Origin of the sequence: Psychroserpens burtonensis DSM 12212, from assembly GCF_000425305.1 — a bacterium.
Taxonomy (GTDB): Bacteria; Bacteroidota; Bacteroidia; order Flavobacteriales; family Flavobacteriaceae; genus Psychroserpens; species Psychroserpens burtonensis.
Map to the genome: position 1 here is coordinate 1 of NZ_AUDE01000011.1, position 57,671 is coordinate 57,671.

A 57,671-nucleotide genomic window follows, 5' to 3' on the forward strand; every position below is an offset into this window, starting at 1 on the left:
ATTCGTTTTTTAAGCTCATCAGTTAAGATTATAGGCTTGGGTTTCAAACAATGTCTATTAATTGCCTTCTGTTGAGCGTGTTCTGGAATATAACTACCAGCTGTACTTCCTCTACTTGGCGTGTTTCTTTTTAACTCTCTTGATACTGTACTTTTATTGACACCAATAATTATTGCTATTTGTGTAATAGTAATTCCTGTCTCTAATAATGCAGAGATTTGATACCTTTGTGACAAGGTCAATTGTTTATAATGTTTCATTCAAAACGAATATAAATATTGAGCCTAAAATAGATGGGGCTAGCCCCATCTATTTTAAATATTCGTGTTGCACTTATAACTTGAACTTAGAATGTGTTGAGATTCTTTTCTGATAAGAACTTGAATTTTACACCATCATATCGCGCTATATATTCATTTTTTCCTTCTACAGCTTGATTATCAAAATAGGCAATCACGTCGTAACCTTTGGCTACATAGTCTTTTTGAGTGTTATAATTTGCTGTTTGTGATGACGCGATTAGCATTCCGAAGAAAAAAATCACAGATAGTGCTTGTGTTTTCATTTAGAGGTAGTCGATAAAAAATGCAGATAATTACAAGACCATGAGATTGCAACCTCTAATATCACTCGAGTCAAACCTGCCAATAATTTCAAAAGTAGAATTGTCATGAACACGACCTAAATCTTGTGTGGCTATAAAAGAGCACGAATTAATATTAGCTAAATCAATAACGTTTATTCCACCAGTTTTTTTTGTCTTTTGGAGAGTGAGTGCATCCTCAGGATCGCGGGTTAAAATTCGCATCCAATTGGGATATCTAAAGATACCATTACCTAGAGAATAAGCTTGGCTTAATAACTCGGTCATGCCATATTCGCTATGAATTTTTGAGACTCCAAAGCCTGATTTTAAAATAGAATGTAGTTCTTCTCTCACCATTTCTTTTCGGCGACCTTTCATACCGCCAGTTTCCATTACAATCGTATTTTTTAAATTGAATTGATGCAGTTCTACTAGATCTAAAAGCGCAAATGACACGCCAATAAGCATGACTTTTTTTCCTTCGGAATCTAAACTGATTAGTTTCTCTTTTAGCTCAGTGATGTTATCGAGATAAAACCCGCTTTCAGGATGTTGCGAATTTTTAATCATATCATTAACCATATAGACTAATGAGGAGCCTTTCCGCTCTAAATAATTGGGTAATAAAGCGAGAACAACGTAGTCATTAATATTTCCGTAGAAAATCTCAAAACCTTTTTTAAAGCTCTTTTTGTAAAGACTTAAGTCGGTTACGTAATGCTTACTGGTAATTGATCCTGTAGTCCCGCTGCTTGAAAATGTGTCTTCAATTGGAGCATTAGAACTCAATACGTGATGACTTTTAAAAAACTGAATGGGTAAAAAAGGGATCTCTTCAATTTGCTTTACATCACTAGGATGTTTATATAATAAATCACAAAACGAGCGATACACGGGATTGTTTTCAAACTGAAATTTGAAGACCTCCAATGCCAATGTATTAAATTCATCTTCCGAAGACATTGAAAATATAGCGTTTGTGTTTATCATAGATACAAAAATAAAAAAAGCGTTGCCCATAAGGCAACGCTTTTTAATACTTTATTTTAAAAAGGATTACTTAATCACTAACTTCTTAGTAACTGAGGCATCATTTTGAGAAATTTTAACAATGTAAATACCAGCGTTTAATGCAGATACATTAACACGGTTGTTAGTTAACGTTTCATTGATAACTTGTTTTCCTAAGATATCATAAACCGACACTGTAATAGCGTTATCAGTCGTTCCAACGATATTTACAAATCCTGTAGATGTTGGGTTTGGATATACTGAGAACGAAGTCGCATTAAAATCATCAACAGATAAGAGTTGTACACTAAAATCATCAGCATCTCTTGCAGTTAAATAATATGTATTATCTTGTAATCTTTCGCTAACGATTCCAACGATATCTGTAGCCACTGTTGGTACATTTGCTCCTATATAATCTACATTAAAGAAAGAGGTTCTAAAATTAAAGGCATCTGCGCCTTGAGCTAACCCGTACACAGTTCCATTAGAAAAAGTAGCTTCAACACTGTCATCCATTAATACAGCTGTAACTTCTACTAATTCAGACTCATATTGCTCAGGATTTGCAGTTAGCATAGCTAAAGTTACTGCTTGAGGTGTTATTGTATTACCTGTAGATGAAGCTACACCAGGGTCGCCAGCAGGTACAAATTGAGTCATTCCATCAAATCCTCCTAAAGTTCCAGTAATACCAGTGATACCATCTCCAATTGCATAAGTAGTATTGATGATTCCTGAATTGTCATCTATTAAGATAGCGCCAGTTGCATCTTCAATATACTTTTGACCTCTAAATGACTGTTGGTACGTTAATAAAGCTTCACCAGTTAGTTCATAAACTTCACCAACAGTTCCAGCTCTCAATTCTGCAATCGTTGCAACAGCATTTGATGATAACACACTAAAAGAAACCATGTCTTCATCAACTAATCCTCCATTTACAAGTTGAACGGTAATAGCATACGTTTGACCATCAACAGTTGTTACTGCAAAAGGACTAGTAACGTTAGTTGTTGTGTTACCATTAACTATGATATCTATTGATTCACCACCACTTAAATTCGTTGTTGAGAATTCTACATCTACAGATGTTGTTCCAGGAGCTATTTCAGCCCCATTTGAAGGTGACGTTATTGTTATTGAAGGTTGTGCAACAAATCCATTAACAACTCTAATATTGTCAAAAGCGATATCTTCATCACCAGAATTTAAACTCATTTCAATTCTAAACGTAATTGAAGAATTTCCAGAAAGTATGATATTTTCAACATATTCAGTAAAAGTAGATGTGATTTCTGCACCATCTCCAGTACCATCAAAATCTGTATCTAGTCTTGGTGCGCTATTTGATCCAGCAGCTTCACTTCTAATCCAAATTAAATTTTGGTCTGCACCACCATCCAACGAATAAGTAATGTTTACATAATCAGCGTCATCCCAATCTTGATTAGTACCATCGTCATCTTCAGCAAGTAAAATTGCAAAATCAACATTTGATAGACCAGTAACGTCAATAGCAATTGTTGAAACTGAAAGAGGCAACGTAGCGCCTTCTCCGTCTAAATCCTGTCCAGCGAAGATAAAAGCACCATCAACACCGTTTACTTCGTAAGACGCATTTATGTCGCTTCCATCTGTTCTTAAGAAGAAATCATTAAAACCATCAGAAAACTCTGCTTCTGAAGTTGTGTAATTAGTTCCATTTGTGTTTGTTTCAAAGCTTTCAGTATATAAAGTAGTTTGCCCAAAGGAAGCAAAACCAATTAAAGCAGTTAAACATAAAAAGTAAAGTTTTTTCATAATTATTTAGTTTTAAATTGTTTTAAAAAAATGCAAACAAATATAGGTAGAATTTGAGGTTTAAACGAATAAATTAAGAGCTATATAGCTATTTAACAATAGCGTAACATGGGTATTAAAAAGTAACTCAGTTTCAGTTGATAACAAAAAATGAAGTTAACTTAACGTTATCAATTTGGGTGTTCGTAATTATTTTTGTTATTAATCCTATCTTTACAACGCTAAGCGTTTCAATTTTGAAAAAATGAAAAAAAAGGATATTAAAATTTTATTAGTAGACGATGAACCAGATATTTTAGAAATTGTTGGTTATAATTTGACGTCTGAAGGCTATCAGGTATTAACAGCAGAAAATGGTGCTGATGGTGTCAAAAAAGCTAAGAAAGAAAAACCTCAACTTATTATTCTGGATGTTATGATGCCAGAAATGGATGGTATTGAAGCTTGTGAGCAAATTAGAAAGATTCCAGAATTGAGCGACACAATCATCACATTTTTGACAGCTAGAGGAGAGGATTATTCTCAAATGGCTGGTTTTGATGCTGGTGCAGACGACTACATAACAAAACCAATAAAACCAAAAGTCTTGGTAAGTAAGGTTAAAGCCTTGTTGAGACGATTAAAAGAGGATGATAAAGTTCAAGAAATTTTAAAAATCGGAAATTTAGTAATCAATAGAGAAGAATATAAAATTACTATAAAAGGAAAAGAACTCTTACTGCCAAGAAAAGAGTTTGAATTGCTATCTTTGTTAGCTACTAAGCCAAATAAAGTGTTTAAACGTGAAGAGATACTTGATAAGGTTTGGGGTAATGAGGTTATTGTTGGTGGACGTACAATTGATGTTCACATTAGAAAACTTCGTGAAAAAATTGGAGATGAAAAGTTTAAAACCATAAAAGGGGTGGGCTATAAGTTTGTTGACTAATGCAAAATAAATTAAAGAAAACGTACAAGTTTGCCTTAAAGACATCCTTGTACATTACGATATATTTGACACTCCTATCGAGTGTCTTTTTGTATATACTACATTCTATAGATGTTGTTTATTTACTTTCATTTGCAATCTTTACTTATATTATTTCTTTCATAGTCATTCAATATAGAGTGGAACGTTTTATTTACAGACGGGTAAAAAAAATATATGACGATTTAACGCTATTAGAGTCCGCATCTTTGCGTAAACAACCTATCACTACAGATATGGCGACGCTTACACAGGAAATAGATAAATATGCAAAAGACAAAAAACTCGAAATAGAAACGCTTATCGTGAGAGAAGAGTATCGTAAAGAGTTTTTAGGCAATGTATCTCATGAATTAAAAACACCTCTATTTACGGTTCAAGGGTATCTCGAAACACTTTTAGATGGCGCCTTACATGATGAAAAAGTCAACGAGAAATATTTAATAAGAGCCAATAAAGGTCTAGAACGACTTATCTATATTGTGCAAGATTTAGATATGATTACCAAGTTAGAAGTTGGAGATTTACAGCTTAATATCATGGAGTTTGATATTGTTGAACTCATAGAAAGTGTCTTTGACCTTTTAGAGATGAAAGCTGCAAAGAAAAAGATCTCTTTGATTTTTGATATCGATTATAATGAGCCTATTATGGTTACAGCAGATAAAGAGCGAATTCAACAAGTGCTTTCTAATCTTATTGTCAATTCTATAAAATATGGTGAAGACAAAGGAACAACCGAAGTTAGCATCGAAAACCTTATAAAAAATAAGGTTATAGTGAGAGTTACAGATAATGGTGAAGGTATTTCTAAAGCTAATCTTCCACGGTTGTTTGAACGCTTCTATCGCGTTGATAAAAGTGGTTCTAGAAAAGTAGGTGGATCTGGTTTAGGTCTGTCAATTGTAAAGCATATTATAGAAGCTCACGATGAGAAAATTTATGTAGAAAGTGAATTAGGTGTTGGGAGTGAGTTTTCATTTACCCTTGAAAAGACTAAATAATTTCTTGAAGTTTACCTCATAATCCATAGCGCTCAATCCTTTAAAACTAGAAATATCGTCTAATTTTTCTATTGTAAAGTCATCTTGTTTAGAACTAGCAACTAGACCTTGCTCTGTCAAACGCTCAGCAAGATATTCTTGTTCATATTGACCTGGAGTAGGAATGAAGAACGCGCTTTTATTGAGCTTAGTCAAATCCATGAGTGTTGTATAACCAGATCTCGAGACAATTAAACGACTTTCGTTTAACGCATTTTCTAATTCTGAACTCGTCATATAATTGTAAATAATTAGGTTTTTTTCTTCGGAAACATGCTGTTCATTTTCAATAATGCCTTTGATAAAAAGTACTTTTCCATTATAGGTTTTAAAATCTGTTAACAGTTTGTTTTCTATCAATGTACGTTGAGGTTCTGGCCCAGAAAGCAGTACCATCACGTCATATTTTAAAGGAAGTTCCTTTTTTTTAAACCGACTCAAAGGACCAATATATTTTAGCGGGATATCATGTGCAGGTGTATGACCTAATTTCCCACTAAGATTAATATCACCAAGGTTGTCAGGTACCCAACATTCATGAAACCGCTTTATAATGTTTTGATGCAATTTCGTGCTCAGCCATGTGGTGCTGCCACTTAAAACTTGAAGTTGATGTGTTATAAAAACACAAGGCAACTTTTTATGATGAACACCTAAACGATTATCAGAAATGATACCATCAATTTTATAATCCTCTATAATAGAGGCAATAGCTTTTTTTTCATTTTTTATCGCTTTAGCCATCTTTGGAGAGCTTTGCAACATTTTTAGTCTAAAATGTTTTCCATTTTTGGGATACCTTATGTTGTATGACGGGAGTTCTATAGATTGAAGATCAGGAAATTCTTTCCGTAGTAATAACAATGCAATGCCATCACTCGCAATAACGGGTTCAAATTGCTGCTCTTGTAAGGCTTTAATAATTGGAATACATCGCGCAGCATGGCCTAATCCCCAATTTAATGGCGCAATAAGTATTCGTTTCTTGAGCTGAACTTGCATGCGTTTAGTTTGTTTCAGTATTGTAGTCTCATGTATTTTAATGAGTCTGTTTTTAAAAATAAAGATAAGCTTAAAATGTTTCCTTAATTTTACCACATCAATAAGTAAAAATAATATATTGTTAAATATAGGCAGTGGGAAGTAAAAATAAACTCAAACGATTTAAAGAAAATGAAACATTCTCTAATGTGTTTCAGCCAATGAGAGAAGAATTAGTCGATTCACAATATGAATTTAAAGGGGAGTGGAATGCTTCGGTTTTTAAAAACGATAATCCTTTAATATTAGAATTGGGTTGTGGGCGTGGAGAATATACGGTAGAATTAGCGAAGAAATTTCCGAATAAGAACTTTATTGGTATCGACATTAAAGGAGCTCGGTTTTGGAGAGGCGCTAAAACGGCAATAGAAGATCATATTCCTAATGTTGCCTTTATTCGCACACAAATTGAATTAGTGGACCACGTATTTGCAGAGAATGAAGTCGATGAAATTTGGATTACCTTTCCAGATCCTCAAATAAAATATAAGCGTACTAAACATAGAATGACCAATTCACAATTTTTAAAACGCTACAAAACCATTTTAAAACCAGAAGGTGTTGTAAATTTAAAAACCGATAGTGAATTTATGCATGGGTATACGCTGGGATTACTTCAAGGTGAAGGTCATGAGGTGCTATATGCAAATCATAATGTCTATAAACAGGAAGGAAGCCCAGAAGAAGTAACGAGTATTCAAACCTACTATGAATCTCAGTATTTAGAACAAAACAAACCAATTACGTATATTCGGTTTAAAATTAAATAGAATTGAATATTACTGTCATTTTTTTTCTAGGATTAATTATAGCACTTGTTGGTGTTGTTCCTCCTGGTCTATTAAATATGACAGCAGCAAAAGTAAGTCTTAAAGAGGGTTATAGCAGAGGTGTTATTTTTTCATTAGGCGTTTGTTTTATCGTGTTTTTACAAACTTATATTGCCGCTATGTTTGCTCGTTATTTGAGCAGCCACCCAAATACAGTTGAGATTTTAAGACAGGTGGCATTTGTTATTTTTGTACTTATTACAATTTATTTTCTTTTTGTTGCTAAGTCAAATCCTAAACCAGACGTAGAATCACATGCCAAAAGTAAGCCTAGTCGTTTTTTACAAGGCATGTTTTTGTCGGCAATAAACGTATTTCCAATACCATATCAAGCCTACATGACAATTACTATTACAGGTTTTGGATGGTTTTCTTTTGACACAACAAACATAGTGTCATATTGCTCGGGAGCAGCAACAGGAACTTTCGTGATGCTGTATGTTTATATTTTCTTTTTTGACAAGATAAAAAACAAGAGTTTGACTTCTCAAAAAAATATGAACTACATCATTGGAGCAATAACTGGTATTGTTGCTGGAGTAACATTGATCAATATCATAATGGGTACGTAATGAAATTGGAGACCCTGAATTTTTTTGATCGCGTTTATGAAGTGGCGAAATTAATTCCCTTCGGAAAAGTAACAAGCTATGGCGCAATAGCTAATTATTTAGGAGCTAAACGAAGTGCCAGAATGGTTGGGTATGCAATGAATGGCTCACACGGAAAAGATGTTCCTGCACATCGCGTCGTAAACAGAAAAGGACTACTCACAGGAAAGCATCATTTTGATGGAACCAATCTTATGCAGCAACTTCTAGAGAGCGAAGGAATTGTTGTGATAGACAATCAAATCCAAAATCTTGAAAAGGTATTTTGGGATCCGATGAAGGAGTTGTAGTTTCATATAAATTACATTTTGAAGTACCATTTAAATCTCAAATTACGTCATAAGAAATAGCAATCCGAACACTATAAATTTAAAGCTTTATTAAGTATCTTTGCATTTAGAATGATTCTGAATAAATTAATTCTAGAATATAATAATTGCCGTAAAACGAGCATGTAAAAAGAGTTGTTATTCAAGGGACTGATTAATAGCAAAGCATGTGACCGTTTAAAAACAATAGATATAAGCACATGAAGTTAAATAAACAAGATATATTTAAAGCGCTTGAAAGTATTTCTGCACCTGGTGAAGGGCAAAATATGGTTGAAAGTGGAGCCGTAACTAACATTGTAACATTTGCAGATGAGGTTATTGTTGATATTACAATAACAAACCCAAGCTTACAAGCCAAAAAGAAAACTGAAGTTGAAATCATGCAAACCATTCACAAAATGGTGTATGAAAAGGCTAAAATAAAAGTAAATGTAAAAGTAGATGCGCCAACAAAATCTGCTCCCAATGTGATTAAGGGAAAACAAATTCCTGGAATTAAAAACATAATTGCTGTAGCCTCAGGAAAAGGAGGTGTAGGTAAATCTACAGTGACTGCAAATCTAGCTGTTACTCTAGCCAAAATGGGTTTTAAAGTTGGAATTTTAGATGCAGATATTTATGGCCCATCAATGCCAATAATGTTTGATGTAGAATTAGAAAGACCTAAAGCAGTTACTATTGACGGCAAGTCAAAAATGAGTCCAGTAGAAAACTACGGTGTTAAAATTTTATCCATTGGCTTTTTTACTAAACCAGATCAAGCAGTAGTTTGGCGTGGACCGATGGCAGCTAAAGCATTAAATCAAATGATTTTTGATGCCGCTTGGGGAGAACTCGATTTTATGCTATTAGATTTGCCTCCAGGAACTGGGGATATTCATTTAAGTATCATGCAATCACTCCCAATAACAGGAGCTGTTGTGGTTAGTACACCTCAAAATGTTGCCCTTGCAGATGCTAAAAAAGGAGTTGCGATGTTTCAACAAGAAAGTATCAATGTACCCGTTTTAGGTATTATTGAGAATATGGCCTATTTTATACCAGAGGAACTTCCTGATAACAAATATTATATTTTTGGAAAAGAAGGTGCAAAAAATCTTGCAGAAGACTTAGGTATTCCATTCTTAGGAGAACTACCTCTGGTACAAAGCATAAGAGAAGCTGCAGATGCAGGAAGACCAGCAGCATTACAAACAGCTACAGAATTAGAACGAGCATTTGAAAAACTGACCCGAAATGTAGTAGAAGAGGTTGTAAAACGCAATGATAATTTACCAGCAACAGAGGCTATTAAAATAACGACGATGGCTGGTTGTTCAGCAGTAAATAAAAAATAGATGAGTACAGAAGAGCTTAGAATAAATGTCGAAAAAGCATTAGATGAAATACGTCCTTTTTTACAAAGTGATGGAGGTGATATTTCATTATTATCAATAGAAAATGATACGCTGGTTAAAGTCCAATTACAAGGAGCTTGTGTGGGTTGTAGTGTAAATCAAATGACACTTAAATCTGGTGTAGAAATGACTATAAAAAAGTATGCACCTCAAATTGAACATGTTATTAATATTGAAGCTTAGAATGACATTTGTCATAGATTTATAAAGCGTTCTAGATTAATTTTACTTTCCAGAAATTAGAATTCATGATTACAACAGATATACTCATAATAGGAGCAGGGCCAACAGGACTATTTACTGTTTTTGAAGCTGGTCTACTTAAACTAAAGTGTCATTTAATTGATGCTTTACCTCAAGCTGGTGGACAATGTTCAGAAATATATCCTAAAAAGCCTATTTACGATATTCCTGCATATCCAGAAATTTTAGCGGGTGATTTAACTGATAAATTATTGGAACAGTGCAAGCAATTTAAGCCAGGATTTACTTTGGGTGAGCGTGCAGAAACAATAGAAAAACAAGAGGACGGTACCTTTATTGTCACTACAAACAAAGGAACTAAACACCAAGCTCTAGTTGTGGCAATTGCTGGTGGCTTAGGAAGTTTTGAGCCTCGTAAACCTTTAATTCATAATATTGCTGAGTTTGAGGATTTAGGCGTAGAATATATTATTAAAGATCCTGAGGTTTACAGAGACAAGAAAGTGGTTATTGCAGGTGGAGGAGATTCTGCATTAGATTGGAGTATTTTTTTAAGTGACGTGGCGAGTGAGGTTACTTTAATTCATAGACGTAGCGAATTCCGTGGGCATTTAGATTCCGTAGAAAAAGTACAAGAATTAAAAAATCAAGGTAAAATAAATTTAGTTACACCTGCTGAGGTGATCGGTATCGTTGGAGATGAAAAAGTAAAAGCTGTTGTTGTAAAACAAGCACAACATATTGAAAAAGAGTTTGAGATAGACTGTGATCATTTTATCCCACTTTTTGGGTTATCACCAAAACTAGGTCCAATTGGAGATTGGGGATTGGAGATTGAAAAAAATGCAATAAAAGTAGATAACGCTTTAGATTATCAAACCAATATTCCGGGTGTTTTTGCTATAGGAGATGTGAATACATATCCTGGAAAATTAAAATTAATTTTATGTGGTTTCCATGAAGCAACATTAATGTGTCAGGCAGCATATAAAATCATCAACCCAGGAAAACGTTATGTATTAAAATATACAACAGTTGCTGGAGTAGACGGATTTGATGGGACACGAAAAGAAGCACCTAAAGCAGTTGTAAAAACAATTGATTAACCTATAAGCTTTTCAAAACCTGATAGGTTTCATATCACATAACTTTGGAACAAGACATAAACATCAAAATAATAGATAGAGAAGGAGTGACTCATGAGGTTTTAGCACCTACAGATATGGCTATGAACCTAATGGAAGTTGTTCGCTCTTACGAGTTAGCTCCAGAAGGGACCATTGGTATTTGTGGAGGTATGGCAATGTGCGCCTCTTGTCAATGTTATGTGTTAAGTGAAACGGAATTACCAGAAATGCAAGATGACGAAGAAGCGATGCTTAGCGAGGCCTTTTATGTTAAAGATAATTCGCGTTTGGGCTGTCAAATTCAGATGAGGCCAGAAATGGAAGGTTTAGAAGTTGAACTGGCTCCAGAATCTTAACAAATTCCTGCAAAGGCAGTAGCCTCTTAGTAAATTAGAAATAACAGTTGGTAGAAGACGCCAACGTTAACGGAGATTTATTATTTAGTCTTGTCTTGATTCTATAAAGTTCACAGCTTTCAAAAATCTATTGCTTTTATGTAATAATGGTCCTTTGTCATCCACCACAATATACGTAAGGAAACAAATTGATCTTTAGAGGCATGTATAACGTTTTTTTAAAATATACGGATTATAATTAACCTAATTATAATTATGTTCGTTTAAATAGTTAATCCAATTCTCTTTTTTGTATCAATAGACATGCCAATGGTTTCAATATTCTTGACAGGATTGTCGGCATAATATTTAGCAATAACCTCATGGTCTTTTCTGCAAGGAATACATTCTATATATCAAAAATCTAGTAGATACAGCTTGCCTTTTTTAAGCTTTAGTTTTTTTGTTTAAAAGGTGTAAACAGATAATCTGGAATTATTACTGCCGCCGCACTGTTTTTAACACCTTTAGCAACTATAAGTGCCGTTTGTATTTGCGCTGTAAATTCAGTTTTATAAATCTATGAAGTCATCCCTTGAAATTGATTATTAAGACTAGTAATTAAGTAGGAGTAGTTATAACCAAGAGTTACACGTTGCGTAGAATACAAAATGCTTCCCGATTAAGAAAAGCATTTTTTGAATTTTTATATCATCACGAAACGATTATTCAAAGTTAAATTAACGTCTACGAGATTTGTTTTAATAGCGATTAGGCCTTAATTAAAAGCATTTAGACCAGTAATATCTAATCCTGTTATCAATAAATGAATATCGTGTGTACCTTCATAAGTGACAACACTTTCTAAGTTCATCATATGTCTCATAATAGAATATTCTCCACTAATTCCCATACCTCCTAACATTTGTCTTGAGTCACGAGCAATTTTTAAAGCCATATCCACATTATTACGTTTTGCCATAGAAATTTGAGCAGATGTTGCTGTTCCATTTTCTCGCATCACACCAAGTCTCCAGGCTAATAATTGTGCTTTAGTGATTTCGGTGATCATTTCAGCCAGTTTCTTCTGTTGCAATTGAAACTGTCCAATTGGTTTGCCAAATTGGATGCGTTCTTTACTATATCTTAGTGCTGTATCGTAACAATCCATTGCAGCACCAATTACTCCCCAAGCAATACCAAAACGAGCAGAATCCAAGCAGCCTAATGGCGCTCCTAATCCTGATTTGTTTGGTAATAAGTTTTCTTTAGGCACCTTAACGTTATCAAAAATTAGCTCACCAGTAGAGGATGCTCTAAGTGACCATTTGTTATGAGTTTCAGGCGTTGAGAATCCTTCCATGCCACGTTCTACAAGAAGACCATGAATACGTCCTTCTTCATTTTTTGCCCAAACGACAGCGACTTGACAAAAAGGAGAATTTGAAATCCACATTTTAGCGCCATTTAAAAGATAATGGTCGCCCATATCTTTAAAATTTGTGGTCATGCCACCAGGATTACTTCCGTGATCGGGTTCTGTTAAACCAAAAGATCCCATCCATTCTCCACTAGCTAGTTTTGGTAAATATTTTTGACGTTGTTCTTCATTTCCATATTTCCAAATAGGATACATGACCAATGATGACTGCACAGATGCGGTACTTCGCACTCCAGAATCTCCACGCTCTATTTCTTGCATAATTAAGCCATAAGAAATTTGGTCTAGTCCAGCGCCACCATATTGTTCAGGAATGTATGGGCCAAAAGCTCCAATTTCTGCCAATCCGCTAATTATAGATTTTGGAAATTCTGCTTTTTGCGCAGCTTCTTCAATTATTGGTGAGACATCACGCTTAACCCATTTTCTGGCAGCATCACGTATTAATTTATGTTCTTCTGTAAGTAATTCGTCAAGATTATAATAATCAGGAGCTTCGAATAAATCTGGTTTCATCTGATAGTGTTTAATTTAAGTGAGTGTAAGGCAAACTTCGCATAAATGCTTATTTTATAATCTCCACAAATCACTTTATTTTATGCATTAAAAATTGAGAAGCAAAGATAACGAAAAGGTTTGCAGTGAGCAATTACATTTTTAAATAAAAATATCTAGTTAACTTAATATAATTTTCGGTGTATTGATGACGTGAGGTTTCAATAATTAATTCTGAACTCTCAATATTTGATTGTAAGAAAGAAAACTCTATAAGACTTCTTTTTATATCTGCGGAAGGATTGCCTCTAACGTGCAAAACACGCTTAGTGAAAAGATTAAACTGCTTGGCAAGAGTAATGAATTTTTCCTCTTCAGAAAACGGAATAACAACCGAAAACAAGCCGTTTTTTGAAAGTAAAGTAGTTATGCTCTCCAGTAAGTGCTCAAAAGGCATGGCGTCTTGAAATCGAGCTAGGTCACGTTGAGCGTTTTCAGTTTTAAATGTTTCAGAATAGAAAGGAGGGTTACAAATAATTAAATCATATGTATCATCAATTTCTTCGGCAAATTCATCTAGTGATGCATGATAACAAAACAAACGATCATTCCAAGGAGACTGCTCAAAATTATCGACACATTGTTCATAAGCTTTATCGTCAATTTCGAGTGCTTCGATCACTTGAGCATCACAACGCTGTGCAAGCATTAATGATAAAACACCTGTGCCAGCACCAATATCTAAAATTGAAAATGGATGACTTTCAATTGAAGACCATGCACCCAATAATACACCATCTGTACCAATTTTCATAGCACATTGGTCTTGATTAACTGAGAATTCTTTAAACTGAAAAGGCTTATTCATAGGAGTGAAAGTTCTCCCTTTTGGGAAGGATTTAGGATGGGATTATTCTTCTAAGTATAAATCAATCAATCCTTCAGGAGTATCTACAAAAATTATTTTGTTCTTTTTATCCACTTTTGAAATAAAGGCATCATTCATAGGAATTAAAATTTCGATGCCATCTCTGTCAATTTCAAAAAGCGATTGTGCCGTTGCGTCATTAATAGAGGTTATAACACCTACGTGACCAAAATTCTTATCTTCAACTTTAAATCCGATAATTTCATGAAAGTAAAACTTATCATCTTCTAATTTTGGTAAAAACTCAAGTGGTAAATATAAGCCGCTTTTCATTAGCGAATCGGCGTCTTCTTCGGTATCTACATCTTCAAACTTGATACGTAATAATTCAGATTTGTGCAGTTGCGAAGATTCTATAAAAAAAGGGAGTAGTTTATCACGAAGCTCTATAAACACGGAGTCCATATTTTCATAAAGAGCTGGTTCGTCAGTATCTAATTTGACTAATAGCTCGCCTTTAAAACTATATTTCTTTACAATTTTTCCTAAAAAAAAGCAGTCGGTTTTTTGCATCTAAAATGTGATTTTATAAGTCTAAGGTTTGAAAATTAGTTGTTTAATAAACTAAAAAACTCCGATACATCGTATCGGAGTTTAAAAGTATAAAAAATAATTTTTTATTTTTCTGTGTCAGCTGCTTCTGTATCAGTTGCCTCTGTGTCAGTTGCTGCCGTATCCTCTGTTACTGCCTCTTCTGTAGCTTCAACTTCTGTAGCTTCAACTTCTTCAGTCGCTTCTGTGTTTTCAGGAGTTTCTGGAGTTGCCTCTTCTTCAACTTCTGGAGTAGCTGCGGCTATTCTAGCGTCGTTAACTGCTTTTTCTGCTGCTAGTGCATCAGCTTTTGCTTTAGCTTGAGCATCAGATAAACCAGCTTCTTTAGCTTGTACTGTTCCTGCTTTCTCTTGTAACCAGGCGTTGAACTTTTCCTCAGCTTGATCTGCAGTTATAGCACCTTTAGCTACACCACCAGCTAAATGGTTTTTTAGCATTGCACCTTTATATGATAAAATTGCTCGTGCAGTGTCAGTTGGTTGTGCACCATTCTGTAGCCAATGTACTGCTCCATCAACATTTAATTCTATTGTTGCTGGATTAGTGTTTGGATTATAAGCACCTAATTTTTCTAGGTATTTACCATCTCTTTTTGCTCGTGCATCTGCTGCTACGATCCAATAATAAGGTTTCCCTTTTTTACCGTGTCTTTGTAATCTTATTTTTACAGGCATATTTTTAATTAATTTGCGAGGTTCGCGACCTCTATTATTAATGAGGCGCAAAGATAATACAATAATTTAATTCTCAACATTTTATTTCTAATTAAGTAATATTGAAAATTTATCATACTTTTGAAAACTGTAATGTCAATTTTGTATTTGAAATAATTTTTAAAAAGGAAAAGCCTAATTAAATTACAAGAAATCAAATATAAAATGCTGTAATGACGTTATTTATAACCTGTAATAAGCCTCGTTTTATTTAGAGGGAGAAAACTTAAGTAATGAAAAGATTAGCTATACTTCTTGTAACTATTTTGACCTTAACTAGTTGTGGTGATGAAGTCGAATTTAATTCGCCTGCATTTCAAGGAAATCGAGAGTACGGACTTTGGAAAGCAGAATTTACTAGTGCATCTATTGATGAAAATGGTTTTTTAACTTTTAGAGCAGGTAATAATATAGAAACCGTATCACTTACAATTCCTTCTGTAGCAGTTGGAACTTATATATTAGGAGATGTAAATTCAATGGAAGGGCGTTATGTTGACGCTGGTGGTACTGCATATTCTACAAATAATAGACCAGATTCAAGCGTTTCTATTTATCCAGAGTACGGTTTCGTTAAGTTAGATGAAATCAACAACAATACATTTACAGGTACTTTTGAGTTTTTAGCTTTTGATGAATCAGGTTTGAACTCTATTGGCTATAATGAAGGTATCTTTTTTAGAGTCCCTTTAACATCAGGTAGTATTCCCGCGGTTGTAATCACTTGTGATGATACAGAAATAGATGTGACTTCAACGCGTGCTAATTATCTCTCAACTTTTTCTTCGACCATAGAATACATTGATGCTCCTTCTTACGCCAATGCTTGTAATGTATATTCTGAAGCTTTATTGTTTAAGAGCGATTATTGTGGAGATGTAGATGGAGCTATCCAGCAGCAAATAAGTGATCTTAATAATTGTGTGTTCCCTTGTAATTTTGCAGTTCAAAATAGACTCACTGCACAAGCTGCTTTTGAAACGGCAACTATTGGGACGTATATCGATGCTTGTGAGATTTATAGATTCTACTTAGAGCAACAGATTGAATTTTGTGGCGATGATGAAGGAAGTATCCAAGCAATTATAGATGGCTTAGATTGTAATGACGACGATAGCGATGGTATTCCAAATATTTTCGAAAATTTTAATGGAGATTTAGACGGTAATTTAGATGATGATGATACCGATTTAGATGGCATACCAAATTACTTAGATGATGATGATGATGGCGATGGTATTTTGACAATCAATGAAGCAAAAGATGTGGATGGAAATCCAATCGATACAGATGGTAATACAGAGGTTGATTATCTAGATGATGATGATGATGGTGACGGTGTTTTTACGCAATTTGAGATTGGAGATACGGATGGAGACGGAGTAAGTGACTATTTAGATACAGACGATGATGATGATACAATCTTAACAATTAATGAAAATGCAGATCCAAATCTAGATGGCAATCCAGCAGATGCCTTAGATACTGATGCTGATGGTATCCCTGATTATTTGGATAATATGTAATTATATTATCTTTGCTAACACTATAAACCCAGACATACACTGTCTGGGTTTATAGTGTTAAATAGTTTTAAGACTTTGTTAAAGATGTTAATGTATTCTATTTTTCTTATTTTTTGAGTTATACTATCCTTAGTTGGATGTGAAACAATACGCATCTTAAAATAAAAGTATTGGAATTTAAAATGTAAATGATATTATGAAGTATTCAGAAGAAATTTCAAACAAATTAAATATATTATTAGTAAAAAACTATGATGCAGAGAAAGGCTATTTAAAAGCAATTGATAATGTGGATGGTGATAGATTAAAAATGTTTTTTAAGAGAAGATCTTCAGAGCGAAGTGAATTTGCAAAAGAACTGAGAACTGAGATTCTACAATATGGCCAAATACCGGATGATTCGGGGAGTTTTAAAGGCGTAATGCATCGCAACTGGATGAGCTTAAAATCTACGTTTAGCTCCGATAACGAAGAGTCGATTATGGAAGAAGCAATTCGAGGAGAAAAAGCGAGTTTAAAGGAATATAATGAACTTATTGCCGAGCCTAATTTGCCTCCAACAATTGATTTCTTGTTGTTGAAGCACAGAGACTTAATACAGTCTGCTATCAATACAGAGAAAGTGCAAGAAGAATTAAGTTCTTAATTAGACATAAATATGTGATAAAAAGTCAGCTTTTTAAAGCTGACTTTTTATGTTTAAAACTCTTCATAACTTCATTTAAAAGAAAAGTAGTTTCTTCGTGTTTTTATCAGCTAGTTTTTATTAAATTTACTTGAAAACCATAAGGCTGTAGTATTCGTTCATAATACTTAAGACTGATCACAATCAGCTTTGCGCCTTTGCGAAAAAAACAACTCTAAACCGCATGTATTTAATTTTCGATACCGAAACCACAGGATTGCCAAAACGTTGGGACGCGCCAATTACAGATGTAGATAATTGGCCAAGATGTATCCAGATTGCTTGGCAATTGCATGATGAGATGGGTAACTGTGTTGATCACCAGGATTATTTGGTGAAACCGGATGGGTTTAATATTCCATATGATGCTGAAAAAATCCATGGTATTTCTACCGAGTTGGCGCAAGAGCAAGGCATCCCACTTCAAGAAGTATTAGAAAAATTCAATGCGGCGCTGTCAAAGACCAAATTTGTTGTTGGTCAAAATGTGAAATTCGATCTTAATATAATGGGAGCAGAGTTTGTTAGAGAAGCTGTCGTAAACCAACTTCAAGAGCTACCGGTTTTAGATACTTGTACAGAGCACACTGCTTCACTTTGTCAACTTCCTGGAGGTCGCTACGGAAAGTTTAAACTACCAACCCTTACAGAATTACATCAATTTTTATTTAATAAACCATTCTCAGAGGCCCATAATGCAACTGCAGATGTGGAAGCAACAACACGTTGCTTTTTCGAATTGTTGCGCTTAGGTGAATACACAAAAGAACAACTAGACGTTGAGCCTGGTTACTTTCAGGATTTTAACGAGAAGAATCCGCAAACGATTCAGCTAATTGGATTAAAGCACATCAACCTAAAAAAAGAAAGTGCTAAAATCAATGCGCGACTCCAGAAGTTGCAAGCAGTTGATATTTCCGAAGAAGAAATAAAAGAGAATATTTCGGGTCTTGCAGATGTTGAATTTGTACATCTTCATAACCATTCGCAGTTTTCGGTATTGCAATCAACCATAAATATTACAGATTTAGTTGCTGCTGCCGCAGAGCAAGAGATGCCTGCAGTTGCATTGACTGATCATGCTAATATGATGGGAGCATTTCATTTTGTAAAAGCGGTGAATAATCATAATAAATCTGTACTAGCTAAAAAGGCTGAGGCGTTAGAGAAAGGAGAAACATCAGTTTTAAAAGAAATCAAGCCTATTTTAGGTTGTGAGTTTTTTGTTTGTGAAGATCATACCAATAAATCTCGAAAAGATAATGGCTATCAAATTGTCTTAATCGCTAAGAATAAAAAGGGTTATCACAACTTAGCAAAGCTGTCTTCACATGGCTTTGTAGACGGGTTTTACTACTTGCCTAGAATTGATAAAAAACTCATTCAGCAATATAAAGAAGATTTAATTTGTTTGACAGGAAATCTTTATGGAGAAGTGCCAAGTAAGGTTTTGAATGTTGGTGAAAATCAGGCTGAGGAGGCTTTAGTTTGGTGGAAACAAGAGTTTGGAGATGATTTGTATGTAGAACTCATGCGTCACAATCAAGAAGATGAAAACCGTGTCAATCCTGTACTTGTTAAATTGGCTCAAAAACATGAGGTGAAGCTTATAGCAAGTAATAATACGTATTACTGCAAGCAAGAAGATGCCAATGCACACGATATTTTATTGTGTGTTAAGGATGGTGAAAAACAAGCGACACCAATTGGTCGTGGTCGTGGTTATCGTTATGGGATGCCAAATCAAGAGTATTATTTCAAATCTTCAGAAGAGATGAAAGCTCTCTTTAGAGATATTCCTGAGGCGATTACAAATATCCAGGAGGTTGTTGATAAAGTAGAGGTCTATCAACTCGCTAGAGATGTATTATTGCCAGCTTTCGATATTCCTGATGAGTTTAAACATACTGCTGATATAGCTGATAAAGGAAAACGTGGAGAAAATGCGTTTTTAAAACATTTAACATTCGTAGGTGCTAAAAAACGATACGGAGAAGAATTAAGTGATGAAGTTACAGAACGTCTTGACTTTGAGCTAAGCGTTATTGAAAACACAGGCTATCCTGGTTACTTTTTGATTGTTGAAGATTTTATTCGGGAAGCTCGAAATATGGACGTTTCGGTTGGTCCGGGTCGTGGATCGGCAGCAGGATCTGTAGTTGCATATTGCCTTTGGATTACGAATATAGATCCCCTAAAGTACGACTTGCTTTTTGAGCGTTTCTTAAATCCAGATCGTGTAAGTATGCCAGATATTGATATTGATTTTGATGATGAAGGTCGAAGTCGTGTCATGGATTATGTGATTAATAAATATGGTTCAAGTCAGGTAGCTCAAATTATTACTTACGGAACGATGGCTGCAAAATCATCAATCCGTGATACAGCAAGAGTATTGGATTTACCTTTATTTGAGGCAGACCGCATTGCGAAGTTAATTCCAACCATGTCAAAACTGAATAAGATTTTTGGCCTATCGGAAAAAGAGCTGGGAAGGACCTTTAGAGCAGAAGATTTAGAAAAAGTAAATGAATTACTCAATATAGCAGATGGTGATGGTCTAGATGCTGAAACTATAAAGCTGGCAAGATCGCTTGAAGGCTCAGTAAGAAATACTGGAATTCATGCTTGCGGCGTTATTATTACACCAGATGATATTACCAAATTCGTTCCTGTTGCTTTAGCAAAAGATTCAGATTTATATGTGACTCAGTTTGATAACTCAGTGGTTGAAGATGCCGGTCTACTTAAGATGGATTTTCTTGGGTTAAAAACATTGACCTTAATAAAGGATACCGTTAAAATTGTTAAAGCAAAACACGACATTTTATTAGATCCAGATACTTTTCCGTTGGATGATGAAAAGACGTATGAGTTATTCCAAAAAGGAGAAACTGTTGGTGTATTCCAATATGAATCTCCTGGAATGCAAAAACACCTTAAAGATTTAAAACCTACTGTTTTTGAAGATCTCATTGCAATGAATGCCTTGTATCGTCCAGGTCCAATGGAGTATATTCCAAGTTTTGTTAGACGTAAACATGGTGATGAAGATATTGAGTATGATTTACCAGCAATGGAAGAGTATCTCAAAGAAACTTACGGGATTACAGTTTACCAAGAGCAGGTCATGTTATTATCCCAAAAACTAGCAGATTTTACAAAAGGTGAAGCCGATGTTTTGAGAAAAGCGATGGGTAAAAAGCAAATTTCGGTTTTGGATAAAATGAAACCGAAATTTATTGAGCAAGCAAGTGCCAAAGGGCATGATGCTAAAGTTCTAGAAAAGGTTTGGAAAGATTGGGAAGCGTTCGCAAGTTACGCCTTTAATAAATCTCACTCTACGTGTTACGCTTGGATTGCTTACCAAACAGCCTATTTAAAAGCACATTATCCTGCAGAATATATGGCTGCAGTGCTTTCAAATAATATGAATGACATTAAGCAGGTGACCTTCTTTATGGAGGAGTGTAAGCGTATGAGAATGGCTGTTTTAGGACCAGATGTTAATGAGTCGTATTATAAGTTTTCAGTGAACCAAGATGGCGCTGTTCGTTTTGGTATGGGAGCAATCAAAGGTGTAGGTCATGGCGCAGTAAAAACAATTGTTGCAAACCGCAAAGAACATGGTTATTATAAGTCTATTTTCGATTTATCAAAACGTATAGATTTACGCGCAGCTAATAAAAAAGCATTTGAAAATTTAGCTTTAGCAGGAGGTTTCGATGGCTTTGGAGACACACATCGTGCACAGTATTTTCAAGATGAAGGTGATGGTATTACCTTTTTAGAAAAAGCAATTAAATATGGTGCTAAACACCAAGAAAATGAAAACTCCTCACAGGTTAGTCTGTTTGGCGCAGCAAGTGATGTCCAAATTGCAGAACCCCTTGTTCCTCCTTCCGAAGAATGGGGAACCATGGAAAAACTAGCTCAAGAAAAGGAAGTTGTAGGTGTTTATATCTCTGGTCATCCTTTGGATGATTTTAAAGTGGAAATGAAAACTTTTTGTAGTGGTAGTCTTGCATTTTTTAATGAAATGGGGAATTATGTTAATCGTGAAATAACCTTTGGAGGTGTCGTTACAGATGTACAACATCGGGTAAGTAAACAAGGAAAAGGTTGGGCTATTTTTATGGTTGAAGATTATACAGATAATTTTGAGTTCAGAATCTTTGGAGAAGAGTATCTTAAGTACCGACACTTCCTCGTTAAAAATAGTTTTGTATATGTGAAATCTTTTGTAAGAGAAGGTTGGGTCAACAGAGAAACAGGTAAAAAGAGTGATCCAAGACTTCAGTTTAATAGTTTTCAGTTGTTGCACGATGTCATGGATACTTATGCTAAGAAGCTGTCAATTCAACTAAATATAAGGGATTTACAAGAGGAGAGGATTTCAGTATTACAAGATTTGTTTAGAATGCATTCAGGGGAAAAAGTACTCAATTTCGTTGTCTATGATAATGCTGAAAAGATAAAACTTAATATGCCTAGCCGTAAACAGAAAATTAAGATTTCACAAGAACTGTTGGATGAGTTGACAACTCAGAATGTGATGTATAAGTTGAATTAGTCATATTTTATTTGTTTTTTGAAATACCTATTATATTACATAAGTCAATGGCCTCATAATCAAAACAAATACTGCCACTGTAAGGTTTTGCAAAATTTTTGACTAATTTTGTGTATTAAAATAAATTGAAGTTAAACATTAAGAATATATAATTATGGCATTAGAAATAACAGATGCGAATTTTGAAGAAATAGTATTAAAGAGTGATAAGCCAGTAGTGGTTGATTTCTGGGCTGCTTGGTGTGGGCCATGTAGAATGGTTGGACCAATCATTGACGAAATTAGCACTGAATACGAAGGTAAAGCTGTCGTAGGCAAAGTAGATGTGGATGCAAATCAAGAATTTGCTGCCAAGTACGGAGTAAGAAACATTCCTACGGTTTTAGTATTCCAAAACGGAGAAGTTGTTGGAAGACAGGTTGGAGTAGCGCCTAAAAACGCGTATTCTGATGCAATCGACGCTTTATTGTAAAATATATTTCATAAAGAATTGATAAAAGGTCTGCCAGTATGGTGAACCTTTTTTTTATTTTTAACTAATATTAAGAAATAAGATAAAAACATATGAGTAAGCAAGCAAAAGCGCAAGACTTAATTGATAGTAAATTATTAGAAGAACGCAAAGTGTTTCTTTGGGGAATGGTGGATGACAAATCGGCCAAGCATGTCATTGACCGTTTATTTTATTTAGACTCTTTAGAGACTAAAGATATACACCTCTATATAAATAGTCCTGGAGGATATGTAACCTCTGGATTTGCGATGTATGATTGTATTAAATCATTAAACAGTGATGTGTCGACGATTTGTACTGGATTAGCAGCATCAATGGGATCCATATTATTATCTGTTGGTACAAAAGGAAAACGTTTTATCCAACCACACGCTAGAGTTATGATTCACCAGCCGAGTGGAGGAGCTCGCGGACAAGCCAGTGATATTGAAATTACAGCACAAGAAATTTTGAAAACAAAAGAATTAAGTGCTAAAATTTTAGCAGATAATTGCGGACAAGATTTTGAAAAGGTGATGAAAGATTTTAATCGTGACCATTGGATGGGAGCAGATGAATCTAAAGCCTACGGAATTGTGGACGGCATAATTTAATTAATGTTTTTTCTTCGGAAATTGATAAATAAATGAACTTACAAGCAGAACTCAACAAAGCAGGGGGCTTTAAAAACTTGGAGCTACTCGCTAAGCAAGTGGTTGAAGGTTTTATTTCTGGTATGCATAAGAGTCCGTTTCATGGATTTTCTGCTGAGTTTGCTGAACATAAAATCTATAACCAAGGGGAAAGTACGCGTCATATTGACTGGAAGCTTTATGCTAAGACTGATAAGCTGTACACAAAGCGTTATGACGATGAAACGAACTTACGTTGTCATCTTATTGTAGATAACAGTAGTTCGATGCACTACCCTGAGGCCAAAGATTTTAGTATTTCAAATTTAAATAAGATAGGCTTTTCTGCATTGGCTTCGGCATCACTAATGCAGATATTAAAAAAGCAACGAGATGCAGTTGGTTTAAGTATTTACAGTGATGCGTATGATTATTATTCTCCAGAGAAAGGAAGTGAGCGTCATCATCAAATGTTATTGGCTCAATTAAGTAAAATGGTAGTTTCAAAGGGGCTAAATAAGCAAACTGAAACCTATACCTATTTGCATCAAATTGCGGAGAAGATACACAGAAGATCTCTCATTTTCTTTTTTACAGATATGTTTCAAACATCGACCGATGAGGTTAAACTGTTTGAAGCCTTAAGACATCTTAAGCATAATAAGCATGAAGTTGTCTTATTTCATGTCATTGATAAAGAAAAAGAATTGAAGTTTAATTTTGATAATACACCTAAGCGATTTGTTGATGTAGAGACTAATGAATTCATTAATTTATATCCATACACGGTAAAAGAAGGCTATGAAAGTGCTGTAGATGATTACTTTAAGAGTATTAAATTAAAGTGCGGTCAATATCAAATTAAATACGTTGAAGCCGATATAAATAACTCCTTCGATAAGATATTGACGACGTACATGGTGGAGCGTCAAAAATTTATTTAAATTTTTGACGAAAACATTTGTGATATTAAAAATCGAATGTATATTTGCCCTCGCATTATAGCAACGGTCTGGTAGTTCAGCTGGTTAGAATGTCGCCCTGTCACGGCGAAGGTCGCGGGTTCGAGTCCCGTCCAGACCGCTAAAATTGTAAAACTAAAGCTTCAAGAAATTGGGGCTTTTTTTTAGCAATTAAAAGAAGTTGTGTTGTTCTCATTTTCGATAACTATCGGGATTGAGAGTTGTGAGAAACTCAATGTTGTTGAGTTCTTACCGATGAGAAGCTTTCCTTTTTTCTGAATAAGAAAATCGGGATGCTTTTTTGTTTTACACTGTTTTTGAGTGAATGTAGTATTGTGAAAGAAACTTATCAACAGTTTTTGTTGCAAAAAAGTAGTTAGTCGTGATAATATCACTTTTTATCGGATATTTATTTGGTGTTCTCTTAAATAAGAGTATATTTGACATCCTTCTTAAGCCCCTAAAAACACTTATTAAGGTAATTTATTAATCCATTTTAGGTTTTTATGTCATTGGACATACGAGCTTCCCTCAATTTTTTTGGTATAGGTATGCCAAAAGTTAATAATCCATTCATCCCTCGAATTGGCATTTTTATGCTGTTTTATTATTAACATAATTAAAATTGAATATATAATCCCTAAAATTGATTAACATGAAGACCCTAAAAATCACTTTCTTATTACTAGCTGTATTATTGTTAACGGTATCTGGACAAAGCAGTGATGCTGTTGCAGATTCTAACGAACCAACATATAAAACACAGAAACAGTACGATTTGTTAGCGCATGCTAAAACAAAGAGAATTAAAGCACAGCAGGGATAATAGTGTCCCTATTAACACATATAGGCATCAACTCTTTTTTAGAATTGGTGCTTTTTTTATAACTAAGACTCTCAATTATTTACACTATTTTTGATTTGTAAATAACACAAACAGATTGAGAGATAAATTAGTCATAAATACCCTTATTCCATTGCTTTTTATGCAACTTGGCTTTAGTCAGGTTGATCAAAATAGATTTACTGATTTAAAACAAAAGTCTAAAGATTATAGCTTAACTTTAATAGAGCGTGAAAAATATGGGAAGCAAGCCTTAGAGCTTGCTAAAGAGATCGGTGCAGATAGTTTAGTACTCTCTGCAAGAAAAACATTATCCCTAATTTATTTGGATCAAGAAAACTACGATTTATATACTCATTTAAGCCGTCAAAATTTAGCTAAAGCAGAGCAAATAAGGGATACATTGTCAGTAGCATCTGCTTATTTAAATTTAGGTCAGTCTCATTATTTTCAATATGAGAACGATAGTGCGTATTATTACTTTTCCAAATCATTAAAATTTTATCAAATATTAAGAAATACTAATCAACAAGGTTTTATTCTTTCAGCAATTTCAGATATTCAAGAAATAGAGCAAGATTATATTGGTAGTGAAGAAAGTGCAATTCAAGCCATTAGAATATTTGAAACATTACCACGAAATGAGTATAATTTATCTCAATTATGGAAATTAAATAATGTGTTAGGTATTATTTCTTTAAAACTTGGTTTATATGATAAATCCTTAGAATACCATAACAAAGCGGAATCTGTAAGTGAAAAAATGTCTAATGGGTTTTATGATAAAATTTACTCCATAAATAATAAAGCTTTCGTTTATAGAAAAAAAGGAAACTACAAAGAAGCACTTAATCTTTATAAAAACTTATTGGATATACGGGATGAATACGAAGAGTATGACCCAACATTTTACCCATTAGTCATTGATAATTATGCCTATACAAAACTTGTGGCTGGTCACAATGATTACGATGATATGGGACAGCTTTTCAAAGAGGCTTTTCGAATTAGCGATAAATTAGGTGATCCTATTACTAAACTTCAAGTTAGTATTGATGTATCTAAGTTTTATTTACGACAAAAACTGCAAGATTCATCTTTAAAATATGCTAATATTTCTTACAAATTAGCCAAGGAAACCTCTTCGAATGAAATTTTATTAGATGCTTTGAAAGTTCTTTCTGAACTAAAAGAAGGTGAGGACGGTAAAGCGTATTTAAACGAACATATTAAACTCAGTGACAGTTTACTTCATGTTGAGCGAAACGTCAGAAATAAATTTGCTAGAATAGAATTTGAAACTGATAAAATTGAGGAAGCCAATGAAAAAATGTCTCAACAGCTTATTTGGTTATTAGTGATTTCTGGAGGCTTATTAATCACATTGTTTTTTCTCTATATAATTGTGAAACAACGCGAAAAAAATAAGGAACTTAAATTCGAAAAAGATCAACAAAAAGCGAATGAAGATATTTATAATTTGATGCTCTTACAACAAGATAAAGTTGATGAAGCAAGAGCTAGTGAGAAAAAAAGAATTTCAAAAGAGCTTCACGATGGTATTTTGGGACGATTATTTGGGACAAGGCTCAGTTTGGATAGTTTTAATTTTTCCGAAGGAAAAGATGCCATTAGTAAACGCGCTAAGTATATAAGTGAACTTAAGATTATAGAGGATGACATTCGTAAAGTGTCACATGATTTGAGTACGGATTTTGTATCTGGATCAGGTTTTATGGATATTGTTTCAGAGTTAATAGAGAAACAAACAAATGCCTATCAATTGCAATCTTATTTTGATTTTACAGATGACATTCATTGGGAAATGGTGCCCAATAAAACTAAAATTAATATTTATAGGATCATTCAAGAGTCACTTCAAAATATTTATAAACATGCGAATGCTAAAATGGTTAAAATTAGTGTTGAATTGAAAAATAATGTAATTTGCTTGTCGATCGTTGACGATGGAGATGGTTTTAATATCAGCAAAAGTAAAAAAGGAATTGGGATTAAAAATATAAATTCTAGAGTTGAAGAAGTTGAAGGGAAAGCACAATTTCACTCTGAAGCAAATAAAGGGACTGAGGTCATAATTACTATGCCTTACAAAAATTAGACATGATGCAATACATTCATATTTTAATGGTGGATGACCATCCAATCATTATTGAAGGCTATCAAAATACTTTGATGGCAACTAAAAAAGATAATCAAACTTTGGTCATTGATACTGCCAATACTTGTGATGCTGCGAATTTACTCATGGAAAAAGCAGCAAATGAGCATCCTTATGATGTTTGTTTTTTTGATATTAGTTTACCACCTTCCGCAGATGGTAAGATTACTTCTGGCGAAGATTTAGCAAAGATCTCTCGTAATAAAATGCCAAATGCTAAAGTGGTTATTTTAACCATGTTTAATGAGTCTTATCGCATTCATAATATTGTAAAAGAAATAAATCCCGACGGGTTTTTAATTAAAAGTGATTTAACATCAAGCGAATTGGCTGAGGCTTTTCATCACATATTAATTGATCCACCATATTATAGTAGTACTGTCAGTACCTTTTTAAATAAATCTGTTGTTAATGAAATCTACGTAGATGAAATTAATCGCAAGATTCTTCATTTATTATCACAAGGGATTAAGACTAGAAGCTTAATAGAGTATATAGATTTGTCGATGAGTGCTATTGAAAAACGCAAGAAACAACTCAAAATCTTATTTTCAGTCACCGATGGTAAGGATGAATCCTTAATAAATGAAGCTCGAAAAAAAGGATTTCTCTAGAAAAACTGTTAAATTTTTTGTTTTTATGGTTTTTTAAACCTCTTGAAACTGCTGCTATTTCTAGAAACTACGGTTTTTCCACATCATGTTTGCGGTTTTTCCGTAACAAAAAGTTGTTTATATAAGATACATTTGACCAAGTCAGCAAAGATATTTTAATCCCTCTAAGTAATTTGTTGAATTAATAGCAAAGAAAACTAACCTAGCACTTCTCAACAAGTGTTAGGTTTTTTCTTTTTATACCATCTCTAGTTTGGTCTCAAATTTTAACGAAAGATTACATCTATATACTCATAAACCTTGACCATAAAGAAACCTAAAAAGATCATTGCTACTATGGACTTTATAAAGGTTGAAGCGATAAAACCTAGAAACGACCCAAATGCTGCTTTTATAGCGGTATCCAATCTAGCTTTATTTAAAAGTTCTCCAATTAATGCACCAAAGAATGGGCCAATAATAATACCTCCAGGAATTGGTGCTATTAGGCCAATGACTAATCCAATAGAGGTTCCTATCATACCCGCTTTTGTTCCTCCAAAACGTTTGGTTCCTAGAGCAGGAATGATATAATCTAAGATCCATATGCCCAATGCAATAATTAAGGTAATGATTAAAAAAGTCCAATTCATTGGCACGACATCTGTTAAATGAAAGATGAGTAAACCAATCCAACTGGTTAAAGGACCGGGTAAAACAGGGAGGAAACTACCTATGATTCCTATTACCATAAAAAAAGCAGCCAAAATGACTAAAAAGATGTCCATTATAAGTGTTTGCTATTCTGCTAGTAAGACGTCAAAATGTTAAAGTTGTTACATTTTTAAACTAAATACTTAGTTTCAACTAATCTTTTAGTTATATTTACTGAATACTGAATACTGAATACTGAATACTGAATACTGAATACTCAACCATGAAACAACTTACTAAAGCCGAAGAAGAAATTATGCACGTCTTATGGCAATTAGAAAAAGCCAATGTTAAGGAGGTCATCAACGAACTTCCAGAACCAAAACCTGCTTACAATACAGTGTCTACAATTATTAGAATCCTGGAAAATAAAGGGTTTGTAGATTATGAGAAGCAAGGTAAAGGACATATTTATTTTCCGTTGCTTAAAAAGCAAGAGTACAGTAATCAGTCTATAAATAATTTGGTAGATAATTATTTTCAAGGCTCTTTTAAAAGTATGGTGTCGTTTTTTGTCAAGAAAAATGATGTGGATTTAAAAGATATGGAAACCATTTTAAAAGACATTAATAAAACGAACCAATAACATGTTACACTATATTATACAAGTCGTTGCGTTTCAATTACTGTTTTTAATCATCTATGATTTATTCCTTCGGAAGGAAACGTTCTTCAATCTCAATCGCTTCTATTTGCTGAGTACAGCAGTCTTATCATTAGTGATTCCTTTTATCAAAATAGACCGCATAAAAGAAGTTATCGCCAAAGATTTTGTGATCAGTTTGCCAGAGGTTCTCATTGGTGGAAAATCATCACAAGCTTTAAGTACAATTGATCCTTTGATAGCCATGGACGCAGGGATTAATTTGGAACAAGAACCAATACCTATATGGAACATCATCCTCATTTCTGGAATGTGTATCGCCACATTACTCTTAGTTTACAAGATCATTAAACTCTTACTATTAGTCTCTAATAATCCAAAACGATGGCGCGGTAAGGTGTTAATTGTTTGTCTATTAAATAGTACAAAAGCCTTTTCATTCTTTAATTATATCTTTTTAGGTAACCGACTGACTTCAAAGGAAAGTACGTCTATTTTAGAGCATGAAATGGTGCACATCAAACAAAAGCACTCCTTAGATTTACTATTTTTTGAGCTCTTGCGTGTCGTGTTTTGGTTTAATCCATTAGTCTATATTTATCAACATAGAATCGCCACGCTTCATGAATACATCGCAGATGCGAATTCAGTGAAAGGTCAAAATAAAGCAGAGTATTACGATAATCTACTAACCCAAGTTTTTGAGACCCAGCAGTTTTCATTTGTCAATCCATTCTTTAAACAATCATTAATCAAAAAACGAATTCTTATGTTAAGCAAATCAAAATCAAATCAAATCAATTTGATCAAGTACGCCTTGTTAATTCCAATCGTATTTACCATGCTCATGTACACCTCGTCATATGCGCAGGAAAAAGTAGAAATACTCAAAGAAACCATCAATATATCAGATATTCAAGAGTTGACAGATGAAGAGTTATTTGATAAATATTTTAATGAGATTGTTGAGTTAGTTAAAAATGATACTGAGCTAGAATATCTTCATGATACTTATATGTCAGATAGTAATAAATACATATTAACAAGAGACAAATATTATAAACAAAAGGCTCTTTTTAAATTTATATTTAGTCTCGAAAAGGATCAAACTAAACTAGATGAAAAAATATTAAGTGATAATAAAAGCGAAACTTTAAATAAGTTAGGCGAATTCAAGCCTTACCAGCAATATCTTGATTTTAAAAAAACACAAAAAGCAAAATATGGTTGGGAGAGCACAATTAAAGATGGCATATTAAGATTGGTTGTCGATGATTTAGGAAACTGGACAGATGAAGAGACTAAAAAATTTAATAATAAGTTTGAGTTTATAGATAAAGATAACTTTTATAATGGTTTATTGGTAGTCTCTGTTGATGGAAGAACGAAAATGTTGGCTCATGGTACCGATTCTAACGTTGAAGAAAACATATCGAAAGTTGATGAAGTAGAAGTAATCGAGGTTGAGGAAACTATTGAAGTCCCATTCTCAATAGTAGACGAAACTCCAACATTCACATTTTGTGAAGATTTAAAAACAAATGAAGAACGTAAGAAATGTATGAGTAATCATATTGCTAAACATGTCAATAGATTTTTCAATACTAATTTAGCAGATAGTTTAGGTTTGGTTGGAAGACAGCGCATTAATGTCATCTTTAAAATTGATACAGAAGGTGATGTTATTGATGTTATGGCAAGAGCGCCACATCCTGCTTTAGAGGGAGAAGCTAGAAGAGTTATTAAGACCTTACCTCAGTTTATTCCAGGAAAACAAAAAGGTATAGCGGTTGTTGTGTCTTATAGCTTACCTATTTTGTTTCAAGTGCAAGGAGATGCAGTAAAACAAGAAACATCAAAAACACTGGAGATTGATCGCGCAACCGAGCTTAAAGAGGAATTTAAAGATGCAGATAAAGTGCCTTTTTTGGCTTTAGATAAAGCTCCTACTGCAGAGAATTGTGAGAGCCAAACCACAGAGAAAGAATCAAAGACATGTTTTAGCGACTTCATTTCTCAATATGTAAATAAAAATTTTAATACTAATGTAGCCTCAAAACTTGGTTTAGTAGGTAAGCAACGTATAAATGTAATATTCCAAATTGATAAGGATGGCTCAATAAAGAATGTTAAAGCAAGAGCGCCTCATCCTGATTTAGAAGTCGAAGCAAAACGTGTGATTAGTAGTTTACCTCAGTTTAAACCCGGAGAAATGAATGGTAAAGCAGTCATTGTTAATTATTCGTTACCTATTCTATTTCAAGTACAAGAAAATAAGAAAAATTAATGCGATTACTATTCGTACTTATATGTGTTTTAACGATTTCAAATACTGAAGCGCAAACTTCGATTTTAAATCAAGCCGATAGCTTATATCGCAATGGTAATTATAGCAAAGCAATTGAAGCTTATAAAACGCATACTAATCAAGATGAGGTCTCTGCTAAAATCGCTAAGGCTAATGTGGCAATTGGCAATTATGATGCAGCTCTAGAGTATTATAAATTAGGTGCAGCAGCAGATCCAAAAAACGGACTGGTATTATACGAATATGCTAAATTGCTTTCAAAAACAAAAAATTTTGAAGCGTCCATAGAGGTGTTCAATACCCTGATGAATATCGATTATCGCAATCCCAATTACCACTATGAAATGGGATTAGCATTAGAACGCATAGGTAATTCTACAGCGTTAAACAGGTTTTGGTCTGCGTATGATTTAGATCAAACACACCAAAAAGCGATTTTTAAAATTGCCAAACATTTTTTAATTAAGCGGAAACATCAAATCTCACATAGATATATTGATGAAGGATTGGAGAGTTATAAAAACAATATAGAACTCACCAGCCTTAAAGCTCAAAACTACTATTACCAAGAAGATTATGAAAATGCAAGAACGTGGTTTCAAAAATTAATTAATTTAGGAGAATCGTCTGAGTTTATTCACGCTAAATTGAGCATGATCCATGCAGAGTTTTTAGATTATGAGTTGGCTATAGCACAGCGTAAATTGGTGTTGAAATCCAACCCCTATAATGCAGACGCGATGTTTTTAATTGGTAAATATTATAACCAACTTAAAGACTATAAAAGTGCTGAAAAATACATTAAACAAGCACTAGTGTTGCAAGATGTGCCTTTAGATTATGAATATCAAATACTAGGTACCGTTTTAAATAGACAAGATAAACACAAGGAAGCTATAGAGGCATTACAAAAATCAGTAAAGGAAAACCCTGAAAACATAAGCTCAGAATTTTACATTGTATCCACAAAAGATAAATATTATTTAGATATAGAGACTAAGATTAAGCTATATGAAGATTTTAGAGATAAATACCCAAATACGGTCTATTCTAAATTCGCATCACAGCGTATAATAGCGCTCAAAGAAGAGAAATTTTTAAAGGCAGAAGACTAATGGAAACTAGTATCTAAAAAAATTGTACTTTTCGGTTTCAGTTTAACTGCTATGAACCGCATAATTGCTTTTTTATTCTTAATGACGTTTTGCTCTTGCGATTTTATCGAGAAGAAAAAAGTGTATTCAAACGATATTTTGGAAGAAGAATTGCAAGCATTTAATTGGAATGATGTTGATGAATATCCTACTTTTGAATCTTGCGATACAAGTTTAGATAATGCCAATAAAAAAGTGTGTTTTGAAAATACACTACGTCAAATTCTTAATGAAAATCTAGCGAAATATAAGATTATCGTTTCCGAAGAAATCCACGATACAATTCAACTTAAAATCACTATTGATAGTAAAGGTGTGTTTGTGATTAATGATATTGTAAGTCATGAAGTAACACAAGAAGAAATCCCGCAATTAGACAGTTTACTGCGGAAGAGTTTAGATGCACTCCCAAAAATTTATCCAGCAATTAAAAGAAGCCAACAAGTGAAAATCCAGTTTAGTTTACCTGTAATTATTATAATTAACTAACACCAATCAGCTAAAAATAAGCGTTAAGTAGGCAAAGTTAGCTCCTTGCTTTTTACAAAGGGAGGACAGATTCAGCACTGCTGAATCAGGAGGGTTTTTATTTCAACAGTAAACATTCGAATATGAATTTTAAGTAGTATTCAAAAAATTAAATCCTAAAAATCTTACTATAAATTAAACTTATAACCTACAGCGAAATCTTGAGAAAAGTTACCTTGATTGTCTAGAAACAAGGCAAATAGTTCATTATATGCCAAGGTGATGAAACTGTTCTCTGTGATTCTAATATCTGCTCCTATACCAAATATAAAAGGAACATCAAAAGCGGTTTGATTAAACTCCTCTGTAGTAATAACATCATCATTATTCAAAAGAATAGTGGCTTTAGAGAAATTTAAGGTTGCAAATTTCATGTTTGCGTAGAGACTAAAAGAGGCCTTGTTTATGACTCTAAAACGATATCCTAATGATAATTCTGTTGTAGAATATTGCAATTCGTCTTGTTCAAGCACATGCTTTGCTTGAAGAAAAACAGCATGCCTGGAGATCTGACCAATATCTAAAACTTCTAGTTCACCTCCAAAAAGGGGTGTCGTAAGATTATTTGGATTTGTTATAAATGGGCTATTTGTAAATCCGCCAAAAACACCAATTCTAAAGTGTAATTTGTTACGAACTGCTATAGATTGATATGAAGAATCTGTATTGCTGTTATGGGTGTCTATAAACTCTTTAAGGCTAAAGAGCGTAAGGTTTAATCGTCTGGTTGACATAGAGTCATTAGTCAACTCATTTAAAAGCGTTTTGTATTCTCGCTGAAACTTACCTTCTAATTTGGTGTTTTTTAACTCCATAATGGTTTCGTTTTCTGTTCTTATAAAATAGCGATATTTACCATCGATAATATTCCATAATAAATCTAACTTACCATTAACTTCCGTTTTTAATTCTAGAACTTCTCCATCAATAGTAAAGGTTTCTTGTGCTTCTGAAAATGAGAAACTCAAGACCAAACAAAATAAACAAACAATTTTTTTCATTACAATTCTGGATTTGGATTTTGGTAAATCTAACAAAAATAATTGATAGTCATAACAGGTCTTATTTGCTATACCCTCTACCTTTCCATTTGTATCCTTTAAATATAGATATAAATGCTACATACACACTAAAAAAAGGATAGAGTAAACAAGATAAAAAGTAGGACGATAGAAATTGTCCTTGATCGAAAAAACGAGCAGTTTTAAAAATTAATAAAAAGTCAATTAAAAACTTTATAACGCATGTGTAGAGGAATACTTTTACAGATATAATACCTGAGAAACACAAGAGCGGCAGACACACTAATAGCGCATTCATAAATAAAACGACTAATGCAGTTAATTTACTGAAACCATTATTATAGTTTGAGGTTTTTGAAGCCCAACGAACCCGTTGTGATTTTAAACTTTTGAAATTTGATTCGGGATTAGTGGATACAACGATGTCTTTGCTTTTTATATATTGAACAGCATTTTTATCTGCTTTGAGTATTTTTTCAAGTAGAAAAATATCATCTCCGCTAGCAATATGTGAATTACCTTCAAACCCTTTAACATCATTGAAAACTGCTTTCTGGTAAGCCATGTTTGCACCATTACACATAAAAGGTAAGTTGACACCAAAACCACCAATGGTTACACCTTGTAAACTTAAAATATCAAGAAGTTGAAACCGGTCAAAAAAAGACGCTATAGTTGTAAAGGTTACTGGAGCAATTAAAAGTTTAGGTTTATGATTTTGTATATAATGATCATACGTATCTAACCAATATTTAGGTAGACTACAATCGGCATCTGTAGTAACAATCCAATCATATTTAGAGTGGCTAATAGCTGCAGTAATGGCATCTTTTTTTGGAGAATGGGTAAGTCTATTGTTTTTTACTACAGAAATATCAAATTTTTGAAGTTTGCTGCTTTTTATTATTTCTAGCGAATTATCCTCAGAATCATCATCTACAAGAATGATTTCATATAGTGCTTTAGGGTAGTTCAATTTTGAAATTGATGCTAATAATAGAGGAAGGTGATCTGCTTCATTTCTAAAAGGAATAATGATTGAGAATTTTGTTTTAGCAGTAATATCTTCTAATTGAAAACTGGGCACCTTATCAAAACCGTAGATAAAGATCCCAATTAACAACAGATATAAAAGAGTAATAATGAATATGATGGTGATCATAAGTCGTCGTCTGTTTTTGGAAGGTTAAAATTAAGCACATAATAACTACCAAAGAGGCTTGGGAGAACAAAATTAAGTAACCACATAATCATAATAATGCTTAGGATGGTAAATTCATCAATACCTACAATAGAAAATAAATACACGGCTACGCTACCTTTTATAACGACATCAAAAATAAAGATTGACGGAATAATGGAAGCGAGCAAATACATACTAGTAATGACCATCATGGCATGTAGATAAGTGAAATTAACTCCGAAAATATCTAATAAAAAATAAAATTGAAATGAGAAAATTAAATAGCGCAACACTGAAATTCCAAACGCAGTCATTTGAATACTAAGCGATACATCTCTAAAAAACGACTTTAGCTTATCACTAGAAAATCCTTTTATTCTAAACCTGTTTTGTTGTAAGGCAAAGCATACTAAGCCAATTATGACAATGATGATGAGTAAGAATTTCGAGATTGTAAAATAGTCAATATGCAAATCATACATCGTGTGCATGAGATATAAACCGATGCTGCCAAAAAGAATGGTTACTGTCATTTGCATCATATTTCCAGTAAGATTAAGAAGCATCACTTTTTTGCGCATTGCTGTATTGAAATAAATGGCTTTTGCTCCATATTCTCCAATTCGGTTTGGTGTAAAAAGCGAAGCAGTCAAAGCACCTAAACTTTGTTCTAATGCGTTTTTGAAAGAAATTATTTTAATATAGCGTACCAAAGTTTTCCATTTGAGGATTTCAAAAAACCAATTAAAAATGGTTAAAACGAGTAGAATTCCAACGTTTTTAATTGAAAATACACCATTTTGGCTTAAATACTGGATAAACTCATGAACGTTTAAATCTTCATTGTTGGCTAATTTATTGTAGATAAAATAAAAAGCACCAACAACAATGCTTAATTTAATAAGTACAAAAAAGAATTGTTTAGTTTTGTAAGGAAGACCTCCAAAATTCATAGAATACATTAAAGTTGTCAGCCAAATTAAACCATTATATTGATATGACCTTAAATAATAGACCTCCAAAATTAAGTATTTTACTACTTGCGTTGGTGTGCTTTTCATATACTTATGCGCAAAAAGCGACTAATGAAATAAAAGCGCAACTCGCAGTTGGTATTAATAGTCCCTCGCAATCTGGATTTGTTGAACAATTTCAAGGTAAATCTGTTAATTTTCCAACAGTTAATTTAGGGGTTCAATATATGTTTAAACGTCAATTGGGAGCAAAACTCGATTTTGGATTCAATCGTTTCTCTAGTGATGATAGTTCTATCGAGTTTAAAACAAACTACACAAGAATCAATGCACAATTTGTATATGACCCAACAGAAGCCATCGGTTTTTTACCACTAAGACTTGGGCTTGTAGCTCATGCTGGACCAGGCTATTCATTGGTGAAGCCTTTAGGTGATTTTGGTGACAACAAGAGGTCCTTTTTAAATCTAATGGGAGGATTAGAAATACATTATGCTATGAGTGAATATATGTCTTTGTATACAGATGTTTCATATATCGCTGGTTTTGTTGGTGATTTTGATCCCATCACAGAAGGCTTTGGTTCATTCAATGGAAATCTTTTAACCATCACCTTCGGAATCACATTTTCACTAAGTGGTTGCCAATACTGTTAATTAATGAACAACGAAAAAATAATATTAGGGATTGACCCAGGAACGACTATTATGGGTTTCGGACTCATAAAAGTCACAGGTAAAAAGATGGAGTTTTTACAATTGAATGAGTTGGATCTCAAAAAATACAGCGATCATTACCTCAAACTAAAACTCATTTTTGAACGTACTATAGAATTAATAGATACGCACCATCCAGATGAAATAGCTATTGAAGCTCCTTTCTTTGGAAAAAATGTGCAAAGTATGCTCAAATTGGGACGAGCTCAAGGTGTCGCTATGGCTGCAGGATTATCTCGCGAAATTCCAATTACAGAATATGCGCCTAAAAAAATAAAAATGGCAATCACAGGAAGTGGTAATGCTAGTAAAGAACAAGTCGCTAAAATGCTACAGAGTTTGTTGGGCTTAAAAACCATACCTAAAAATCTTGATTCTATGGATGGACTAGCTGCTGCAGTTTGTCATTTTTATAATCAAGGTCGTATAGAGATTGGTAAAAGTTATTCCGGTTGGGGAGCTTTCGTGAAACAGAATGAAGATAGAGTGAAAAAGTAGCCAGTCGCAGTCTCGGTTTTTATTGGGAAATTCGTGTAATTTGCAATTGTTGAGTCTTACTAAAAATTACTAAAAATTACTAGAAGGCTGGAAGGTGATTATTGCACAAAAGTAATAATTGGTAATCGTATGACACTAAAAACTAATTTGGAGAAAACAGTGTTTTTGTACACAGATGAAAAAGTAGAACATAATTTATATAGTCTAATTGTATGGCTTGTTATGTTGCCTATTAGTGTCTTTAAAATTTTTAAAAAGCCCCTCAATTCTTAATTAGAAACTACAGTAACAACAGTCATTTTTTCAACATGCCAGTAAGCTTTTTGTAACTTTATGCAGCTCTATATTATAGCTTTTGATTTTTTAAGCCTTACTTTTGGAGATTCAAATCATTAGTGTACACTGTGACTGCGACTGAAAACTAATTATGTCAGGAATTTACATCCATATCCCATTCTGCAAACAAGCTTGCCACTACTGCGACTTTCATTTTTCCACCTCACTAAAAAAGAGAGATGAACTCGTAATCGCATTAGCTAAAGAGCTAGAAATGCGCAAAGATGAGTTTAAAAATACAACCATAGAAACGATCTATTTTGGAGGTGGCACACCGTCACTTTTAAGCATTGAAGAGTTGCAGTTTTTGATACAGCAAGTGTATGCAAATTATAAAGTTTCCGAAGCGCCAGAAATCACAATAGAAGCTAATCCCGATGATTTAATTTTAGCCGAACAGTCACTTCGAGAAGAGTCGAGAGGTCTCAAAAGCAACTCAATTTTTTCCGACTATAAGAAAATAGGCATCAACCGACTCTCCATTGGCATTCAATCGTTTTTTGAAGACGATTTAAAACTTATGAATCGTGCGCATAATTCTCAAGAAGCTAAATCCTGTTTAGAAGAAGCAACACGTTATTTTGATAATATTTCTATTGATCTTATTTACGGTATTCCAGGATTAAGTAATGCACAATGGCAACAAAATATTGATATGGCCTTGAGTTATGGGATTCCACATATTTCTAGCTATGCACTTACTGTAGAGCCCAAAACAGCCTTAGAGAGTTTTATAAAAAAAGGAATTATTGAGAATGTAGATGATGATTTAGCACATGATCAATTTCACATGTTGGTGGAAACTTTAGAAGCTCATGACTTTGTGCATTATGAATTATCTAATTTTGGTAAGGACCGCTTTTTTAGTAGAAATAACTCGGCTTATTGGCAAGGGAAACCGTATTTAGGAATAGGACCTTCTGCACATTCTTTCTCCGGAAATGAGCGTAGCTGGAACATTAGAAATAATTCAAAATATATAAAGGCTATTGAAGCTGGTGCCTTTCCGAAGGAGACAGAAACACTAAGCACTACCGATGGCTATAATGAATATGTAATGACAGGATTGCGAACAGTTTGGGGAGTTTCTCTACAAAAAGTCGCCTCTAATTATGGATCGGAATATAAAAAATACCTTTTGGAACAATCACAGACTTTTATAAATCAACAATTATTGTATATTGAAGATGAAAAGCTATTGGTTACTAAAAAAGGAAAATTTTTAAGTGATGGTATAGCCTCAAGTCTTTTTAAACTCAACTAATACTGCAATATAACTCACCATAAATGCTAGCAACAATACAATACAATTCTAGAAAATTACAAGTCGATTTAGCACAACCTTTAGATATTTCTATACCAATGCGTGCTTCAAAATCTAATGTGAACGCTTGGTATATTAATGAGCCAACCATAGAGCCGGTTAAATTTGATGACGATGTGATAAGTGTCGCAGAAGGTGCAGCGGTGAATTTTAACACGATAAATTTTAATCCCCATGCACATGGCACACATACAGAATGTGTTGGTCATATCACCAAAGAATTCCACTCAATCAATCAAAATTTAAAACAGTTTTTCTTTTTAGCAGAGGTTGTAACAGTAGCCCCAGAGGCATTAGATGGGGATACTGTGATCTCAAAAGCACAATTACAATTTGCCTTAGGAAATAAAAAACGGGATGCTATCGTTATTAGAACAATACCAAATACAACAGACAAACATTCGAGGCAATACTCAAATACCAATTGGACCTATTTAAAAGAGGATGCCGTAGCGTTTTTGGTAAAGAAAGGGATAAAACATTTACTTATAGATTTGCCAAGTGTCGATAAAGAAGAAGATGGAGGTGAATTAAGAGCACATAAAGCCTTTTGGAATTTTGATGGGAAATTGCGTAAAGATGCCACGATAACAGAATTTATTTATGTGCCAAATAACGTTGATGATGGGGAGTATTTTTTAAACCTTCAAATCGCTCCTTTTGAAAATGATGCGACACCTAGCAAACCTATTTTATATAAAATAATAGAGCAATAATAGATTGTGTTTTTCGTCGGAAACATCTTCAATTCGACCTCTGGCTTAACATTTGAATATAAATTCCAGGGTACACTAAAATTGTATAGCAATAACTAATTATGGAAACATTTTTTATAATCATTTTGAGCATTTTAGGCACCTTAGGCATGGTGACTATTGTTAAAAAGTTTAATCTTAAAAAACAAACCAATTCTCAATCTGTCATCTTATTAGACAAAATAAAAAGAGTATGTAAATTCATTACTGTAGAAGGAGACTTTGCAGAAATCTATCATTATGAAGGTGTGAAAGAACGTTTTTTAAAGTTGGTAGTGAGTAGAAAAAAGCACTTGTAGTCATCAATGCTAAAGCTCATGTAGGGTTTGATTTGTCTAAAATAAAAATGGATTCTAATGTTAAAACTAAAACGGTAACCTTGTTTCATTTTCCAGAACCAGAAGTGTTGAGTATAGAAACAGATTTAAATTATTACGATAAAACAGATGGTATGTTCAATAAATTTGAAGCCTCAGATCTAACAGAGCTACATAATGAAGCCAAGCTTCATATTATGAATAAAGTTCCAGAAAGCGGCCTGTATGACATCGCAAAAAAGGAAGCCTTAGATTCTGTTTTACTTATAGAAAGTATTGTACAAACTATTGGTTGGAAGTTGGATTATACCGCTTTAGATATGGAAAATAAGACGCCTAAAAAACTGAAATAAAAATCTTTTTTCTTTGGATATATTAGAGGTATGGATATTGAGCAACTAAGAAGATATTGTCTTCAAAAAAACAAGGTAACCGAAGAATTTCCGTTTGACCAAGACACACTTGTTTTTAAAGTATTAGGAAAGATGTTTGCGCTTTTTCCGTTGGCAAAATGGGAAAAAGGAGAAGGCTCAGTGAACTTAAAGTGTGATCCAGATTATGCACTAGAACTTCGCGAAACTTATCATAGTATTGTTGGTGGCTTTCATTCTAATAAAAAACATTGGAACACCATTTACATTCATAAAGGTGAATTACATCCAAAACTAGTTTGTGAGTTTATTGACCATTCTTATGACCTTGTGGTTAAGGGGATGACTAAAAAAATGCGTCAAGAGTTGGACTGATTTCACCACTGGTCTACACTTTTGTGTATTCCATCTATATAGGAATCATAGCGGTCGTTTTTTTTGGTTTAGGTTCGTAATTCATCATAGTTTTGTAATTGAATAAACGACTAAAAATGTGATGATATCACCCAAGTTAAAAGTGTTATTATTAGATTTTTAGAAGTGGATATTGAAAACAATAATTTAGATCATTTCTTTTTATGTTTCTCACAATAATTAGCTCAGTTTTAATATTTAAATCTTCACTCGTCTATACTTAACGGTAATTGGTCGACGTTTAACTTTAATTAAACGAAAAACAATTTAAATCATTTACAATTAGAGTATTTTAGAAGTTAATAAACAGTGTAATCGCTTATGAGTAAAATACTTAAGGTGCTTTTAATTGAAGACGACACGATAGAAGTCATGAAATTAAATAGAGCAATATCATCTTTAAAATTGAAACATCTAATTATTGAGGCTAACAATGGAGAAGAGGCGCTTGAATTTTTAGAGAAAAAAGAAACACTTCCAGATATTATTTTATTAGATTTAAACATGCCAAAAATAAATGGTTTAGAGTTTTTAGCTATTTTGAAAAAAGACGACACACTTAAATATATTCCAACGATAATTTTAACAACATCTAATAATCAAAAAGACTTGTTAGAGTGCTATAAAATTGGAGTTGCTGGTTATGTGCTTAAACCATTAAGGTATGAAGATTATGTTTTTAAAATTGAAAAACTTTTTATGTATTGGAGCATGAATGAAGTAATAAAATTATAATGAAAGGAATCGTTTTTACAGAGTTTTTAGAGCTTGTTGAAGATAAGTTTGGTTTAGAAATGGTAGATTATATCATTACAAATTCTGATTTAGAATCAAATGGCATCTATACAGCTGTGGGTATTTATAGTTTTTCTGAAATGTCACAATTGCTTCAACACCTGAGTGAAAGAACTCAGATATCTATAGATAACTTATTACTGGTTTATGGAGAATATTTTTTTAGAGTTTTAGAAAAAAGTTCTCCTGAGCTTTTATTAGCATACACAGATCCAATTGAAATGATCTCAGCTATTGAAAGTATTATTCATATAGGAGCAGGAAAGATATATCTTGATTTAGAGTTACCTGCTTTTAAGGTCATTGAAAAAAACCAAAAGTCATTAATAATAGATTATAAATCGAGCAGAGCAATGCATCATTTTTGTTTAGGTTTAATGAATAAAACTTTCGAGCATTTTAAGGCTACAGCTGTTATTGAATTAGAGAAAATTAAGGAAGACGGAACAGACGTAAGATTTGTAATACATAAAAATTAATGAGCCAAGAGCAGTTAGATATACTAAAACGTGCTCTTAAAAGAGAAAAGTCAGCTAGAAAAGCAGCTGAAACAATTCTTGAAGAGAAATCTAGAGAACTATATAAAACCTCCCAAAGACTAGAACATTTATTAGACGAAAAATCGTCTCAACTTCAAGGTATTTTTGAAAATATTGTTGATGCTTATGTCGTTATGGATATTTATGGTAATGTGCTTAAGTTTAATGAAGCGGCGACTAAACTTTTTGGTTATGATATCGATAAAGAAGCTGTAAATGTTGTAGATCTTATTTATAAGGAGGATTATCAATATGCTATGTTGTCGTACATGGATCTGCAAACTAAAGGTTTTTTTAAAGATTATGAAGCCAGAGTTCATACAAAATTTGGTCAAGTTAGATGGGTTCATATCAATGCAAGTATTATTTTAGACAAGAATAAGAAACCTATAGCGGCGCAAGGTATTGTGCGGGATATTACAGATCAAAAAGCTTCAGAAGAGAAGCTTATTAAATCAGAAAGCAGATTGTCTTCTCTAATTCTTAATCTGGATACTGGTGTTTTATTGGAAGACGAAGACCGTAAAATTGTTTTAACTAATAAGAAGTTTTGTGAGTTACTTCATATTCCTTTAGATCCAGAGTCATTAAAGGGTCAAGATTGCACTAATGCCTCAAATCAAAGTAAAGTACTGTTTGAAAATGAGGACGGTTTTGTGAGTAGAATTGAGTATGTATTAAAAAACAAGAAAACAGTACTCAGTGATGAATTGGTCATGAAAAATGGAGCAGTTTTAGAACGAGATTTTGTGCCTATTATAAAAGATGATATTTATAGAGGTCATTTGTGGGCTTATCGAGATGTAACGTTGAATAGGACTTATAGTAAGCGTCTAGAGGCTCAAAAGCAAAAGTATAGTAACATTATTGCAAATATGAACCTAGGGATGGTTGAGGTCAATAATGAAGACGAAATCTTAATGATTAATCAAAGTTTTTCTGAAATGTCAGGGTATACTGAAACTGAATTATTAGGAAAAAAAGGAGTTGATGTATTTCTAGTTGACAAGTTTAAAGATATAATATATAAGGAAAATAGTAAAGGTCAAAATGATGAATCTAACTCTTATGAGCTTGAAATAAAAACCAAATCTGGAGAGACTAGACATTGGTTTATTAGTGGAGCACCTAATTATGACGTTAATGGTAATGTTACGGGTTCAATTGGGATTCATTTAGATATTACGGATGATAAACGAAATACAGAATTAATTGAAGATCAAAAACGAGAATTAGATGTGATCGTCAATAGTTCTCCAATAGGCATTGTTTTGACACAATATGGACAAATAATCAAAACGAACTCAACATTTCAAGAGATGTTGGGTTATGCTGAAAATCAGTTAAATGCATTAACCATAAAAGAGTTATCATTACCAGAAGATTATCCAGATTCCAAAGTTTTTATTGATAAAATAAACACAGGAGAAATTGATAATTTTACAATCAATAAACGCTATAAGAAGATAGATGGATCTGTTATTTGGGCTAAAACAAATGTCAATGCTGTAAGAGATATCCACGGAAACATCAAATATCAAGTGGCTTTAATTGAGGATATTACTTCAGAAAGAGAGAAAACCTTGATTATCGATTTGATTAATAATCTTACGAAATCTATCCTAGGTAAAATTGATATTAATGAGATTGCAAGGCAAATCGTTAATAATATTGCCCATTATCTTGATTCAGAGGATTGTGTGATTTACTTAATAAATCATGACAATGAAACTTTAGAACAGGTTGCTGTTTATGGTGAAAAACTAGATGAAGATAATAAAATACGTAAAAGATTAATAGTTCCAATAGGAGAAGGAATTGTTGGAAACGTTGTTAAAACAGCAACCTCAAAACTCATTAAAGACACTTCTGAAGAGTATATATACATCGCAGGCGATAAACGACGTTTTTCTCAAATAGCTGTTCCTATAATAAGTAGTGGTCGCGTCATTGGTGTTATAGACTCTAAGCATAAAGATGAAAATTACTACACCCAAGAACATGTAAAAGCTCTGGAAAGTATTGCGAGTTTAGTCGCTATAAAATTACGAACAGCTTTAAATATTAGAGAACGTAAAAAAGCAGAAGCTAAAAATGAAGATCTACGTATTGAATTAGAAAAGAGTAATGATGAGCTTCAAGAATATGCGCATATCGTATCACACGATTTAAAGTCGCCATTAAGGAGTATTAGTGCTCTAGTTAGCTGGATTAAAGAAGATAATTCTGGGAAATTTGATAAAACGAGCTTGCTAAACTTTGATTTGATTGGAACGACATTGGATAGGATGGAGCTTCTTATTTCTGATATTTTGACGTATTCAAGTATAGGATCAGAAACTTTAATCGATCAAGAAGTTGATTTAAATCTTTTAGTTGATGATTTAAAGCAAATTTTATATGTTCCAGAACACATAACAATTACGATATTAAATACGCTTCCAACGATAAAAGGTGATAAAACAAAATTACAGCAGTTGTATCAAAACCTTTTAAGTAATGCTATTAAATTCAATGATAAAGAACAAGGACTTATTGAAATTAATGTGGAAGAGAAGAGGTCATTTTATTTGTTTTCAATAAAAGATAATGGTGTTGGTATTGATAAAAAATATCATGATAAAATTTTCAAAATATTCCATTCACTTAATAAAAGTAAAGAGTCTACAGGTATTGGCTTGTCTATAGTAAAAAAGATTGTCAATTTACATGATGGCGAAATTTGGTTGACATCCAAGGTAAATGAGGGCACGACGTTTTATTTTACCTTAAAAAAATAGTATCATGGAGAAGCCTAATTTATCCTATATTCAGAGCATGTCTGGTGGAGACAAAGCTTTTGAACAAAAGTTAATTACTATCATTAAAGGTGAGTTTCCGGAGGAGAAAAAAGTCTACTTTGAAAATAGCGCTGCTAAGAACTATAAACTTACAGCAGAGAATGTTCATAAACTTAAACATAAAATTAGTATTTTAGGGCTTGAGAAGAGTTATGAGATTGCGGTAGCATTCGAAAATAATTTATTAGAAGGCAGAACTACACGTCAAGATGAATTCGAAGCTATTCTAAAAGTCATAACTAATTATTTAGAACAGTTATAATTAGGGTCGCATGAAATGTATTATTATTGATGATGAGGCAACTGCACGAGCAATTATTGAACAGTTGTGCTCTAATATGCCAAGCCTAACTATTTTAGAGCAATTTCCTAATGCAATGCAAGCTATAAAATATCTTAATCAAAATGAGATTGATCTTATCTTTTTGGATATTCATATGCCAGATTTTACAGGTTTTGATTTTATTGAAACGCTTAAAAACCCTCCAAAAATTATCTTAACAACATCAGATTCGAATTTTGCAATTCAAGCATTTGAATATGATTGTATCGTAGACTATCTTGTAAAACCTATGTTGCCAGAACGCTTTCAAAAAGCAATTCAAAAGGCAGAAGCAACAGTAACTATAGCGACATCACTATCATCATCAGAAAACGTAGAATCTACCTCTGGTAATGATTTATATGTCAATATTGATAGACGACTTATCAAAATTGATATTCTTAGTATTTATTTGGTAGAAGCAAAAGGTGACTATATTCAAGTAAAAACCGAAAATCAAAATTATACAGTGCATTCTACATTAAAGAAAATTGAAGAGAAACTGCCAAATGATTTATTTTTAAAAGTACACCGTTCATTTATCATCAATATTGATAAAATAATTGATATTGAGGATAATAGTGTGCTTATCAAAAAAGAAATTATTCCTGTAAGTCGCTCAAATAGATCAGAATTAATGAAGCGTCTTAATCTTCTTTAAAACCATTTGTCGAAACTAAAGCGACATTCAGCTAACCTATAGGTGCGTCTAGCTAAAATCTATATGGAGCACCATTATTGATAGTACATTTATATCAAACGCTATAACATAACAGTTTTCGATTACTAGCAAAAGTCAGGGTAAAGGAGCAATCTTTTACCTTGACTTACTTATAAAAGGCTTGTATTCAGGATGAAAACTATTCGTCGCCATTAAAGCGCAACCTAACGTTGTTGCTTTTTGATCCATCGAAAATTCAAAAACAACCTTTAATGGTAGCCTACTTTTGTCTTATAAATATATGATCTCATGAAAACAACATTACTATCAACCCTTAGTATTTTATATCGTTCTAACAGGATAGCCCGAAATGAACCGACATCAATAGGTTTTGATTCTTTAGTTAGTTTGCTTATGTTTACTGGGTCTGTAGCGTTATCAAACACCGTGTTTTCTGAAATCACTGGTGCTGTTGGATCTAAATAGGAGCGATATCTACTTTTGGATCACCTACAGTTTTAAACTGAACTATAGGAACTGCCAATCTGATTTTACTCGAGCTTATTTATAGTTAGCAGCCGATTCAACAATGCTTAACGTTACTTAATCAATTATCATATTAAATGAAAACAGGAATTATAATCATATTTCATAACTACGAAAAAGAGATCAACATTAATTTTTTTATCAATTATTGTAATAAGGCAAAAAACATTGAGTTCTGTTTAGTAAATAATGATAGTAAGGATGATACATACTCACTTTTAAAGGAGGTAAAAGAACAATGTGATAATGTGTCAATTGTGAATATCAGAAAATTCAAGTCAGATATGTCAGCAGTAAGATCAGGAGCACGATATATGTTTAATCAATTTAAATTAAATCATTTAGGGTATGTAAATGCAAATTTATTAAACAAACAAAATCAAGGCTTAAATTTTGTAATTCAAACAATTAGCGAGCATCAAGAGGCTATTGCCAGATATGATAAGGAAATCTTAGAAAAACATAGTAGAAAGAAAACACTGTTTCAAAAGTTGTTTTCAGTTGTAGAGTATTTAACAAAAATAGAATTGGAAAAACAAGTTGATAATCTCCACTATCAAAGTAAGTTTTAAATAAAAATAAAAAATGAAAGTATATCCGGCAAAATTTATGACTACACTCATAGAAAGAATTTGATGCTGATATAATTTGATGCAGTCTTATCAAAAGAAACGGATAACGATAACACAGATGAAAACTAGCAAATTTCTGATGTCAACGTAAATTTTATGAAGTAAGTAATGTTGTTTATAAAGGCATAAGCCTTTAAAATAGTTGAAACCGTATTACTTCCAGCACTAACAAATGAGATTACTCTTAATTCTAAATCGGCTAAGCTATTAGAAGTTTGTGTTACAGGAATGGCCAAGGAAATGCGAGAAAGCTTAAAATAATAAGTGTATTTTTGAATCATAAAAGATAATAATGAGTTTAGAAAGAGAATTAGGTAAGAGAGCAGATAGTAAATGTGAATTATGTGGTAGCGTAGAACATTTACAAGTACATACACTAGCTCCTATAAAAGATGAGAGTTTAGAAAAATCGTTATTAGCATGTAAAGTCTGCGTGAGTCAAATTGAAGATCCAGAAATTACTGATGCTAACCATTGGAGGTGTTTAAATGATAGTATGTGGAGCGAACATCAGGCAGTTCAAGTTGCAGCCTGGAGACAATTATCTAGATTACGAAAAGAAGGTTGGCCTAAAGATTTGTTAGACATGATGTATATGGAAGATGATGTCTTAGAGTTTGCTAAATCTACAGGAGAAGGTGAGGCAGATCCAGATCAATTAATTCATAGAGATGTAAATGGCGTGATTTTGCAAGTAGGAGATTCTGTAGTATTGATTAAAGATCTTAAGATTAAAGGGTCTAGTCAAGTAGCAAAACAAGGAACTGCTGTTAGAAACATTCGTTTAGATCATGAAAACGAAACCTTTATTGAAGGCAAAGTAGGGCCAACGTTAACTGTCATTATAACAGAATACGTTAAAAAACTATAAGTGACGCGTTAGAGATTAGACCAACTTGCGAAGTGTATAAATAGACTTGCCTTATGATTCAATGATCTGCGGGATGAAGTGTGCATTCTGTGATAATTGTGTAACACTATTAAAAGAGGCTTGTCCAAATTGTGGAGATGGATTTAAAAAACGACCAATACGACCACAATCCGTGTTGAAAAAATATCCAGTATCTAAAAAGCTAGTGCATAAGCCAATATATATTGAGGCTCATATAAACCGAATTAGGAACATCTGATTGCAGGTCAACATCACATTAAAACTTCATTATCTACAAAAGCTAACCTGACAGACAAAACGTTTAATCTACAACTCAATAGTGCACATTAAATTTCGTGTGCTGAGGTTTGACCCATTTATAGCTCTTGTTGCTCCCTTATTCGCCTTTTAGTGATAATCGTTTCATCGGCGTTGGTATAGATTCAATTAGATGTTGGATGATACCATTTAGTTATTGGGTTTAACCAAATGAATTACTTCTAGGGAACTCAAAGTTGAAAATTCTTAGTAATTTTAAGACACTTAAAAGCTAAGTTCAAAAATCAAAAAGTTTTATTTTTATATAAATTATATGAGAAGGTCTAGGTATTTATTAGTCATTATATGTTTTGGGTTTCTATCCTTTCAATCACTTTCAGATTCTGAAAAGCTAAAGGTAATTATCTCAAAATATGAAACAGAAAGAAATTATGGTTTTGAAAGGAATAGTTCTGTTGAAAATACCATCAAATACCATCAGGCCGAAGCTGATTTTGCGAAAGGTCTAAGCCTAGAATTAGAAAAAATTTTAGATGAAGGCTTATCTGAGACCGAAAAGATCTCAAAAGAATTATTACTGTTTGTTTTACAAGATGAAATAGATACAAACGTTTATAAAACGTACTTGAATACAATTACAAACGAGGCTGCGTTTCATTTGAGCTTAAGTCGAATGGGACAGATAACCTTTGAAAACATTGAACAGGTAAAAGCGTATTTGAAATTACTAGATGGCGTTCCAAAAAGAGTTAATTATAATTTAAACCTGTTAAGAGCAGCAATAGAAGAAGGGATGGCACAGCCAGGAGTCATTTTTAATAATTATACAGACACCTACAACAAACACATCGTTACAGATGTTACAACGAGTGCGTTTTATAAGCCATTTCTTAAGTTGCCAGACTCTTTTTCTACACCACTAAAAGATTCTATTGTTAATGTTGCGAAAACGAGCGTTCAACACAATGCGGTCAATCAATACAAAAAAATTAAGCGCTTTTTTGAAGATGAATATTTTCCTAATACTAGAAAAGGTTTGGGGATATCAACACTTCCAAATGGTGAAGCATTTTATCAAAATAGAATTAATTATTTTACAACGAGTAATCAATACACCGCAAATGATATCCATCAAATTGGATTAAAGGAAGTGGCAAGAATCAGAGCAGAAATGCAAAGTATTATTGATGATTTAGGATTCAAAGGGAGCTTCGCCGATTTTATAGCGTTTCTTAGATCTGACGAGCAATTTTATCCAAAAACTGCAAACGAGTTGCTAATGTTTGCAAGGGATATTGCTAAACGAATAGATGCAGAATTACCTAAATTTTTTAAAACATTACCTAGAAAACCATATGGAGTCGTTCCCGTTCCCGCAGACCTCGCTCCAAATTATACAGGAGGACGTTATTCCCCTTCAAATAGCGAAACCACTGCTGGATTTTATTGGGTAAACACTTATAATTTACCGAGTAGAACATTGTATACAATTCCTGCGTTAACTGCACATGAAGCAGTTCCTGGTCATCATTTACAAATCTCATTAAACAATGAATTACCTAAAATTATTCCAAGTTTTAGAAGAGACTTGTACTTATCTGCTTATGGTGAAGGTTGGGGATTATATGCTGAGTATTTAGTTGATGAAATGAATATTTACACCACGCCTTATGAGAAATTCGGTCAGCTCACTTATGAAATGTGGCGCGCATGTCGCTTAGTTGTTGATCCAGGAATCCATGCAAAAGGTTGGACTAGACAACAAGTGATTGACTACCTAGCTGAAAATACAGCATTGTCAATCCATGAGGTCACTACAGAAACAGATCGTTACATTTCATGGCCTGGACAAGCCATTTCCTATAAGATTGGGGAACTCAAAATAAGAGCATTGCGACAAAAAGCAGAAATAGAACTCGGTGCTAAGTTTGATATTCGAGAATTCCATGAAATTATACTAGAGCAAGGCACAGTGACCCTATCAATTCTTGAAAGACGCGTGAATAGTTTTATTGAAAAGATTAAAAACGAGTAATGCAATGTCTATAGGTCTTAAAGTATGCATCATGGTAATTTTGTTTGCTTTATTATAGTTTGAAAATTATGCCATTTAATATATAAAATAGGCCCTGATCTTAGGGGTTCAAAGTTGGTCAAATATTTAAATATATAACACCATAATAATTGAAAGTCAAATTGTTATATTAGCCCTATATAATATCAACAACCAAAGCAGATGAAACAATTGTATTTTTTTATTATCGTACTGAGCCTTTCAATAGGGTCAATTCAAGCTCAAAAAGTAACACAAGATGACTATAAAAGGGCTGTAAGTTATATGTATAGTAATATCTACAATAAAACAGCATTCAATCTCAATACACAAGTAAATTGGTTTAAGGACAGTTCTGGAATTTGGTTTATCGATTATAGCAAACTAGGGAAGTCTTATAAAACAGTAGCTTTCAAAAACGAGAAATTAGAATCACTATTTGATCATAAAAAATTAGCTGAAGCTTTAAAAGAGCTAACAAATAAGCCTTTTGACGCCAACCACTTGTCGTTAAGTAATTTAGAAAAAGCACCAAAAAGGCTCACATTTTCTTCGGAAGGACAAGATTATGAATTGAATTTGAGAACCTATGACCTCAAAGTAAAACCTTCAGAAAAGAAAAAAGAAGAGAACGCTTTTGAATCGAAATCACCAGATGGGAACTGGATCGCTTATACTAAAGATTATAATTTATTTATAAAATCGACAGTAGATGAAGAAGAACATCAATTAAGTGTTGATGGCAAAAAAGATTATGAATACGCAACCTATTATGGTTGGGATGATATCATGGAAGGTGAAAATGGAGAACGCCAAAAACACTTCTCAGTGAATTGGTCTGAAGATTCAAAATGGATATCAACCCGAATAGCTGATTTTAGAACGGCTGAAAAAATGTACCTTCTTGATTATAGTATAGATTCTCTGTATAAGCCTAAGTTACTGTCTTATTATCGTGGTTCGCCTGGAGATACTACAATGGTGAAAATCACGCCAGTGTTTTATAATGTTGAAACGAAAAAAGAAGTAAAAACTACGCTTCCTACTGGGACTCATATTAATTCTGTATCTGGCGATTGGTCAAAAACATCAGGCGTATTTTATGCTAGATATCCAGAGCGAGGCTATCTAAAAGAATACGTAAAGCGTATGGATTTAAATTCTAATACAGAACAAATACTCGTTGAAGAAACAAGTAATACTGGAATTGATAATTTTGAATTTGTTGTCGTAGATGATAAACAGAAACTTATATTCTTATCAGGAAGAACAGGTTGGAGGCAGTTTCACATTGTCGATTTAAAAACCAACATAACAAGTTTGCTTACGGGTGACGGTTATTATATCAATAGCATTGAACATCTTGATAAGAAAAACGGGATTATTTACTTTTTAGCCTCAGGTAAAGAAACCAATAACAATCCCTATCATCAGCAACTGTATAAAGTTGATTTTAACGGTAAAGTAACGTTGTTAACACCGGAATTAGCGCATCATCAAGTTGATTTTTCCGAAGACGGGAAATATTTTGTAGATACTTATTCAACGGTAAGTATATCAACGACAACTGTTTTAAGAGAGGCGACTTCTGGAAACGTCTTGACAACATTGACAAATGCTAATACAGATGAAGCAATGTCAAAAGGGTGGAAAGCCCCAGAAGTATTTGAACTCATTGCAAAAGATGGTAAAACCACTATATATGGAGCGTTATGGAAGCCAACAAATTTTGATGCTTCAAAATTATATCCAATAATTGATGCGACCTATACTGGTCCTCATACGCAAGTATTTCCAAAGTCATTTAACCAAGGCTTTAGGAATCAATCTTTAGCAGAATTAGGGTTTGTAGTTATGGTGGTAGATGGTTTAGGTACCTCTGGACGGTCAAAAGAATTTCAAGATCATTCTTATAAAAACATGCAAAATAATTTGGAAGATCATGTCTTGGCAATTAAGTATTTAGGAGATAAATACTCTTGGATTGATACAGAAAAAGTGGGGATTTTTGGTCATTCAGCTGGAGGATACGATACAGGACGAGCTATGTTAGGATTTCCTGATTTTTATAAAGTTGGCGTTGCGAGTTCTGCAGACCACGATTTTAGAATGGAAAAAGCTTGGTGGCCAGAAATGTATCAAGGATGGCCAGTTGATGATACCTATGAGAGCGTATCAAACATTACAAATGCTAAAAATTTAAAAGGTAAACTTTTATTAGTTCACGGTGGACTAGATGAGAATGTAAATCCATCGGCAACGTTTAAACTGGCCGAAGCTTTAATTAAGGCAGATAAAGAATTTGATTTACTGATTTTACCGAGTCAGCGACATGGTTACCAAGGTGACCATCGTAAGTATTTTACTAAAAAGCGATGGAATTATTTTGTGGAACATTTATTAAATCAAACACCAATTTGGAATTTTGAATGGGAGTAAATGAGTTTTTATAAAGTATAGATGACGAGGACGCGTAAACATTTGTATAAATAAACAGTTCAAGAGTACCGTTAATTAATCAGCAATCCACCCATCAATAATATCGTAAATAGACTGATGCTTCTTCGATGAGAAACTGTTAACTCGAGTTTGGTGATCACCTTTAGGTTATACAAATTTGTAAAGCGCTCTCTTCTTCGCAGTATCAGTTAATGCCACAGCAGTAGAACTTCAAGCATCAAATTCGTCATAAATAAATAGTATTTTTTCTGCGGAAATATCTAAATAGGACTTAATCTCTTGCATAGCATTTAAGTCATATTCTTTCGAAATACCTTTTGGAAAGGCCCAGTCAAACTTATAAATGAGATCTGTTTTTAAGTAATTTTTAAAAGGAGCTGTTTCATAGCCATAAATCCCTTGTTGTGTCAATGCTGCCCAAAAGTAAGCCTGAAGGTTATTAACCGCTTGTTCTTCAACAAAGCCATAACCAACAACCTTAATAAGATGCTTATAAATGTTTTTTGCGGAAGCCTCTCGTGACGGAATATTCCCAACAGGAACTTCCCACTGCCAAAATGCAAAGGAGTATCCAAGAATGGTATAATCTATCGCTTTTTCAACACCAAATTCTCAAGTCATGTTCTTTTTTAATCCCTCTTTAGTTATCATTTGTAATAATGCAGATCTGTTATCAAAGCATAATTTTTGAAACGCCTCTATTTTATCTCTATCTGCTTTAGTTCCTACATTTTTTAAAAATTCATAGACTCTAGGATCTTCACGTTGGTAATTTAAAGGTCCAACATAGCAGACACTTGCATCGACATTATTAGGAAAAAACCGACGATGCGCCATAGTGGTTTGGCATCCTTTTGAAATCCCAGTAGTTATAAATTTAGCATTTGGATATATAGCATTTCTAATGGCATCAATAATAGTGGTTTGATCTTTAGCCGCATTTTCAATAGTTAGGGTGTTCCAGTCAATACGTTCTGGTCGCGAGTTATTAAAAAAACGATGTTCTATGCTTAATTGATTGGCTTTATAATGCGCAGCTAGTTCTCCTGCTCTTTCAGATCCAATGCCGTAACCTCTAAGTTCTACAATGACAGGTAAAGTTTGACTTTCAAACCCTAAGAATACACGTTGTCTAAATGTGCCTTTAGAAACATCATTATAATCTACAGGTTGTTCAAACCAAATTTCATAATTTTCATCAAAATGACTTGACGGTTCTTTTTTTTCTATAGTAACTACATTTTTTATAGAGGCTAGTTTTTCAAAAGTTGAAATTTCTTTTAAAGGTTGTGAAGCCACAGCATGTTGTGTGGTGTTGCAACTAAAAACAGATAATATGAAAAGTAAAGCGCAAAAAAGAGAGGGTAGTTTCATGATTTAACTTTTTTAAAATGAGATTGGATTAAGAGTAAAAATAATTAATATTAAATGGTATGGCATAATGTTGCCGTTTTATCATAGAAAATAAGGTGGTAAAAGTATAAATGAGAAATTCAACCTAGTCTAAATGTGTGTTTTATCGAATAAACATGTCCGTTTATAATCCAAATCTTACCAATTATACAGTTGGTCGAAAATATAGTGTAAGCTGTATTTAAATCAGGACATTTATGATATCATAATGTTGATTGATAGCAAACTAGAGTTATTCAAATTTAACCTAAATCCGATATTATGAACCTAGAAATCACGCATACAAACAACTACTTTACTGTAAAAGGATGTTTAGATAGACATAACATTCATTTGTTTAAAAAACAATTTCGAAATATTTTTAGAAATACAAATGCCGTTACAGTTAGCATTGAAAATTTGACGAGTATTGATCGTTATGGTGTAAATGCAATTGCACAATTACACAATGAAGCATTAGTCAAAAACAAGCGCTTATCAATCATTGGGTTTGGTCAAAGCAACCTCTTTAATCATTTTAAAACAGAAGAAGCTGCGTAATTAATACTTTATATCAGCGTTGCTCTAAAATGACAATTATAGAACACCCTTTTTTCCGTTCTACTTTAGCATAAAAATAAACTGCAACTGATGCTATATTTTGTTTTTAGCTGACTTTACGCATGCTTTTTAATATAGAGTTCATGAATTTTAGATTGCTAATTCGTGTAAAGAATAAAAAGCATTTAATTTTATCAAAAATGTAAAACACAAATAGCCTTAGCAGGACATATCGGCAACGATTTTCCATTGACCATCAATATTTTTAAAGATAATCATAAACACACCATTGGCATCGCCAACTGTTCGTGTTAAATGGTATTCTCCCATAACCCAATAATTTCCGTTTTCAATTTTAGAAATATCATTGATGACAAAACGTAGTATACCACTTTCTGCCTTAGTTGGATATCCCTTTTTGTAGTTTGCTAGTGTGTTATTCCAACCTTTCGTTAGACCACTGCTACCATAGAATTTAAGGTTTTCGTCTTGCCAATAGCCGTCCATGAACCCTTCTAAGTCATGCTTGTTCCATGCTAGTTCTTGAGCAGACATCACCTCTTTAATTGCGGTTATGGCTTCTTCCATGTTTTCTTCGGAAGCGTTTGGAAGTTCAACCTCTTTGATTTCTGTTTGACAAGAAAAGAGAAGGACCAATAAAAAGAAAGATGCAAATTTCATAAGTATATATTTAGAATTTAAAGGTACTTAAAATTTAGAGTACATTTTTTTGATGTTTAAAAAAGCTATCTGCTTGTAATTGTATGAGTTCTCGTGCTTTTTTAAGTTTATACGTGTAGATGTCGTCGTCTTCGGCTATATCATTGTAAATTCTATTGTTAAGTTTTTGGTCTGTTTTCAATAAAATTTTACGTTCACTTATTTTTTGCTCAACCCAAGTTTTTACAGCAGTTTCTGCATCTTCTAGTTTATAATCATATTCTCCTTTTGGTGACATTAATTTTGCGAAAATAGGAGAGGTCTCAATAGCTAAAAACAAAAGCAAAATAAATAACGATGGGAGAAAAGGTAATTCGCCTAGGGTATTAATGCGAGCCATCAACCCATCAAACCCGTCAATTATAGGTTGTGTAGTCGCTACTTGAGCATCATAATTAGAATTAAGCTGGGTGATTTGATTTTCGGTCGCAGCAATTTTTGTTTTATTATCGGCTTTTAATTGTTGTAACTCTGCCAAAGCAGCATCGTGTTTGTCCCGCTTTTCTTTATAAACGGGTCCTTTGCCTAAAAGATTTGTGCCAGCAGTACCTTCCGCTTCAGTAATATAAATATCATAAAGCGCGTTGACTTCCGTTTCTTTGGTTGCTATTTGGGAATGGAGGTTTAAAATTTCCGAAGACAAGGCATCAACATTAGGTGTAAACTGTGCAGCTATCTGATTTTGATTAGCGATTGTTAAATCATTCTTTTGCTCTAAAAGAACTTGATTAATCTCCTTTTCAAAAATTTTGAGTTCAAGAGGTTTTGAAATCACAATAGCAATAATAACTGCAAGAATGATTCTCGGTGATGCTTGGATTATTTCGTCAATACTATTGTTCCGTTTTTTAATTGTCGAAACGATGAAACGGTCCAAATTAAAAATTAATAAACCCCAAATAAAACCAAAGCAAATAGCTGCCAAGGCATTATCAAAAACAGTATATAACGCGTAACTACAAGCTATAAAAGCCATTACTGCAGTAAAAAACACAGTAGCCCCAATGCCTGCAAATTTGTTTTGTTCGCCAATGGCGCAATTGTCTAGAATATCTGTATCTGCTCCAGAGCAGATGATGAAGAATTTTTTTAACATGATGAGTGTTTTTTGATTGATTGACTATTAGAACGCAAAACCTCATGTTTTGTTACACGATTTAACATAAAAAAGCCTTTGGATATAAAAATCTAAAGGCTTTTTAGTTAGAAAATAATAACTATTTGTTACTCTTTGGCAATATTTCAGTGTCCGCTGGTATTGTTGTGTCCTTCGTTAAAAATACTCTAGGTTTATTAGTTGCAAGATCTTTTGTGAATAGGTTGAGTTCATCGTGCTTTTTAACGAGTTGAATAGCGCTGTCTGATGAGACTTTTTGTCCTTCATAGAAAAAGGTAGCGTCCTTTTTTGCCATAGCGATAATATGGTCTAAACGTGATATTGGTCGGGGAGGTGACGGAATATCAATTTTGTCTTTATACGTATTTGGCTCATTGTCCTTAAACTCTGAGACAACCTTACTATCACTATATACTTTTGTGATGTATTGCCCAGGAAGCACGTCAGAAGCATTTACCTGCCTTTTACTAATTTTAACGCCGGTTTTGTTGACTTCAAAACCCTGTCTGTTATAGTATTTTATTGCAGCATTAATGCTAACATAATAGTGAAGAGTTCCATTAATTTTCTGAAAACCGGTTTTCACTTTGTTCTTGTCCTGAGTTTGTTCGTAAACATCATCATTGACGATTACACTAATCATTTCGTCATTGTCAGTTTTTGCTTGGTGAACTTTACGCTTATAGGTTTTTTCAAAGTCATTAATTGCAGACTTCATTTTTGCGCGCTGCTCTTGTGTTGCATCTTCTGGAATTGGTGGCG

Annotated in this window: 60 protein-coding genes and 1 tRNA gene (1 of these 61 running past the window's edge); 42 read left to right on the forward strand and 19 right to left on the reverse strand. The window is 33.3% G+C overall.

What is annotated here, in order from left to right:
* The 4 genes from H593_RS18485 to H593_RS19870 form a co-directional block, all read right to left on the reverse strand.
* On the reverse strand, positions 1 to 260 hold a 260-nt coding region (locus tag H593_RS18485; RefSeq protein WP_037051525.1), incomplete at its 3' end, for a helix-turn-helix domain-containing protein.
* 86 nt (positions 261 to 346) lie between these two features.
* Positions 347 to 565 (reverse strand): hypothetical protein, encoded by a 219-nt coding sequence (locus tag H593_RS18490; protein WP_051229619.1) that lies wholly within the window; start codon positions 563 to 565, stop codon positions 347 to 349.
* A gap of 30 nt (positions 566 to 595) precedes the next feature.
* On the reverse strand, positions 596 to 1,576 hold the full coding sequence (locus H593_RS0104585; protein WP_028871355.1) for a LuxE/PaaK family acyltransferase: 981 nt from the start codon (positions 1,574 to 1,576) through the stop codon (positions 596 to 598).
* Between the two features lie 66 nt (positions 1,577 to 1,642).
* Positions 1,643 to 3,400: a T9SS type A sorting domain-containing protein gene (locus H593_RS19870; RefSeq protein WP_051229620.1), complete on the reverse strand. Its 1,758-nt coding sequence runs from the start codon at positions 3,398 to 3,400 to the stop codon at positions 1,643 to 1,645.
* A 244-nt stretch (positions 3,401 to 3,644) separates the two neighbouring features.
* On the opposite strand from H593_RS19870, the gene H593_RS0104595 reads away from it, so the two are divergent.
* Both H593_RS0104595 and H593_RS0104600 read left to right on the forward strand, forming a co-directional pair.
* Positions 3,645 to 4,328 (forward strand): response regulator transcription factor, encoded by a 684-nt coding sequence (locus tag H593_RS0104595; RefSeq protein ID WP_028871356.1) that lies wholly within the window; start codon positions 3,645 to 3,647, stop codon positions 4,326 to 4,328.
* Entirely contained in the window at positions 4,328 to 5,371 is a 1,044-nt protein-coding gene (locus H593_RS0104600; protein ID WP_028871357.1) for a sensor histidine kinase, read from the forward strand. Before H593_RS0104595 ends, H593_RS0104600 begins: the two co-directional genes overlap by 1 nt.
* Here the strand turns inward: H593_RS0104600 and H593_RS0104605 are convergent.
* Positions 5,345 to 6,412, reverse strand: a complete 1,068-nt coding sequence (locus tag H593_RS0104605; RefSeq protein ID WP_028871358.1) for a glycosyltransferase — start codon at positions 6,410 to 6,412, stop codon at positions 5,345 to 5,347. The two genes, H593_RS0104600 and H593_RS0104605, sit on opposite strands and share 27 nt — an antisense overlap.
* A 134-nt stretch (positions 6,413 to 6,546) precedes the next feature.
* Here H593_RS0104605 and trmB point away from each other — a divergent pair, with 134 nt between their 5' ends.
* The 7 genes from trmB to H593_RS0104640 all read left to right on the forward strand — a co-directional run bounded on the left by trmB (position 6,547) and on the right by H593_RS0104640 (position 11,308).
* A complete protein-coding gene (gene trmB / locus H593_RS0104610) occupies positions 6,547 to 7,221 on the forward strand; it encodes a tRNA (guanosine(46)-N7)-methyltransferase TrmB (protein WP_028871359.1) in 675 nt (224 codons plus the stop codon).
* A gap of 2 nt (positions 7,222 to 7,223) precedes the next feature.
* A complete protein-coding gene (locus H593_RS0104615; RefSeq protein ID WP_028871360.1) occupies positions 7,224 to 7,853 on the forward strand; it encodes a LysE family transporter in 630 nt (209 codons plus the stop codon).
* Positions 7,853 to 8,182, forward strand: a complete 330-nt coding sequence (locus H593_RS0104620; RefSeq protein WP_028871361.1) for an MGMT family protein — start codon at positions 7,853 to 7,855, stop codon at positions 8,180 to 8,182. Before H593_RS0104615 ends, H593_RS0104620 begins: the two co-directional genes overlap by 1 nt.
* 239 nt (positions 8,183 to 8,421) lie before the next feature.
* Positions 8,422 to 9,561 carry an Mrp/NBP35 family ATP-binding protein gene (locus H593_RS0104625; protein ID WP_028871362.1) on the forward strand — a complete coding sequence of 380 codons (1,140 nt, stop codon included), beginning with the start codon at positions 8,422 to 8,424 and terminating at the stop codon, positions 9,559 to 9,561.
* Positions 9,562 to 9,804 carry a NifU family protein gene (locus H593_RS0104630; protein ID WP_028871363.1) on the forward strand — a complete coding sequence of 81 codons (243 nt, stop codon included), beginning with the start codon at positions 9,562 to 9,564 and terminating at the stop codon, positions 9,802 to 9,804.
* A 65-nt stretch (positions 9,805 to 9,869) separates the two neighbouring features.
* A complete protein-coding gene (locus H593_RS0104635; protein ID WP_028871364.1) occupies positions 9,870 to 10,931 on the forward strand; it encodes an NAD(P)/FAD-dependent oxidoreductase in 1,062 nt (353 codons plus the stop codon).
* 44 nt (positions 10,932 to 10,975) lie between these two features.
* Positions 10,976 to 11,308 (forward strand): 2Fe-2S iron-sulfur cluster-binding family protein, encoded by a 333-nt coding sequence (locus H593_RS0104640; RefSeq protein ID WP_028871365.1) that lies wholly within the window; start codon positions 10,976 to 10,978, stop codon positions 11,306 to 11,308.
* A gap of 757 nt (positions 11,309 to 12,065) precedes the next feature.
* Here H593_RS0104640 and H593_RS0104645 read toward each other — a convergent pair.
* From H593_RS0104645 to H593_RS0104660, 4 genes are all read right to left on the reverse strand, one after another.
* Entirely contained in the window at positions 12,066 to 13,244 is a 1,179-nt protein-coding gene (locus H593_RS0104645) for an acyl-CoA dehydrogenase family protein (protein ID WP_028871366.1), read from the reverse strand.
* Between the two features lie 133 nt (positions 13,245 to 13,377).
* On the reverse strand, positions 13,378 to 14,091 hold the full coding sequence (locus tag H593_RS0104650) for a tRNA1(Val) (adenine(37)-N6)-methyltransferase (RefSeq protein WP_028871367.1): 714 nt from the start codon (positions 14,089 to 14,091) through the stop codon (positions 13,378 to 13,380).
* 42 nt (positions 14,092 to 14,133) lie between these two features.
* Entirely contained in the window at positions 14,134 to 14,664 is a 531-nt protein-coding gene (gene rimM / locus H593_RS0104655; RefSeq protein ID WP_028871368.1) for a ribosome maturation factor RimM, read from the reverse strand.
* 104 nt (positions 14,665 to 14,768) lie between these two features.
* Positions 14,769 to 15,377, reverse strand: coding sequence for a 30S ribosomal protein S16 (locus tag H593_RS0104660; RefSeq protein WP_028871369.1), 609 nt, complete (start codon positions 15,375 to 15,377; stop codon positions 14,769 to 14,771).
* 272 nt (positions 15,378 to 15,649) lie between these two features.
* On the opposite strand from H593_RS0104660, the gene H593_RS0104665 reads away from it, so the two are divergent.
* The 10 genes from H593_RS0104665 (at position 15,650) to H593_RS0104710 (ending at position 27,924) form a co-directional block, all read left to right on the forward strand.
* The gene (locus H593_RS0104665; RefSeq protein WP_028871370.1) at positions 15,650 to 16,942 is read left to right on the forward strand and encodes a DUF6252 domain-containing protein; all 1,293 of its coding nucleotides are present in this window, start codon (positions 15,650 to 15,652) and stop codon (positions 16,940 to 16,942) included.
* A gap of 196 nt (positions 16,943 to 17,138) precedes the next feature.
* A complete protein-coding gene (locus H593_RS0104670) occupies positions 17,139 to 17,588 on the forward strand; it encodes a ferritin-like domain-containing protein (RefSeq protein WP_028871371.1) in 450 nt (149 codons plus the stop codon).
* Positions 17,589 to 17,811: 223 nt separating this feature from the next.
* Positions 17,812 to 22,200 (forward strand): DNA polymerase III subunit alpha, encoded by a 4,389-nt coding sequence (gene dnaE / locus H593_RS0104675; RefSeq protein WP_028871372.1) that lies wholly within the window; start codon positions 17,812 to 17,814, stop codon positions 22,198 to 22,200.
* Positions 22,201 to 22,354: 154 nt separating this feature from the next.
* Positions 22,355 to 22,672: a thioredoxin gene (gene trxA, locus H593_RS0104680; protein WP_028871373.1), complete on the forward strand. Its 318-nt coding sequence runs from the start codon at positions 22,355 to 22,357 to the stop codon at positions 22,670 to 22,672.
* Between the two features lie 92 nt (positions 22,673 to 22,764).
* Complete coding sequence (locus H593_RS0104685; RefSeq protein WP_028871374.1) at positions 22,765 to 23,307, forward strand: ClpP family protease; 543 nt, start codon at positions 22,765 to 22,767, stop codon at positions 23,305 to 23,307.
* A gap of 32 nt (positions 23,308 to 23,339) precedes the next feature.
* Positions 23,340 to 24,269 carry a DUF58 domain-containing protein gene (locus H593_RS0104690; protein ID WP_028871375.1) on the forward strand — a complete coding sequence of 310 codons (930 nt, stop codon included), beginning with the start codon at positions 23,340 to 23,342 and terminating at the stop codon, positions 24,267 to 24,269.
* Between the two features lie 65 nt (positions 24,270 to 24,334).
* Positions 24,335 to 24,408: transfer RNA gene (locus H593_RS0104695), tRNA-Asp, on the forward strand.
* A gap of 534 nt (positions 24,409 to 24,942) precedes the next feature.
* Positions 24,943 to 25,113, forward strand: coding sequence for a hypothetical protein (locus H593_RS20730; protein WP_157588776.1), 171 nt, complete (start codon positions 24,943 to 24,945; stop codon positions 25,111 to 25,113).
* A 115-nt stretch (positions 25,114 to 25,228) separates the two neighbouring features.
* Positions 25,229 to 27,250, forward strand: a complete 2,022-nt coding sequence (locus H593_RS0104705; RefSeq protein WP_051229621.1) for an ATP-binding protein — start codon at positions 25,229 to 25,231, stop codon at positions 27,248 to 27,250.
* A gap of 2 nt (positions 27,251 to 27,252) precedes the next feature.
* Positions 27,253 to 27,924 carry a response regulator gene (locus H593_RS0104710; protein WP_028871377.1) on the forward strand — a complete coding sequence of 224 codons (672 nt, stop codon included), beginning with the start codon at positions 27,253 to 27,255 and terminating at the stop codon, positions 27,922 to 27,924.
* 266 nt (positions 27,925 to 28,190) lie between these two features.
* On the opposite strand, the gene H593_RS0104715 is transcribed toward H593_RS0104710, so the two are convergent.
* Complete coding sequence (locus H593_RS0104715; protein ID WP_028871378.1) at positions 28,191 to 28,691, reverse strand: DUF456 domain-containing protein; 501 nt, start codon at positions 28,689 to 28,691, stop codon at positions 28,191 to 28,193.
* A gap of 149 nt (positions 28,692 to 28,840) precedes the next feature.
* Between H593_RS0104715 and H593_RS0104720 the strand changes: the two genes are divergently transcribed.
* Genes H593_RS0104720 through H593_RS0104735 form a run of 4 tightly spaced genes read left to right on the forward strand, consistent with a single transcriptional unit; the run spans position 28,841 to position 33,172 of the window.
* Positions 28,841 to 29,203: a BlaI/MecI/CopY family transcriptional regulator gene (locus H593_RS0104720; RefSeq protein WP_028871379.1), complete on the forward strand. Its 363-nt coding sequence runs from the start codon at positions 28,841 to 28,843 to the stop codon at positions 29,201 to 29,203.
* Position 29,204: 1 nt separating this feature from the next.
* Positions 29,205 to 31,508 (forward strand): M56 family metallopeptidase, encoded by a 2,304-nt coding sequence (locus H593_RS19875; RefSeq protein WP_084142267.1) that lies wholly within the window; start codon positions 29,205 to 29,207, stop codon positions 31,506 to 31,508.
* Positions 31,508 to 32,644, forward strand: coding sequence for a tetratricopeptide repeat protein (locus tag H593_RS0104730; RefSeq protein WP_028871380.1), 1,137 nt, complete (start codon positions 31,508 to 31,510; stop codon positions 32,642 to 32,644). Before H593_RS19875 ends, H593_RS0104730 begins: the two co-directional genes overlap by 1 nt.
* A 51-nt stretch (positions 32,645 to 32,695) precedes the next feature.
* Complete coding sequence (locus tag H593_RS0104735) at positions 32,696 to 33,172, forward strand: hypothetical protein (protein WP_028871381.1); 477 nt, start codon at positions 32,696 to 32,698, stop codon at positions 33,170 to 33,172.
* 167 nt (positions 33,173 to 33,339) lie between these two features.
* Here the strand turns inward: H593_RS0104735 and H593_RS0104740 are convergent, their stop codons facing one another.
* The 3 genes from H593_RS0104740 to H593_RS0104750 all read right to left on the reverse strand — a co-directional run bounded on the left by H593_RS0104740 (position 33,340) and on the right by H593_RS0104750 (position 36,369).
* Positions 33,340 to 34,212 carry a hypothetical protein gene (locus tag H593_RS0104740; protein ID WP_028871382.1) on the reverse strand — a complete coding sequence of 291 codons (873 nt, stop codon included), beginning with the start codon at positions 34,210 to 34,212 and terminating at the stop codon, positions 33,340 to 33,342.
* A 61-nt stretch (positions 34,213 to 34,273) separates the two neighbouring features.
* The gene (locus H593_RS0104745) at positions 34,274 to 35,395 is read right to left on the reverse strand and encodes a glycosyltransferase family 2 protein (RefSeq protein ID WP_028871383.1); all 1,122 of its coding nucleotides are present in this window, start codon (positions 35,393 to 35,395) and stop codon (positions 34,274 to 34,276) included.
* Entirely contained in the window at positions 35,392 to 36,369 is a 978-nt protein-coding gene (locus H593_RS0104750; protein ID WP_028871384.1) for a lysylphosphatidylglycerol synthase domain-containing protein, read from the reverse strand. The genes H593_RS0104745 and H593_RS0104750 overlap by 4 nt, the downstream gene beginning before the upstream one ends.
* Before the next feature lie 44 nt (positions 36,370 to 36,413).
* Between H593_RS0104750 and H593_RS0104755 the strand changes: the two genes are divergently transcribed.
* The 14 genes from H593_RS0104755 to H593_RS0104815 all read left to right on the forward strand — a co-directional run bounded on the left by H593_RS0104755 (position 36,414) and on the right by H593_RS0104815 (position 47,396).
* Entirely contained in the window at positions 36,414 to 37,046 is a 633-nt protein-coding gene (locus H593_RS0104755) for an outer membrane beta-barrel protein (protein WP_028871385.1), read from the forward strand.
* 3 nt (positions 37,047 to 37,049) lie between these two features.
* Positions 37,050 to 37,604, forward strand: coding sequence for a crossover junction endodeoxyribonuclease RuvC (gene ruvC, locus H593_RS0104760; RefSeq protein ID WP_028871386.1), 555 nt, complete (start codon positions 37,050 to 37,052; stop codon positions 37,602 to 37,604).
* A gap of 427 nt (positions 37,605 to 38,031) precedes the next feature.
* Positions 38,032 to 39,204, forward strand: coding sequence for a radical SAM family heme chaperone HemW (gene hemW / locus H593_RS0104765; RefSeq protein ID WP_028871387.1), 1,173 nt, complete (start codon positions 38,032 to 38,034; stop codon positions 39,202 to 39,204).
* Positions 39,205 to 39,227: 23 nt separating this feature from the next.
* Positions 39,228 to 39,980, forward strand: a complete 753-nt coding sequence (locus H593_RS0104770) for a cyclase family protein (RefSeq protein ID WP_028871388.1) — start codon at positions 39,228 to 39,230, stop codon at positions 39,978 to 39,980.
* A 101-nt stretch (positions 39,981 to 40,081) separates the two neighbouring features.
* Positions 40,082 to 40,318 (forward strand): hypothetical protein, encoded by a 237-nt coding sequence (locus H593_RS21490; protein WP_342663071.1) that lies wholly within the window; start codon positions 40,082 to 40,084, stop codon positions 40,316 to 40,318.
* Between the two features lie 32 nt (positions 40,319 to 40,350).
* A complete protein-coding gene (locus H593_RS21495) occupies positions 40,351 to 40,689 on the forward strand; it encodes a DUF4230 domain-containing protein (RefSeq protein ID WP_342663072.1) in 339 nt (112 codons plus the stop codon).
* A gap of 30 nt (positions 40,690 to 40,719) precedes the next feature.
* On the forward strand, positions 40,720 to 41,082 hold the full coding sequence (locus H593_RS0104780; protein ID WP_028871389.1) for an MmcQ/YjbR family DNA-binding protein: 363 nt from the start codon (positions 40,720 to 40,722) through the stop codon (positions 41,080 to 41,082).
* Between the two features lie 360 nt (positions 41,083 to 41,442).
* Entirely contained in the window at positions 41,443 to 41,856 is a 414-nt protein-coding gene (locus H593_RS0104785; RefSeq protein ID WP_028871390.1) for a response regulator, read from the forward strand.
* Entirely contained in the window at positions 41,856 to 42,395 is a 540-nt protein-coding gene (locus H593_RS0104790; RefSeq protein WP_028871391.1) for a heme NO-binding domain-containing protein, read from the forward strand. Before H593_RS0104785 ends, H593_RS0104790 begins: the two co-directional genes overlap by 1 nt.
* Entirely contained in the window at positions 42,395 to 45,235 is a 2,841-nt protein-coding gene (locus H593_RS0104795; protein ID WP_028871392.1) for a PAS domain-containing sensor histidine kinase, read from the forward strand. Before H593_RS0104790 ends, H593_RS0104795 begins: the two co-directional genes overlap by 1 nt.
* 4 nt (positions 45,236 to 45,239) lie before the next feature.
* Positions 45,240 to 45,557: a hypothetical protein gene (locus tag H593_RS0104800; protein ID WP_028871393.1), complete on the forward strand. Its 318-nt coding sequence runs from the start codon at positions 45,240 to 45,242 to the stop codon at positions 45,555 to 45,557.
* A gap of 10 nt (positions 45,558 to 45,567) precedes the next feature.
* Positions 45,568 to 46,278, forward strand: a complete 711-nt coding sequence (locus H593_RS0104805) for a LytR/AlgR family response regulator transcription factor (RefSeq protein WP_028871394.1) — start codon at positions 45,568 to 45,570, stop codon at positions 46,276 to 46,278.
* A 309-nt stretch (positions 46,279 to 46,587) separates the two neighbouring features.
* Entirely contained in the window at positions 46,588 to 46,764 is a 177-nt protein-coding gene (locus H593_RS20735) for a hypothetical protein (protein WP_157588777.1), read from the forward strand.
* Positions 46,765 to 46,901: 137 nt separating this feature from the next.
* Positions 46,902 to 47,396, forward strand: a complete 495-nt coding sequence (locus tag H593_RS0104815) for a glycosyltransferase family protein (protein WP_028871395.1) — start codon at positions 46,902 to 46,904, stop codon at positions 47,394 to 47,396.
* A 125-nt stretch (positions 47,397 to 47,521) separates the two neighbouring features.
* Here the strand turns inward: H593_RS0104815 and H593_RS0104820 are convergent, their stop codons facing one another.
* A complete protein-coding gene (locus H593_RS0104820) occupies positions 47,522 to 47,737 on the reverse strand; it encodes a hypothetical protein (RefSeq protein WP_028871396.1) in 216 nt (71 codons plus the stop codon).
* An 11-nt stretch (positions 47,738 to 47,748) separates the two neighbouring features.
* On the opposite strand from H593_RS0104820, the gene H593_RS0104825 reads away from it, so the two are divergent.
* The 4 genes from H593_RS0104825 (at position 47,749) to H593_RS0104835 (ending at position 53,098) form a co-directional block, all read left to right on the forward strand.
* Positions 47,749 to 48,327: a PhnA domain-containing protein gene (locus H593_RS0104825; RefSeq protein ID WP_028871397.1), complete on the forward strand. Its 579-nt coding sequence runs from the start codon at positions 47,749 to 47,751 to the stop codon at positions 48,325 to 48,327.
* A gap of 73 nt (positions 48,328 to 48,400) precedes the next feature.
* On the forward strand, positions 48,401 to 48,586 hold the full coding sequence (locus H593_RS20420; RefSeq protein ID WP_245585010.1) for a DUF1272 domain-containing protein: 186 nt from the start codon (positions 48,401 to 48,403) through the stop codon (positions 48,584 to 48,586).
* 333 nt (positions 48,587 to 48,919) lie between these two features.
* On the forward strand, positions 48,920 to 50,641 hold the full coding sequence (locus H593_RS0104830; RefSeq protein ID WP_028871398.1) for a DUF885 domain-containing protein: 1,722 nt from the start codon (positions 48,920 to 48,922) through the stop codon (positions 50,639 to 50,641).
* A gap of 201 nt (positions 50,642 to 50,842) precedes the next feature.
* Positions 50,843 to 53,098, forward strand: coding sequence for a S9 family peptidase (locus tag H593_RS0104835; RefSeq protein ID WP_028871399.1), 2,256 nt, complete (start codon positions 50,843 to 50,845; stop codon positions 53,096 to 53,098).
* Positions 53,099 to 53,329: 231 nt separating this feature from the next.
* Here H593_RS0104835 and H593_RS21500 read toward each other — a convergent pair whose 3' ends face one another.
* Together H593_RS21500 and H593_RS18510 are read right to left on the reverse strand one after the other, a co-directional pair.
* Positions 53,330 to 53,530: a hypothetical protein gene (locus H593_RS21500; protein WP_315969284.1), complete on the reverse strand. Its 201-nt coding sequence runs from the start codon at positions 53,528 to 53,530 to the stop codon at positions 53,330 to 53,332.
* A 201-nt stretch (positions 53,531 to 53,731) separates the two neighbouring features.
* The gene (locus H593_RS18510) at positions 53,732 to 54,493 is read right to left on the reverse strand and encodes a S28 family serine protease (protein ID WP_315969283.1); all 762 of its coding nucleotides are present in this window, start codon (positions 54,491 to 54,493) and stop codon (positions 53,732 to 53,734) included.
* 300 nt (positions 54,494 to 54,793) lie between these two features.
* Here H593_RS18510 and H593_RS0104845 point away from each other — a divergent pair, with 300 nt between their 5' ends.
* Entirely contained in the window at positions 54,794 to 55,072 is a 279-nt protein-coding gene (locus H593_RS0104845; protein WP_028871400.1) for an STAS domain-containing protein, read from the forward strand.
* Positions 55,073 to 55,291: 219 nt separating this feature from the next.
* Here the strand turns inward: H593_RS0104845 and H593_RS0104850 are convergent, their stop codons facing one another.
* From H593_RS0104850 to H593_RS19880, 3 genes are all read right to left on the reverse strand, one after another.
* Complete coding sequence (locus H593_RS0104850) at positions 55,292 to 55,753, reverse strand: YybH family protein (protein ID WP_028871401.1); 462 nt, start codon at positions 55,751 to 55,753, stop codon at positions 55,292 to 55,294.
* Positions 55,754 to 55,787: 34 nt separating this feature from the next.
* Complete coding sequence (locus H593_RS0104855) at positions 55,788 to 56,888, reverse strand: DUF4407 domain-containing protein (RefSeq protein ID WP_028871402.1); 1,101 nt, start codon at positions 56,886 to 56,888, stop codon at positions 55,788 to 55,790.
* Positions 56,889 to 57,009: 121 nt separating this feature from the next.
* Positions 57,010 to 57,671, reverse strand: the 3' end of a protein-coding gene (locus H593_RS19880; RefSeq protein WP_084142268.1) for a M56 family metallopeptidase. The gene runs 1,789 nt beyond the window's last position; the window shows 662 of its 2,451 coding nt (coding positions 1,790–2,451); its start codon lies off the right edge, out of view; it ends in the stop codon at positions 57,010 to 57,012.

Bases quoted from the DNA above. Each gene is read 5' to 3' on its own strand.
- H593_RS0104835 (WP_028871399.1), top strand. From the start codon at position 50,843: ATGAAACAATTGTATTTTTTTATTATCGTACTGAGCCTTTCAATAGGG.
- H593_RS0104820 (WP_028871396.1), bottom strand. From the start codon at position 47,737: ATGATTCAAAAATACACTTATTATTTTAAGCTTTCTCGCATTTCCTTG.
- H593_RS0104690 (WP_028871375.1), top strand. From the start codon at position 23,340: ATGAACTTACAAGCAGAACTCAACAAAGCAGGGGGCTTTAAAAACTTG.
- H593_RS0104605 (WP_028871358.1), bottom strand. From the start codon at position 6,412: ATGCAAGTTCAGCTCAAGAAACGAATACTTATTGCGCCATTAAATTGG.
- H593_RS0104740 (WP_028871382.1), bottom strand. From the start codon at position 34,212: ATGAAAAAAATTGTTTGTTTATTTTGTTTGGTCTTGAGTTTCTCATTT.
- H593_RS0104755 (WP_028871385.1), top strand. From the start codon at position 36,414: ATGACCTTAAATAATAGACCTCCAAAATTAAGTATTTTACTACTTGCG.
- H593_RS0104750 (WP_028871384.1), bottom strand. From the start codon at position 36,369: ATGAATTTTGGAGGTCTTCCTTACAAAACTAAACAATTCTTTTTTGTA.
- ruvC (WP_028871386.1), top strand. From the start codon at position 37,050: ATGAACAACGAAAAAATAATATTAGGGATTGACCCAGGAACGACTATT.
- H593_RS0104585 (WP_028871355.1), bottom strand. From the start codon at position 1,576: ATGATAAACACAAACGCTATATTTTCAATGTCTTCGGAAGATGAATTT.
- H593_RS0104780 (WP_028871389.1), top strand. From the start codon at position 40,720: ATGGATATTGAGCAACTAAGAAGATATTGTCTTCAAAAAAACAAGGTA.
- H593_RS0104850 (WP_028871401.1), bottom strand. From the start codon at position 55,753: ATGAAATTTGCATCTTTCTTTTTATTGGTCCTTCTCTTTTCTTGTCAA.
- H593_RS0104720 (WP_028871379.1), top strand. From the start codon at position 28,841: ATGAAACAACTTACTAAAGCCGAAGAAGAAATTATGCACGTCTTATGG.
- dnaE (WP_028871372.1), top strand. From the start codon at position 17,812: ATGTATTTAATTTTCGATACCGAAACCACAGGATTGCCAAAACGTTGG.
- H593_RS0104630 (WP_028871363.1), top strand. From the start codon at position 9,562: ATGAGTACAGAAGAGCTTAGAATAAATGTCGAAAAAGCATTAGATGAA.
- H593_RS0104650 (WP_028871367.1), bottom strand. From the start codon at position 14,091: ATGAATAAGCCTTTTCAGTTTAAAGAATTCTCAGTTAATCAAGACCAA.
- H593_RS19875 (WP_084142267.1), top strand. From the start codon at position 29,205: ATGTTACACTATATTATACAAGTCGTTGCGTTTCAATTACTGTTTTTA.
- rimM (WP_028871368.1), bottom strand. From the start codon at position 14,664: ATGCAAAAAACCGACTGCTTTTTTTTAGGAAAAATTGTAAAGAAATAT.
- H593_RS0104620 (WP_028871361.1), top strand. From the start codon at position 7,853: ATGAAATTGGAGACCCTGAATTTTTTTGATCGCGTTTATGAAGTGGCG.
- H593_RS19870 (WP_051229620.1), bottom strand. From the start codon at position 3,400: ATGAAAAAACTTTACTTTTTATGTTTAACTGCTTTAATTGGTTTTGCT.
- H593_RS20735 (WP_157588777.1), top strand. From the start codon at position 46,588: ATGAAAACAACATTACTATCAACCCTTAGTATTTTATATCGTTCTAAC.
- H593_RS0104660 (WP_028871369.1), bottom strand. From the start codon at position 15,377: ATGCCTGTAAAAATAAGATTACAAAGACACGGTAAAAAAGGGAAACCT.
- H593_RS0104800 (WP_028871393.1), top strand. From the start codon at position 45,240: ATGGAGAAGCCTAATTTATCCTATATTCAGAGCATGTCTGGTGGAGAC.
- H593_RS18490 (WP_051229619.1), bottom strand. From the start codon at position 565: ATGAAAACACAAGCACTATCTGTGATTTTTTTCTTCGGAATGCTAATC.
- H593_RS0104710 (WP_028871377.1), top strand. From the start codon at position 27,253: ATGATGCAATACATTCATATTTTAATGGTGGATGACCATCCAATCATT.
- H593_RS20730 (WP_157588776.1), top strand. From the start codon at position 24,943: ATGAAGACCCTAAAAATCACTTTCTTATTACTAGCTGTATTATTGTTA.
- H593_RS21490 (WP_342663071.1), top strand. From the start codon at position 40,082: ATGGAAACATTTTTTATAATCATTTTGAGCATTTTAGGCACCTTAGGC.
- H593_RS0104715 (WP_028871378.1), bottom strand. From the start codon at position 28,691: ATGGACATCTTTTTAGTCATTTTGGCTGCTTTTTTTATGGTAATAGGA.
- H593_RS20420 (WP_245585010.1), top strand. From the start codon at position 48,401: ATGAAGTGTGCATTCTGTGATAATTGTGTAACACTATTAAAAGAGGCT.
- H593_RS0104845 (WP_028871400.1), top strand. From the start codon at position 54,794: ATGAACCTAGAAATCACGCATACAAACAACTACTTTACTGTAAAAGGA.
- H593_RS0104735 (WP_028871381.1), top strand. From the start codon at position 32,696: ATGAACCGCATAATTGCTTTTTTATTCTTAATGACGTTTTGCTCTTGC.
- H593_RS0104855 (WP_028871402.1), bottom strand. From the start codon at position 56,888: ATGTTAAAAAAATTCTTCATCATCTGCTCTGGAGCAGATACAGATATT.
- H593_RS0104600 (WP_028871357.1), top strand. From the start codon at position 4,328: ATGCAAAATAAATTAAAGAAAACGTACAAGTTTGCCTTAAAGACATCC.
- H593_RS0104685 (WP_028871374.1), top strand. From the start codon at position 22,765: ATGAGTAAGCAAGCAAAAGCGCAAGACTTAATTGATAGTAAATTATTA.
- H593_RS0104830 (WP_028871398.1), top strand. From the start codon at position 48,920: ATGAGAAGGTCTAGGTATTTATTAGTCATTATATGTTTTGGGTTTCTA.
- H593_RS0104625 (WP_028871362.1), top strand. From the start codon at position 8,422: ATGAAGTTAAATAAACAAGATATATTTAAAGCGCTTGAAAGTATTTCT.
- H593_RS0104665 (WP_028871370.1), top strand. From the start codon at position 15,650: ATGAAAAGATTAGCTATACTTCTTGTAACTATTTTGACCTTAACTAGT.
- H593_RS0104805 (WP_028871394.1), top strand. From the start codon at position 45,568: ATGAAATGTATTATTATTGATGATGAGGCAACTGCACGAGCAATTATT.
- H593_RS0104795 (WP_028871392.1), top strand. From the start codon at position 42,395: ATGAGCCAAGAGCAGTTAGATATACTAAAACGTGCTCTTAAAAGAGAA.
- H593_RS0104815 (WP_028871395.1), top strand. From the start codon at position 46,902: ATGAAAACAGGAATTATAATCATATTTCATAACTACGAAAAAGAGATC.
- H593_RS0104770 (WP_028871388.1), top strand. From the start codon at position 39,228: ATGCTAGCAACAATACAATACAATTCTAGAAAATTACAAGTCGATTTA.
- hemW (WP_028871387.1), top strand. From the start codon at position 38,032: ATGTCAGGAATTTACATCCATATCCCATTCTGCAAACAAGCTTGCCAC.
- H593_RS0104745 (WP_028871383.1), bottom strand. From the start codon at position 35,395: ATGATCACCATCATATTCATTATTACTCTTTTATATCTGTTGTTAATT.
- H593_RS0104645 (WP_028871366.1), bottom strand. From the start codon at position 13,244: ATGAAACCAGATTTATTCGAAGCTCCTGATTATTATAATCTTGACGAA.
- H593_RS0104785 (WP_028871390.1), top strand. From the start codon at position 41,443: ATGAGTAAAATACTTAAGGTGCTTTTAATTGAAGACGACACGATAGAA.
- H593_RS0104825 (WP_028871397.1), top strand. From the start codon at position 47,749: ATGAGTTTAGAAAGAGAATTAGGTAAGAGAGCAGATAGTAAATGTGAA.
- H593_RS0104730 (WP_028871380.1), top strand. From the start codon at position 31,508: ATGCGATTACTATTCGTACTTATATGTGTTTTAACGATTTCAAATACT.
- H593_RS18510 (WP_315969283.1), bottom strand. From the start codon at position 54,493: ATGAAACTACCCTCTCTTTTTTGCGCTTTACTTTTCATATTATCTGTT.
- H593_RS0104635 (WP_028871364.1), top strand. From the start codon at position 9,870: ATGATTACAACAGATATACTCATAATAGGAGCAGGGCCAACAGGACTA.
- H593_RS0104595 (WP_028871356.1), top strand. From the start codon at position 3,645: ATGAAAAAAAAGGATATTAAAATTTTATTAGTAGACGATGAACCAGAT.
- H593_RS0104670 (WP_028871371.1), top strand. From the start codon at position 17,139: ATGAAGTATTCAGAAGAAATTTCAAACAAATTAAATATATTATTAGTA.
- H593_RS0104790 (WP_028871391.1), top strand. From the start codon at position 41,856: ATGAAAGGAATCGTTTTTACAGAGTTTTTAGAGCTTGTTGAAGATAAG.
- trxA (WP_028871373.1), top strand. From the start codon at position 22,355: ATGGCATTAGAAATAACAGATGCGAATTTTGAAGAAATAGTATTAAAG.